This window comes from Pseudomonas bharatica (assembly GCF_048586865.1).
GTDB lineage: Bacteria > Pseudomonadota > Gammaproteobacteria > Pseudomonadales > Pseudomonadaceae > Aquipseudomonas > Aquipseudomonas bharatica.
This window is the reverse complement of sequence record NZ_JBMAWR010000009.1, coordinates 57,672-113,497: the sequence shown is the minus strand read 5'-3', so window position 1 is coordinate 113,497 and position 55,826 is coordinate 57,672. Positions and strand designations below refer to the sequence as shown.

Annotated in this window: 54 protein-coding genes (2 of these 54 cut by a window edge); 30 read left to right on the top strand and 24 right to left on the bottom strand. The window is 64.3% G+C overall.

Translation table 11 applies throughout. The features are described from left to right. The 3 genes from purD to ACKLLE_RS12835 all read left to right on the top strand — a co-directional run. Positions 1-326 carry the 3' end of a phosphoribosylamine--glycine ligase gene (gene purD / locus ACKLLE_RS12845; protein WP_009398704.1) on the top strand. 970 nt of this gene lie to the left of the window's left edge, so the window shows 326 of its 1,296 coding nt (coding positions 971-1,296); its start codon lies off the left edge, out of view; it ends in the stop codon at positions 324-326. 135 nt (positions 327-461) lie between these two features. Continuing rightward, on the top strand, positions 462-3,239 hold the full coding sequence (locus ACKLLE_RS12840) for a hybrid sensor histidine kinase/response regulator (protein ID WP_037060011.1): 2,778 nt from the start codon (positions 462-464) through the stop codon (positions 3,237-3,239). Between the two features lie 38 nt (positions 3,240-3,277). Next, the gene (locus ACKLLE_RS12835; RefSeq protein ID WP_420058196.1) at positions 3,278-3,874 is read left to right on the top strand and encodes a MarC family protein; all 597 of its coding nucleotides are present in this window, start codon (positions 3,278-3,280) and stop codon (positions 3,872-3,874) included. Here the strand turns inward: ACKLLE_RS12835 and ACKLLE_RS12830 are convergent, their stop codons facing one another. The 4 genes from ACKLLE_RS12830 to ACKLLE_RS12815 all read right to left on the bottom strand — a co-directional run bounded on the left by ACKLLE_RS12830 (position 3,875) and on the right by ACKLLE_RS12815 (position 6,310). Further along, positions 3,875-4,495, bottom strand: coding sequence for a hypothetical protein (locus tag ACKLLE_RS12830; protein ID WP_420058195.1), 621 nt, complete (start codon positions 4,493-4,495; stop codon positions 3,875-3,877). 11 nt (positions 4,496-4,506) lie between these two features. Beyond that, positions 4,507-5,148 (bottom strand): hypothetical protein, encoded by a 642-nt coding sequence (locus tag ACKLLE_RS12825; protein WP_420058194.1) that lies wholly within the window; start codon positions 5,146-5,148, stop codon positions 4,507-4,509. A 42-nt stretch (positions 5,149-5,190) separates the two neighbouring features. Then, complete coding sequence (locus ACKLLE_RS12820; RefSeq protein WP_064301570.1) at positions 5,191-5,886, bottom strand: hypothetical protein; 696 nt, start codon at positions 5,884-5,886, stop codon at positions 5,191-5,193. A gap of 109 nt (positions 5,887-5,995) precedes the next feature. Continuing rightward, entirely contained in the window at positions 5,996-6,310 is a 315-nt protein-coding gene (locus tag ACKLLE_RS12815; protein WP_009398693.1) for a helix-turn-helix domain-containing protein, read from the bottom strand. A gap of 374 nt (positions 6,311-6,684) precedes the next feature. Between ACKLLE_RS12815 and ycaC (ACKLLE_RS12810) the strand changes: the two genes are divergently transcribed. Continuing rightward, on the top strand, positions 6,685-7,311 hold the full coding sequence (ycaC, locus tag ACKLLE_RS12810; protein WP_009398691.1) for an isochorismate family cysteine hydrolase YcaC: 627 nt from the start codon (positions 6,685-6,687) through the stop codon (positions 7,309-7,311). Positions 7,312-7,373: 62 nt separating this feature from the next. Here ycaC (ACKLLE_RS12810) and ACKLLE_RS12805 read toward each other — a convergent pair whose 3' ends face one another. From ACKLLE_RS12805 to ACKLLE_RS12795, 3 genes are all read right to left on the bottom strand, one after another. Then, positions 7,374-7,883, bottom strand: coding sequence for a DUF6708 domain-containing protein (locus ACKLLE_RS12805; RefSeq protein ID WP_420058193.1), 510 nt, complete (start codon positions 7,881-7,883; stop codon positions 7,374-7,376). A 257-nt stretch (positions 7,884-8,140) separates the two neighbouring features. Then, positions 8,141-11,344 carry a T6SS effector BTH_I2691 family protein gene (locus ACKLLE_RS12800; RefSeq protein WP_420058192.1) on the bottom strand — a complete coding sequence of 1,068 codons (3,204 nt, stop codon included), beginning with the start codon at positions 11,342-11,344 and terminating at the stop codon, positions 8,141-8,143. Further along, a complete protein-coding gene (locus tag ACKLLE_RS12795) occupies positions 11,341-12,288 on the bottom strand; it encodes a hypothetical protein (RefSeq protein WP_420058191.1) in 948 nt (315 codons plus the stop codon). The genes ACKLLE_RS12800 and ACKLLE_RS12795 overlap by 4 nt, the downstream gene beginning before the upstream one ends. Positions 12,289-12,552: 264 nt before the next feature. Here ACKLLE_RS12795 and ycaC (ACKLLE_RS12790) point away from each other — a divergent pair, with 264 nt between their 5' ends. Next, a complete protein-coding gene (ycaC, locus tag ACKLLE_RS12790) occupies positions 12,553-13,179 on the top strand; it encodes an isochorismate family cysteine hydrolase YcaC (RefSeq protein ID WP_420058190.1) in 627 nt (208 codons plus the stop codon). Positions 13,180-13,291: 112 nt separating this feature from the next. On the opposite strand, the gene cobJ is transcribed toward ycaC (ACKLLE_RS12790), so the two are convergent. Genes cobJ through cobG form a run of 4 tightly spaced genes read right to left on the bottom strand, consistent with a single transcriptional unit; the run spans position 13,292 to position 17,673 of the window. Continuing rightward, positions 13,292-14,980 carry a precorrin-3B C(17)-methyltransferase gene (gene cobJ / locus ACKLLE_RS12785; RefSeq protein WP_420058189.1) on the bottom strand — a complete coding sequence of 563 codons (1,689 nt, stop codon included), beginning with the start codon at positions 14,978-14,980 and terminating at the stop codon, positions 13,292-13,294. After that, entirely contained in the window at positions 14,980-15,711 is a 732-nt protein-coding gene (locus tag ACKLLE_RS12780; protein WP_064301567.1) for a precorrin-2 C(20)-methyltransferase, read from the bottom strand. Before ACKLLE_RS12780 ends, cobJ begins: the two co-directional genes overlap by 1 nt. Next, positions 15,711-16,337, bottom strand: coding sequence for a precorrin-8X methylmutase (locus ACKLLE_RS12775; RefSeq protein WP_009394293.1), 627 nt, complete (start codon positions 16,335-16,337; stop codon positions 15,711-15,713). The genes ACKLLE_RS12780 and ACKLLE_RS12775 overlap by 1 nt, the downstream gene beginning before the upstream one ends. Then, positions 16,330-17,673 (bottom strand): precorrin-3B synthase, encoded by a 1,344-nt coding sequence (gene cobG / locus ACKLLE_RS12770; protein ID WP_420058188.1) that lies wholly within the window; start codon positions 17,671-17,673, stop codon positions 16,330-16,332. The genes ACKLLE_RS12775 and cobG overlap by 8 nt, the downstream gene beginning before the upstream one ends. Positions 17,674-17,776: 103 nt before the next feature. On the opposite strand from cobG, the gene cbiE reads away from it, so the two are divergent. The 17 genes from cbiE to ACKLLE_RS12685 all read left to right on the top strand — a co-directional run bounded on the left by cbiE (position 17,777) and on the right by ACKLLE_RS12685 (position 35,455). After that, positions 17,777-18,982 carry a precorrin-6y C5,15-methyltransferase (decarboxylating) subunit CbiE gene (gene cbiE, locus ACKLLE_RS12765; protein ID WP_420058187.1) on the top strand — a complete coding sequence of 402 codons (1,206 nt, stop codon included), beginning with the start codon at positions 17,777-17,779 and terminating at the stop codon, positions 18,980-18,982. Then, complete coding sequence (locus ACKLLE_RS12760; RefSeq protein ID WP_420058186.1) at positions 18,975-20,069, top strand: cobalt-precorrin-5B (C(1))-methyltransferase; 1,095 nt, start codon at positions 18,975-18,977, stop codon at positions 20,067-20,069. Before cbiE ends, ACKLLE_RS12760 begins: the two co-directional genes overlap by 8 nt. After that, complete coding sequence (locus ACKLLE_RS12755) at positions 20,066-20,797, top strand: cobalt-precorrin-6A reductase (protein ID WP_420058185.1); 732 nt, start codon at positions 20,066-20,068, stop codon at positions 20,795-20,797. Before ACKLLE_RS12760 ends, ACKLLE_RS12755 begins: the two co-directional genes overlap by 4 nt. A 73-nt stretch (positions 20,798-20,870) precedes the next feature. Beyond that, positions 20,871-21,308: an NfeD family protein gene (locus tag ACKLLE_RS12750; RefSeq protein WP_064301562.1), complete on the top strand. Its 438-nt coding sequence runs from the start codon at positions 20,871-20,873 to the stop codon at positions 21,306-21,308. 37 nt (positions 21,309-21,345) lie between these two features. Beyond that, complete coding sequence (locus tag ACKLLE_RS12745) at positions 21,346-22,200, top strand: SPFH domain-containing protein (protein ID WP_009394300.1); 855 nt, start codon at positions 21,346-21,348, stop codon at positions 22,198-22,200. 208 nt (positions 22,201-22,408) lie between these two features. Then, positions 22,409-22,795: a DUF2946 domain-containing protein gene (locus ACKLLE_RS12740; RefSeq protein WP_420058184.1), complete on the top strand. Its 387-nt coding sequence runs from the start codon at positions 22,409-22,411 to the stop codon at positions 22,793-22,795. 49 nt (positions 22,796-22,844) lie between these two features. After that, positions 22,845-23,318 (top strand): copper chaperone PCu(A)C, encoded by a 474-nt coding sequence (locus tag ACKLLE_RS12735; protein WP_420058183.1) that lies wholly within the window; start codon positions 22,845-22,847, stop codon positions 23,316-23,318. A 19-nt stretch (positions 23,319-23,337) separates the two neighbouring features. Beyond that, positions 23,338-23,763 (top strand): DUF2946 domain-containing protein, encoded by a 426-nt coding sequence (locus tag ACKLLE_RS12730; RefSeq protein ID WP_009394306.1) that lies wholly within the window; start codon positions 23,338-23,340, stop codon positions 23,761-23,763. A gap of 81 nt (positions 23,764-23,844) precedes the next feature. Beyond that, positions 23,845-25,923, top strand: a complete 2,079-nt coding sequence (locus ACKLLE_RS12725; protein WP_420058182.1) for a TonB-dependent copper receptor — start codon at positions 23,845-23,847, stop codon at positions 25,921-25,923. Between the two features lie 49 nt (positions 25,924-25,972). Further along, complete coding sequence (locus ACKLLE_RS12720; RefSeq protein ID WP_420058181.1) at positions 25,973-27,340, top strand: PepSY-associated TM helix domain-containing protein; 1,368 nt, start codon at positions 25,973-25,975, stop codon at positions 27,338-27,340. Positions 27,341-27,637: 297 nt separating this feature from the next. After that, positions 27,638-29,050: a D-serine/D-alanine/glycine transporter gene (cycA, locus tag ACKLLE_RS12715; RefSeq protein WP_420058180.1), complete on the top strand. Its 1,413-nt coding sequence runs from the start codon at positions 27,638-27,640 to the stop codon at positions 29,048-29,050. 213 nt (positions 29,051-29,263) lie between these two features. After that, a complete protein-coding gene (urtA, locus tag ACKLLE_RS12710; RefSeq protein WP_064301555.1) occupies positions 29,264-30,529 on the top strand; it encodes an urea ABC transporter substrate-binding protein in 1,266 nt (421 codons plus the stop codon). Positions 30,530-30,664: 135 nt separating this feature from the next. Beyond that, positions 30,665-32,164, top strand: a complete 1,500-nt coding sequence (urtB, locus tag ACKLLE_RS12705) for an urea ABC transporter permease subunit UrtB (RefSeq protein ID WP_279896477.1) — start codon at positions 30,665-30,667, stop codon at positions 32,162-32,164. After that, a complete protein-coding gene (gene urtC, locus ACKLLE_RS12700) occupies positions 32,164-33,243 on the top strand; it encodes an urea ABC transporter permease subunit UrtC (protein ID WP_279896479.1) in 1,080 nt (359 codons plus the stop codon). Before urtB ends, urtC begins: the two co-directional genes overlap by 1 nt. After that, positions 33,240-34,091: an urea ABC transporter ATP-binding protein UrtD gene (gene urtD, locus ACKLLE_RS12695; protein WP_009394315.1), complete on the top strand. Its 852-nt coding sequence runs from the start codon at positions 33,240-33,242 to the stop codon at positions 34,089-34,091. Before urtC ends, urtD begins: the two co-directional genes overlap by 4 nt. 109 nt (positions 34,092-34,200) lie before the next feature. Beyond that, the gene (urtE, locus tag ACKLLE_RS12690) at positions 34,201-34,899 is read left to right on the top strand and encodes an urea ABC transporter ATP-binding subunit UrtE (protein WP_009394316.1); all 699 of its coding nucleotides are present in this window, start codon (positions 34,201-34,203) and stop codon (positions 34,897-34,899) included. A gap of 34 nt (positions 34,900-34,933) precedes the next feature. After that, positions 34,934-35,455: a GNAT family N-acetyltransferase gene (locus tag ACKLLE_RS12685; RefSeq protein WP_064301552.1), complete on the top strand. Its 522-nt coding sequence runs from the start codon at positions 34,934-34,936 to the stop codon at positions 35,453-35,455. 113 nt (positions 35,456-35,568) lie between these two features. Here ACKLLE_RS12685 and ACKLLE_RS12680 read toward each other — a convergent pair whose 3' ends face one another. Together ACKLLE_RS12680 and cbpA are read right to left on the bottom strand one after the other, a co-directional pair. Continuing rightward, complete coding sequence (locus ACKLLE_RS12680) at positions 35,569-35,871, bottom strand: chaperone modulator CbpM (RefSeq protein ID WP_009394319.1); 303 nt, start codon at positions 35,869-35,871, stop codon at positions 35,569-35,571. A 2-nt stretch (positions 35,872-35,873) separates the two neighbouring features. After that, positions 35,874-36,839, bottom strand: a complete 966-nt coding sequence (cbpA, locus tag ACKLLE_RS12675; RefSeq protein WP_420058179.1) for a curved DNA-binding protein — start codon at positions 36,837-36,839, stop codon at positions 35,874-35,876. 160 nt (positions 36,840-36,999) lie between these two features. On the opposite strand from cbpA, the gene ACKLLE_RS12670 reads away from it, so the two are divergent. Continuing rightward, positions 37,000-38,265, top strand: a complete 1,266-nt coding sequence (locus tag ACKLLE_RS12670; protein ID WP_420058178.1) for an Hsp70 family protein — start codon at positions 37,000-37,002, stop codon at positions 38,263-38,265. 51 nt (positions 38,266-38,316) lie between these two features. On the opposite strand, the gene ACKLLE_RS12665 is transcribed toward ACKLLE_RS12670, so the two are convergent. From ACKLLE_RS12665 to ACKLLE_RS12655, 3 genes are all read right to left on the bottom strand, one after another. Next, on the bottom strand, positions 38,317-39,324 hold the full coding sequence (locus ACKLLE_RS12665; RefSeq protein ID WP_009394322.1) for an AI-2E family transporter: 1,008 nt from the start codon (positions 39,322-39,324) through the stop codon (positions 38,317-38,319). 126 nt (positions 39,325-39,450) lie between these two features. Beyond that, positions 39,451-39,735, bottom strand: a complete 285-nt coding sequence (locus tag ACKLLE_RS12660) for a PsiF family protein (protein WP_420058177.1) — start codon at positions 39,733-39,735, stop codon at positions 39,451-39,453. Between the two features lie 79 nt (positions 39,736-39,814). Continuing rightward, positions 39,815-40,705 (bottom strand): esterase/lipase family protein, encoded by an 891-nt coding sequence (locus ACKLLE_RS12655; RefSeq protein ID WP_420058176.1) that lies wholly within the window; start codon positions 40,703-40,705, stop codon positions 39,815-39,817. A gap of 134 nt (positions 40,706-40,839) precedes the next feature. On the opposite strand from ACKLLE_RS12655, the gene osmE reads away from it, so the two are divergent. Together osmE and ACKLLE_RS12645 are read left to right on the top strand one after the other, a co-directional pair. Beyond that, complete coding sequence (gene osmE, locus ACKLLE_RS12650) at positions 40,840-41,178, top strand: osmotically-inducible lipoprotein OsmE (protein WP_009394326.1); 339 nt, start codon at positions 40,840-40,842, stop codon at positions 41,176-41,178. A 91-nt stretch (positions 41,179-41,269) separates the two neighbouring features. Then, entirely contained in the window at positions 41,270-41,800 is a 531-nt protein-coding gene (locus tag ACKLLE_RS12645; protein WP_009394328.1) for a ferritin-like domain-containing protein, read from the top strand. Positions 41,801-41,914: 114 nt separating this feature from the next. Here the strand turns inward: ACKLLE_RS12645 and ACKLLE_RS12640 are convergent, their stop codons facing one another. After that, on the bottom strand, positions 41,915-43,984 hold the full coding sequence (locus ACKLLE_RS12640; RefSeq protein WP_420058175.1) for an AsmA family protein: 2,070 nt from the start codon (positions 43,982-43,984) through the stop codon (positions 41,915-41,917). 263 nt (positions 43,985-44,247) lie between these two features. On the opposite strand from ACKLLE_RS12640, the gene ACKLLE_RS12635 reads away from it, so the two are divergent. The 3 genes from ACKLLE_RS12635 to ACKLLE_RS12625 all read left to right on the top strand — a co-directional run bounded on the left by ACKLLE_RS12635 (position 44,248) and on the right by ACKLLE_RS12625 (position 46,547). Next, entirely contained in the window at positions 44,248-44,616 is a 369-nt protein-coding gene (locus tag ACKLLE_RS12635; RefSeq protein WP_009395319.1) for a hypothetical protein, read from the top strand. A gap of 132 nt (positions 44,617-44,748) precedes the next feature. Then, complete coding sequence (locus tag ACKLLE_RS12630; protein WP_009395320.1) at positions 44,749-45,381, top strand: TetR family transcriptional regulator; 633 nt, start codon at positions 44,749-44,751, stop codon at positions 45,379-45,381. Positions 45,382-45,449: 68 nt separating this feature from the next. Then, positions 45,450-46,547, top strand: coding sequence for an AGE family epimerase/isomerase (locus ACKLLE_RS12625; protein WP_420058174.1), 1,098 nt, complete (start codon positions 45,450-45,452; stop codon positions 46,545-46,547). A 106-nt stretch (positions 46,548-46,653) separates the two neighbouring features. Here the strand turns inward: ACKLLE_RS12625 and ACKLLE_RS12620 are convergent, their stop codons facing one another. The 7 genes from ACKLLE_RS12620 to ACKLLE_RS12590 form a co-directional block, all read right to left on the bottom strand. Beyond that, on the bottom strand, positions 46,654-47,415 hold the full coding sequence (locus ACKLLE_RS12620; RefSeq protein ID WP_064301547.1) for an SDR family oxidoreductase: 762 nt from the start codon (positions 47,413-47,415) through the stop codon (positions 46,654-46,656). Between the two features lie 572 nt (positions 47,416-47,987). Then, positions 47,988-48,317: a hypothetical protein gene (locus ACKLLE_RS12615; RefSeq protein WP_009395328.1), complete on the bottom strand. Its 330-nt coding sequence runs from the start codon at positions 48,315-48,317 to the stop codon at positions 47,988-47,990. 188 nt (positions 48,318-48,505) lie between these two features. Beyond that, a complete protein-coding gene (locus tag ACKLLE_RS12610; protein ID WP_009398629.1) occupies positions 48,506-49,222 on the bottom strand; it encodes an ABC transporter ATP-binding protein in 717 nt (238 codons plus the stop codon). Then, entirely contained in the window at positions 49,219-50,094 is an 876-nt protein-coding gene (locus ACKLLE_RS12605) for an ABC transporter ATP-binding protein (protein ID WP_009398628.1), read from the bottom strand. Before ACKLLE_RS12605 ends, ACKLLE_RS12610 begins: the two co-directional genes overlap by 4 nt. Beyond that, positions 50,091-51,380, bottom strand: a complete 1,290-nt coding sequence (livM, locus tag ACKLLE_RS12600; RefSeq protein ID WP_009398627.1) for a high-affinity branched-chain amino acid ABC transporter permease LivM — start codon at positions 51,378-51,380, stop codon at positions 50,091-50,093. The genes ACKLLE_RS12605 and livM overlap by 4 nt, the downstream gene beginning before the upstream one ends. A 2-nt stretch (positions 51,381-51,382) precedes the next feature. Then, entirely contained in the window at positions 51,383-52,297 is a 915-nt protein-coding gene (locus tag ACKLLE_RS12595) for an ABC transporter permease subunit (protein WP_042120264.1), read from the bottom strand. 163 nt (positions 52,298-52,460) lie between these two features. Beyond that, complete coding sequence (locus ACKLLE_RS12590) at positions 52,461-53,597, bottom strand: branched-chain amino acid ABC transporter substrate-binding protein (protein ID WP_009398624.1); 1,137 nt, start codon at positions 53,595-53,597, stop codon at positions 52,461-52,463. Positions 53,598-54,059: 462 nt separating this feature from the next. On the opposite strand from ACKLLE_RS12590, the gene pncB reads away from it, so the two are divergent. Both pncB and nadE read left to right on the top strand, forming a co-directional pair. Then, on the top strand, positions 54,060-55,265 hold the full coding sequence (gene pncB / locus ACKLLE_RS12585) for a nicotinate phosphoribosyltransferase (RefSeq protein ID WP_420058173.1): 1,206 nt from the start codon (positions 54,060-54,062) through the stop codon (positions 55,263-55,265). A 3-nt stretch (positions 55,266-55,268) separates the two neighbouring features. Further along, on the top strand, positions 55,269-55,826 hold the 5' portion of the coding sequence (gene nadE, locus ACKLLE_RS12580; RefSeq protein WP_279896508.1) for an ammonia-dependent NAD(+) synthetase. It continues 270 nt past the right edge of the window; the window shows 558 of its 828 coding nt (coding positions 1-558); its start codon is at positions 55,269-55,271; the stop codon falls past the right edge of the window.

The window sequence follows — 55,826 nt, the reverse complement described above, 5'->3', positions numbered from 1 at the left end:
TCTGGGATCCGCGTCCGAGCCTGGGCATCGTCCTGGCGGCCGGCGGCTATCCTGGCGATTACGCCAAGGGCGCGCCGATCAAGGGCCTGGGTGCCGCGGCCGCGCTGCAAGGCAAGGTGTTCCATGCCGGTACCGCCCTGAAGGACGGCCAGGTCGTCACCAGCGGCGGCCGCGTGCTCTGCGCTACCGCCCTGGGTGATACCGTCGAGGCCGCCCAGCAACAGGCTTATCGCCTGGCTGCGGAACTCGACTGGGAAGGCGCTTTCTACCGCAAGGACATTGGCTACCGTGCCATTGCCCGCGAGCGGGGCGAGCATCAGGAGTAATCCGTCGGCACGCAGGCGCAGCGCCTCTCTGGCGCGCCTTGCGGCCGGTCGGCAGGGCCCCGCCGGGGGCCTTGCCTTGGACTTGGCACGCCGCGCATAGTTGTGCACCGGCATCACGCTAGGAAGGGATATTTCGTGCGTTGGCTCAGGACTGCCATTGGAATCGTCGTCAGCTTGCTGACCCTGCTCTGCCTGCCACCGGCGTCCGCCGATTCCGGCAGCGGCTGGGCCGTTCTGCTCGATACCCAAGGCAACCTGCAACTTGGCGATATCCGCTCCGAGCGCTACCGCAACCAGTTCAGCCCCATCGAACCCGCCCAGCTCAACGCCGCCGCGCCCAACCAGGCCCTGTGGCTGCACCTGCGCCTGCCCCCCGGGCAGCAGGAACAGGTCATCCGTATCTTCGCCCCCGATCTTTCCCGTCTGGATCTCTATGTCCTGGACGGCAACAACCTGCTCCAGCAAAGCCATGACGGTCGGCGCAGCGACAGCGGCCTGCTGACCTTGGGCAGCAGCGACCACCTGCTGTCCCTGCCCGCCAGCCCGGTGGCCCTGGACGTCTACCTGCGGCTGGTTTCCGAACACCAGTTGCGCCCTGGCATCACCCTGCTGCCTGCCGTCGAAGCCGCCGCCGACCAGCGCCGGCCGCTACTGTTCGGCCTGCTGATCGGCTGCCTGGGCATGCTGGTCCTGCACAACCTGGCCCGCTTTGCCTATTCGCGCTCGGCCACCAGCCTGTGGCTGGCCGGCTACCATCTGCTGATGCTGCTCAGCGCCCTGATCCTGCTCAACCTGAGCGGCCCGTGGAGTCTCTGGCACAGCGCGCGGACCCCGGCGGCCTACCTTACGGTGATGCTCGCCACCCTCTGCGGCCTGGCCTTTACCCAGCGCTTCTTCGCCCCGCTGGGGCCATCACCGGTCAATCGCCTGCTGCACGGCCAGATGTTGCTGGTGGTGTTCTGCGGCCTGTTGCTGCTGTTCGTCGATACCCTGCCGCTGAACCTGATGACCTACGTCCTGGTCGCCCTTGGCTGCCTGAGCATGCTGGTCATCGCCGCGTGGCATTGGTACAAGGGCTTTGCCCCGGCACGGCTGTTCGCCCTGGCCATGCTGATCTTCAACCTTGGCTGCCTGGTGGTGCTGCCGGCCCTGCTCGGCCTGACCCGCACACCGACCCAATGGTTGATGTTCATCCTCCTGGGCCTGAACGTGGTCAGCGGCCTGCTGCTCAACCTGTCGGTCAGCGAGCGCCTGCGCAGCATCAACGAGCAACGGGTCAGCGCGAGCCGCGAACAGGCGGCGAGCAACGCCGAGATCAACGCCAAGGCCGAGTTCCTGGCCAAGATCAGCCATGAGATCCGTACCCCGATGAACGGCGTGCTGGGCATGACCGAACTGCTCCTGGGCACGCCGTTGTCGGTCAAGCAGCGCGACTACGTGCAAACCATCCACAGCGCCGGCAACGAGCTGCTGACCCTGATCAACGAGATCCTCGACATTTCCAAGCTGGAGTCCGGGCAGATCGAGCTGGACGACGTGCAGTTCGATCTCAATGCGCTGATCGAGGACTGCCTGGGCATCTTCCGGGCCAAGGCCGAGCAGCAGAACATCGAACTGATCAGCTTCACCCAGCCCCAGGTGCCGCGGGTCATCAGCGGCGACCCGACGCGCCTGCGCCAGGCCATGCTCAGCCTGCTGGACAACGCCCTGAAGAAGACCGACCACGGCGAGATCCTTCTGGTGGTGGCCCTCGACCAGCGCGGCGACAGCCCGCGCCTGCGCATTGCCGTACAGGATAACGGCGAAGCCATGCAGGCCGCCGAGCGCGATGCCCTGCTGCAGGCCGAGTTGCACAGCAAGCATTTCCTTTCCAGCAACAAGCTCGGCGGTCACCTCGGCCTGGTCATCGCCAAGCAACTGGTCAACCTGATGCACGGCGAATTCGGCATCAAGACCAGCCACAACCAGGGCAACACCCTGTGGCTGACCCTGCCCCTCGACGCCCAGCGCCTGGAACAGCCGGCCACCGACCTGGACGCCTCGCTGCGTGGCGCGCGGGTGCTGGTAGTGGACGACAACGACACCTGCCGCAAGGTCCTGGTCCAGCAATGCGGCGCCTGGGGCATGAACGTCAGCGCCGTGCCCTCGGGCAAGGAAGCCCTGGCCCTGCTGCGCACCAAGGCGCACCTGCGCGACTACTTCGACGCGGTCCTGCTCGACCAGAACATGCCGGGCATGACCGGCATGCAACTGGCGGCGAAGATCAAGGAAGACCCGAGCCTGAACCACGACATCCTGCTGGTGATGCTCACCGGCATCAGCAACGCGCCGAGCAAGATCATCGCGCGCAATGCCGGGGTCAAGCGGATCCTCGCCAAGCCGGTGGCCGGCTACACCCTCAAGACCACCCTGGCCGAAGAACTGGCCCAGCGCAGCCTGGCCCCGCCGCCAAGCCTGGCGCCGCCGCCCAAGCCAATGCCGATCGAATTGCCGGCGGATTTCCGCATCCTTGTCGCCGAGGACAACAGCATCTCCACCAAGGTCATCCGCGGCATGCTCGGCAAGCTCAGCATCGAACCGGACACCGCCAGCAACGGTGAGGAAGCGCTGAAAGCAATGAAGGCTCGCCAATACGACCTGGTGCTGATGGATTGCGAAATGCCGATACTCGACGGTTTCTCGGCGACCCAGCAACTGCGGGCCTGGGAAGCCGCGAGCGGCCGCCCGCACACGCCGGTGGTAGCCCTGACCGCCCACATCCTTGCCGAACACAAGGAGCGTGCACGCCAGGCGGGAATGGACGGGCACATGTCCAAGCCGGTGGAATTGTCGCAACTGCGCGAGCAGATCGAGTACTGGGTGGCCCGTCGCGAACAGACACACCCACCGGCGGATGCGCCGCTGTCACACTGATACACTTGCCCGCCTCTGCCCTTTCGCGAGCCCCGACCATGCTCCATGAGTTGTTCAGCGTTTATCTGAAGATGCTCGTGCTCTACAGCCCGTTCTTCGTGCTGTCCTGCTTCATCAGCCTGACCCGCGGCTACTCCAGCAAGGAGCGCAAGCACCTGGCCTGGAAAGTGGCGATGGGCGTGCTGATCGCCAGCGTGTTGCTGTACCTGTTCGGGCGGGTGATCTTCGGCGTGTTCGGCATCACCCCGGACGCCTTCCGCATCGGCGCCGGCAGCGTGCTGTTCATTTCGGCGCTGGGCATGGCCCAGGGCAAGTCGGCGGTGCAGACCGACAACGTGCAGCAGGATGTGACCATCGTGCCGCTGACCATTCCCCTCACCGTCGGCCCGGGCACCATCGGCGCCCTGTTGGTGATGGGGGTTAGCCAGCCGCACTGGGATGACAAGGCGCTGGCCATCGTCAGTATCGCCCTGGCCAGTGCCACCGTCGGCCTGGTGCTGTACCTCTCCAACCGCATCGAGAAGATCCTCGGCGACCAGGGCCTGCAGATCGTTAGCCGGCTGATGGGCCTGTTCGTCTGCGCCCTCGCGGCCCAGATCATCTTTACCGGGATCAAGGGTTACCTGTTGTCCTGATCACAACTCGTAGATGTCTTCCAGCAGGGCCTTGAGCAGGCGTTGCCGGACCTTGTCGCCGAACTGTTGCTCGAAGAGCCTGGCATTGAACCGTACCAGTTCGGCACGTACCCGGCGGCTGGTGCGCTCGCGATAGAGAAAGCCGTTGCCCAGTTCCTCGCGGTCGAGGTCCTCGTGATACAGGACCATGTCGACGTATCCCGGCCGGTTCACCCGGCACGGCAGCAACTGGAACGAGGTCGCCTCCAGTGAGCGTTGCTCGAAGCGAAACAGCGCCGGCTGGACCAGCCCCAGGGTATCGATGGACCAGCGGGTAATGTGCGAGTACTCGGGGCCAGCCGCCGCCCCGATGCGTTCGAGCATGGCCTCGCGTACCGAGCGCCGCTCCAGGTCGGGGTCGAACGGCTCGCGCGGCGAGGTCGCGTCCCAACCCAGGAATTTCAGTTGCTGGCGATAGTAGTCATAGCCATCGCTGACCTGCCCGCTGTCGACCACCTCCCGGGTTGCCCGCTGGGCGAACAGCATGGCGGTCTGCACACGTTCGCGCATGTCTTTGTCGATACCCGGGAAAAAGGACATCAGGGCATTGCCGACCACGGCCGCCCGAAGTTGCTCTGTCATGCTTGGTTTCCTCAATGAAGGGTAAGGCCGGCCGGCAATCGGGCGAAACCGTCGCGCTCGCTATCGCGCATCTCGGGTGCAGGCTCGGCCAGCAGGCTTTGGAAATACAGGTCGCCGCGCAGGGTCGCGCCGGCCAGCGGCGCCTTCAGCCACTGCTGGTCGAGGATGGCGCTGGTCTCCAGGGCGATGCTGCACAGGCTGAGCTGCGAGCCGGGACTCAGCACGCCCAGCTCCAGCACCAGCCGGGTGATGCCGCCACGGGCCTGCAAGGCGCTGCGAGAAAGCTGTGTCAGCCCCGGTGGGTTCAGCAGCAGCGAATCGATGCCCAGTTCCAGCAACTCGCCCAATTCGCTGTGCTGGCTGCCCAGCCACAGCAACAAGGGTTGGGTCGGCGACAGCAGGGTGCGGCCGCCGGCGGTTTCAACGCTCTGGCAACTGTGCGTAACCCGCCAGCCGCGTCGCCCGAAAGCATTGCGATAGGCGCGGTACCAGCGCCGGTACTGGTCGAAACGCGATGCCATGACTCCGTCGGCAAGGAGTTGCGCGTGATGCAATGAGCCAAGCGCATGATTGCGCTCCAGCTCACTGACCTGCGGGGCGACCAAAACCAGGCTGCCCCCGGTGATCCACATCGTATAGCCGTCGACATCCATGTCCGTTCACTCCATAAAATCGCCGGGGGCAAGCCGGCCAGGTCAGATGTCGTAGTCCATGATCCGCGACACCGCCCGCTCACCCAGGCGCTGCTCCACCAGGTCCCGTGCCTTGGCGTAGATCTGGGTGTTGAACGACAGGGCCGCCGTGCTGCGGTAGGTTGCCGAGGTGTTGCTGTCCCAGTCGAACAGCACGGTATCGAGGTCTTCCTTGCGCACGGTGCGCTGGATCGCACCCAGGGCCATGACTACCTCGCCATCCTTGGTCTCGATGCACGAGGCCACACCGACCATCACGTTGGATTGACGGTACAGGCTGCGCTTGAACAGGGTCAGCGCCTCTTCGTTCTTGTTCAGGCCGCCGATGGCCTTCTCCGCGAAGGCACCCAGCGCCTGGACCAGCGGACCGCCGCTCAGCAGGCTGGAAGCAGCCACCTGCACGGCCTGGACCGCCACGTTGGCGAGTTTCAAGGACTGGGCGGTATCGCTGGCCTTTTCATGGGTGCGCCGGGCTACGGCCCAGCCGCAGTCGGTCATGGCTTCGAGGAAATAATCGAACCAGGCTTCGCTCAGGGTGAGCTGGTTGTGTCGTTTATTGGCGACCAGGGAGGCGAACAGGTAACTGTTCTTCACGTCCTGGCGGTTCTGCGCAGTCATGCCGGCGCCGAAGGCCAGCAGCGAACTCTCCACCACGGCGGCGGAGCTGAGATCGAGGGGTTGGTTGGTGTCTTGGGTCATTGCAAAGTCCTTCTTGGCTGTGCCCTCCAGGTGGAGGGAAGGCCAAGGTACGTTGCAACGGGCGGGGGGTCAGGAACGAAGTTTTTCCCCTAAAGGCCTGGTCGCCGGGTCAATGAGCCAGTTCGTGCGACAGCTCGGGATGCCTGACGATAAGACGCATCAAGCAAAGCACTCCACCTGGCGGAACATGGCGCCCTTGCTCCCAGTCACGGAGTGTCGCTACCGGCGTGGCGATGCGCTTGGCGAACATAGCCTGCGTCAAGCCAGAACGCTCTCGCGCCTGACGCACCAGCATCTGTTCGGGAGTCGTGACTCGCCCTGCTCCGGCCTTGGCTTCCTGAAGGGCTTGGCGAAGGTCTGGAATGAGCTCGCCAGCATCGGCCTCGATGGCCTTGGCAACCGCCTCGATATCAATGTCACGCATATCACACCACCTTGCCGATTTCAGCGGGGATCTGCTCCGGGAACGACATCACCAGCTAATGGATTCAGTGCTATCCAGTCGATGAATGCCACCCGCTCATCGTCAGACCACAGCTTGGCGGCATTTTTCTGAAACGTGGGTGTTTCTATGACTGTTCGCATCGCTGGAGAGTACGGGAGTCCCGTACTTTGCGGGAGTATGGCTGGCCCGGTCGTTCGTTTCAAGATGCGTCTGACCGGCACTCTTAATTGTCCACCGTAAGCAGACAGTCATACCGTTTCCACGTGATTTATCCCTTTTCGAGAAACCCCTAATCTGGCCACACCTAGCGGCAACCACCCAAAACACACTTCTCGAACAAAAGGATTTCCACCATGACCAACGCCACCTACAACCGCCTGAACAAAGACGACGCCGTAGTCCTGCTGGTCGATCACCAGACCGGCCTGATTTCCCTGGTGCAGGACTTCTCGCCGAACGAGTTCAAGAACAACGTGCTGGCGCTGGCCGACCTGGCGAAATTCTTCGAGCTGCCGACCATCCTCACCACCAGTTTCGAGCAGGGCCCGAACGGTCCGCTAGTGCCAGAGCTGAAAGAAATGTTCCCGGACGCCCCGTACATCCCGCGCCCAGGCCAGATCAACGCCTGGGACAACGAAGACTTCGTCAAGGCGATCAAGGCCACCGGCCGCAAGCAGCTGATCATCGCCGGCGTGGTAACCGATGTGTGCGTGGCTTTCCCGACCCTGTCGGCGCTGGCCGAAGGCTTCGACGTGTTCGTGGTGACCGACGCTTCCGGCACCTTCAACACCACCGTGCAGCAGGCCGCGTGGAACCGCATGACCCAGGCCGGCGCGCAGATGATGAACTGGTTCTCGGTGGCCTGTGAGCTGCACCGCGACTGGCGCAACGATATCGAAGGGCTGGGCAACCTGCTGTCGCAGCGGATTCCCAACTATCGCAACCTGATGAACAGCTACGCGGCATTGACTGCCAAGTAATAGTTAAATGAAAGAAGCCCGCTCGGTAAGAGCGGGCTTCTTCGTTTTTAGAGCAATTACGGTCAAGGAGCTGTTCTCGATTCCAGATCCATATCGGCAGGCCACTCGACCTTCGGGGCCAGCCGCATGGCGATGTTGCACCACAGCACATCGTTGTGATCCCAAGGCGGGCCGGGGGGCGGCAGCGCCTCGGGACCTTGTTGCATGTAGGTGCAGACGTAGGCCCAGGCATGGGCGTCGGCGCCCATGGCGGTAAGGGGAAAACGGTCGATGACTTCGTTGGTGCCGGGCTTGACGATGGAAAGCTCGACGCCCCATTGGAAGATGATGCCGCCTTGGGCGGTGGCATGACGCCTGCTCCAGCGTTCGGCGCGGACTTGGGACCAGTCGTAGGCTACTGGGGTTACTTGCCAGCGTTCGAAGGGATTCCACCAGCGGTATTTGAAGTTGTAGGCGTAGAGGCGTTGGCGGGGGCGATTAAATCGGAGGGGTAAATCTCGGGGAGGCTCTACATCGAACTTCCAGAAAAACAATACACTCCAAGTTCCCAATGGCACTGAAAAAGCAAACATCATCCATTCTTCAGCGCTTAGCTCACGCCAATCTAATAGTAGAAACCACCAAAGCACTATTAGCTGAACACCAATAAATGGTGCGAACCAAATTACTACTCCCCTAACGAGAGCCGAAGCCCGACGTAGCTCTAGAAAGACCTCATCTTGATGGTTGGGAGTATCAAGACCAAGAGCCGGCGCTAATACAGGCATCTCGTAAGGGCCCGGTAGATCCTCCTGCCAGCCGGGACATGGGGGGGCGAGCTTGGGTCCTTTCATACTAGGCCCCATCCCCGCCAAGTACTGATCTTGTCTTCTTTTACAATCAGCCTAGCAACACCTGCTTCATCACTCTTGTCGGGCCAGTAAGACACTTCAAGTTCAAGAGCATAAACACCAGGAGATCCGAAGAAGCTTATGGAACCTTTGATTTCAAGGGTTTCCGCTTGCGCATCGTACCGAATGATCGGGGCCGACGTTTCCGGGTGGTAGTCCGGATTCTTCCACGAAGCCGGAGCCGGCAAGGGCTCATTCCCCCCTCCTTCTCTGCCGCGAGCGATGATCTCTCCCAAGGACGCCCCAATTCGAAAAACCTGTAATGCCCATTCGTAATTTGACGCGTCTGCTTTGTAGCCAGGCAGGACTATTTTGTAGTCCAGGAAAATTCCGGCAGGGACTGCATCTCCGACGGGAATTCCGCCGGTCTGCTGCGCATTGATGTTGATTGCGGCGTCTGCGGTCAATCCCAGTAGTGCCGCATTCAGTGCACCAGTCGCTGTGTCCATCTCCTCCGGCTTCGTCCAGCGGCGGTGTTCCTCTGGAAGCCCCCACAGGGAGTGTCGTGCCCAGAGCTCCATGGAGTCTGACTCTAGCTTTTTCGCCCACACCGCCAATCCATAAGCGGCAAGACCCAGTAATACCGCTACCGAGAGTGGGAGGAGTGCTATTGCTGCTGGAGCCAAGGAACCGACTCCACCTGCCGCTGCGGAAATTGCTGCTGTGACGGCGGCAAATCCATAAGCATTCCTCGCTTCCTTATCACCAGCTCCATGCGTACGCCCAGCCGCCAACGCATACTGCACCCCCTCCACCGCACTCGCCATCGCCACCAACGCCCCGCCGTACTGCACGATCCGCGCGCCCATCGCGAGCTGTTCCACAGCCCCTGTCACTCCAGTCACCCGGGTGGTCAGGTCAGGCCGCAGGATATGAACCGTTGCCCCGACAACCTCCACCCCGGCCCCCATCACTCCGACCGACGCCGACATCACCGCCGCCGCGGCCTCGGCATCCCCATCGCCCACCGACTTGAGCAGGCCTTCGTAACTTCTGAGCAGGGCATCCTGCTGGAACCACAGGCTGCCCAGGGCCAGGGCCAGATTCATCTTGCCGTTGCCGGTGGCTTTCGCAGCGTTGCGCAGGCTGAGCATCGAATCCCGCGCCAGCAGGCGGGCGACCTCGGCATTGACGGTCAGGTTGCGCGCCAGGTCATCCATCGTTCCCGTGAGCGCGGTGGTGCCAATGCTGACGTGGCGCAGGGCGTCGCCGATGCCATCACCCAGGCCGACCCGCAACGTATCCAGCCGCGATTGCAGCGACTCTGCGCTCTCCAGCGTCCAGACCTTGATATCGATCAGCCTGGAATGGCTGCTCGCCAGCGCTGGCGTGAACTGCCCTTTCAGCAGCATCGCCCGCACCTTGCGCTCGGCCGGCTTGCGGAATTGCCGGTCGAGCTGCGCGATGACACGCTCGGTCCCTTCGTACAACACCTCATTGAGCAAGGTGAGGTATTCGCCCACCTTGAGCGAAATGGTCAATTGCGTGACCTGCACACCGTTGAAACGCAGCAAGGCCTCCCGATGCAAGTGCCCCACCAGTGCCCTGGCCTCCTTCGACAGTTGCTTGCCGAGGGCATAGCTGGCCGTGGCACCGGCCGCGAGCAAGTCGCCGATGGCGTTCTGCACGGGCTCGACCATGAGCTGCCTGCCCTGCGGGGTGTCGATGTAGGTCTTGATGCTGTGGTAGATGCGGGTCCGCTCGTCCTTGAGCAAATCATCGGTCAGTTGCTCGAGCAGCACCGTGTCCTTGGCAAGCAGCGCCTGGTAGTAAAGGCTGTCGCGGTTCTCCAGCTGATTCTTCCACAGGCCCTGGGTGGGGCCGATCCTGCCATCTTCGACCAGATCGGTCGGGCCGCCGACCTGGCACGTGGCCAACATGCGGGTAAAGGCCTTGACCGATTCCTGGGTGGAAATGCTGTAGTCGTTGACCGCAGCCAGTTGGAAGGCGGCGCCATCGTGATGCTCGGCATAGGGCCGGCCGACGTCGTCGATGATTCGTTGCCAGTCCGCCAGGGTCTTCTGGTAGTGGTCCTGGAAAAGCTTGCGGGCCGGTTCGTCGTAGCGGTCTCCGAGCCGCTCGCCTGCATCGGTCTGCGCTTCGGCGATCCGGCGTTGCTTTTCCTGCTCGAGATCGAGGCTCGGCAAGGGTGACCTGTAGGACTGGGGCGAGGCGTTGTAGTGGTTACGTGCCTCGACGGCTGCTGTTGCCTCCTCGATGGCCCGCTCTTTAGCCCTTTCAAGCTGTACGTCACGGATCCCGAGCAACGCCTGGGAGGTGAAGAACTCCAGGTTGCGCTGCGGCTCGGCGCGCCACTCCTGCATGGCCTGGCAGCGGGCCAGGCGCTGGGCATTGAGCTCCTGCACCATGCCGACAGGATCGGGCAGGACCAGGGCCAGCACGCCGTTGGGCAGTTTCTCCCGCTGGATCAGCGTACGGATATAGCCCCTGAAGGCCCGCAGCCGTTGGTTGCGTCCGTAAAAGCCGTGCACGCTGCGAAAGTCCCCGGCTATCGACTGGGCGTATTCGAGGATCTTCTCGGTCTGCAGGTTGAGCTCGGTCATGGCGAAACCAACGCTGGCAGGGTCATCCCGTGCGGTCTTGAGGACGAGCTTGTAGAAGCGCTCGCCGAACTTCCTGCCGCCGGCCGCACCATCGCGCAAGTAGGCATCCAGCACCGTCTCGGGCCAGGGATCGTTGGCGATGGCGAGCCAGGCGGTGGAAAACTTGTCGGTGTCGATATTGATGAAGGCGGCGGGCATATCGTGGTCGGCCCGGATGCAGCGCAACGGAATCGGGGCTGGCTCCTCCCGGGGGATCTCGTACGGAGGGAATTGACGCAGCATGCCCTCCGGGGTGATCTGGTAGGCCTGCCACTCCCGTCGGTCGAGCAGCACATAGAGAAAACCGCGACGCAGGGTACGAGGCTGGCCGATATGCATGCGTACGGCCTTGACCTCGGAACCGCGGGTCAGCGGCAGTGCCTGGGTATGCCAAGGTTCCGGAGCATAGGCCGCACGCAGGGGCAGGATTGGCAGGCCCTGCCGCTCGCAGAGGCGGCAGCCCCCGCTGGACAAGGGATCGGCTTCCCGGGTCGATGCATCGAGATCGAGGCCGAAATTGAATTGAAGATCGAAACTCATGTGTAGTCCTCCGCACGGGGCAGGTCGTAGACGATGCGCCGCCAGGTGGCCTCGCTGTAGCTTGCAAAATGACTTTGCAGGCCCAGGGTCCCGGCTCGCGCCTGGGCGATGTCGCGCTGGATGTCCGGGTGCCCGGGCAGATTCGGGTGGAAGAACACCCGGTGCAGGCTGAGGGAGATGAGATCGCTGCTGGCTTCAAGGCCAAGCCGGCGGGCGTCGCGGATCAGGCGAAAGCCATGAATGGCAGCCTGGGGTGGCAGAAGGGTGGGGCCTTTCCAGAGCCAGGGGGCAAAGCGTGGAGGCTTGCGCAGGGCATGACGCCAGACGGCGAGGAACCTGTTGACCACCGGAGCCAGTTGCTGGCTTTGCCTGGCCGTTGGCGAGAGCTCCGGTTCGCCGTAACAGGCTCTCCCGGCGAGTGGGGTAAAACCACCCCAACTGAGCGGGAGCAGCCAGAATCCCACCGGGCTCAGCAGCTCACCGGCCCGGGTGTTCATGGCCGCAAACAGCAGTTCCAGTCTCAGCGGTTCGAACCAGGATGAGGGGTCTTGATCGTCGCCAGCGGTAGTGTCGCAGCGGGTCGCGATATGGTTCGCGATGACGTCAAGAGGCCGGGGGCTGAGCAGCCAGCCACAGATATAACGCTTGCGGTAAACGAGATCCCACTCGGCATAGTCGGCACTGAGTTCGAGATAGCGTCGTGCCGCCGCCTCACCGGGTTTCGCCAGTTGGACAAGCGCGGGACAGTACTCCGGGCTATGGGCCAGGTCGGGACGCAGGACCCGCGTGACAGCGTCGGCACCCAGCGACTCGATCAGGGACGGGACGCTGAGCGGATGATCCAGTGCGCATTCAGCCTGTCCGTCCACCAGCAGGTAAAGGTAGTCGTCCTGGGTACGGTACTGCTCGGCAAAATTGGCGACGAGTTCGATGCCGCTGGCCATGCGGACCTCCTGAGGAAGAAATTCCGTTGGGATCCTGAATGCTGGTCAGCAGTGACGGATATAGGAAAAGTCCCAGGGCAAGGTGTGAAACTGCTGAGCATTTGCTGGTGGGCTTTCCCGCAGAAGCTACGCCTCGAATTGTCTACCTGAGCGAGACAGTCATACCGTTTTCAACTGATTTATCCCTTTTCGAGAAACCCCTAATCTGGCCACACCTAGCGGCAACAACCCAAACCAAACTTCTCGAACAAAAGGATTTCCACCATGACCAACGCCACCTACAACCGCCTGAACAAAGACGACGCCGTAGTCCTGCTGGTTGACCACCAGACCGGCCTGATTTCCCTGGTGCAGGACTTCTCGCCGAACGAGTTCAAGAACAACGTGCTGGCGCTGGCCGACCTGGCGAAATTCTTCGACCTGCCGACCATCCTCACCACCAGCTTCGAACAAGGCCCGAACGGCCCGCTGGTGCCGGAGCTGAAAGAGATGTTCCCGGACGCCCCGTACATCCCGCGCCCAGGCCAGATCAACGCCTGGGACAACGAAGACTTCGTCAAGGCGATCAAGGCCACCGGCCGCAAGCAGCTGATCATCGCCGGCGTGGTAACCGATGTGTGCGTGGCTTTCCCGACCCTGTCGGCGCTGGCCGAAGGCTTCGACGTGTTCGTGGTGACCGACGCTTCCGGCACCTTCAACACCACCGTGCAGCAGGCCGCGTGGAACCGCATGACCCAGGCCGGCGCACAGATGATGAACTGGTTCTCGGTGGCCTGTGAGCTGCACCGCGACTGGCGCAACGACATCGAAGGGCTGGGCAACCTGCTGTCGCAGCGGATTCCCAACTATCGCAACCTGATGAACAGCTACGCGGCGTTTACTGCCAAGTAACCAGCAAAACAGATCCACTCGGATCTTGTGGGAGCGGGTTCACCCGCGATTGCAGTAGTGAATCCACCATCGCAATCGCGGGTAAACCCGCTCCCACAGGGTCCGTGTGATGCTATCGGTACCACCGCGGCGTATACACCCACTCGCCACCGTCAGCCCGGGCAAAAGTCCGGGTCGTCGAAGACCCCACCAGCACCATCGTGCGCATGTCCACCATCTCCGGCTCCAGCTCGCCCAGGGTCAGCACCTTCAGCGACTGCCCCGGCCGGGCGATATCGCGGCCGAGCACCACCGGCGTGGCGGGGTCGCGATGACGACGGACGATATCCAGCGCCTGCCCCAACTGCCACGGACGGGAACGGGAGATAGGGTTGTAGAAGGCCATCGCGAGGTCGGCCTGGGCGGCAAGGTCGAGGCGTTTCTCGATGATCGACCACGGCTTGAGGTTGTCCGACAGCGAGATCACGCAGAAGTCATGCCCCAGCGGCGCTCCGGCCTGGGCTGCGGTCGCCAGCGATGCCGAGATCCCCGGCAGCATTTCCAGCTCAACCCGGTGCCAGGCCGGATCGTCCGACGCTTCCAGCGCTTCCAGCACCGCCGCGGCCATGGCGAACACGCCCGGGTCGCCGGACGACACCACGATCACCGACCGCCCTTGCGCCGCCAGTTCGAAGGCGTGGCGGGCACGCAGCAGTTCTTCGCGGTTGTCGGTGCAGTGCAGCACCTGGTCCTCACGAAACGGCCCGGCCATGCGCACGTAGGTTTCATAGCCCAGCACATCGTTGGCCCGGGCCAGTTCGGCCTTGACCGCCGGCGCCATCAGTTCGGCAGCGCCAGGGCCGAGGCCGATCACCGCCACCCGGCCACGGGCGCGGCCGATATTTGCCGGGTCGATGGGCTCGGCCGCCACGGCAAGCGCCAGGCCGTCACCGATCACCTGCGGCGCGAGCAATTGCGGCAGGGCCCGGGCGGCCAGGTCGCTGGCCGACGCCCCGGCAGCGAAACGCAACGGCACGCCCAGTTCGGCAGCCGCAGCGTGCAACGCCGCGTCGGCCATCTCCTCCTCGTTGGCCAGCAGGCAAGCCAACGACGCTTCGGCGATCTTCGCCTGGTGCAAGGCAGCCCGCACCGCGGCCGCCAGTTCCGGCACCGCCGCCGACACCGCCACCAGCACGCAGCGCGGATGGATCAGCAGTTCATTGGCCGCTGCCTCACGCTCGCCACACCCCACATGGATGGTCAACTGCGCCGCGTCGCTCTGCGGCAGACGGGCCTCGTCCAGCCAAGGTGCGGCGCCTTCGATACGCACGCTTTCCCCGGCCAGCAGGTCGGAGACAAAGCGCTTGCCCAGCTCCAGGTCCGCCAGCGCATAACCGCTCGGTGGATTGAGCAGGCAAGTGCCGAAACGCAGCTCGCCGCTGGTGGTGATCGCCGCGGCGACGCCCAGCCCGGCCGCGATCTCCCGCGCCATCACGTTCACTCCGCCCAGCCCGCCGAGCAGCGGCACCACCGCGCTGCCATCCTCGGCCACGGCCAGCACCGGCGGCTCGGCGCCCTTCTCCAGCAATACGCTGGCGAGGCTGCGGATGACGATGCCAGCAGCGCACAAGGCAATGATCGGCGTGTCCTGTTGGTAGAGCTGGCGCAGGGTCGTGCCGAACTCCTGGTAGCTACGGTCGACTTCCTCGACCCGGCCGGCCAGGCCATGGATCAGGGCGTCGGGATAGAAGCGCTGGATCTTCCGGGCGGTGTCCAGGCTGCCCTTGCCGAGCACGACAATGGCGGGTGCGCGTCGGGTCATCAGCCTTGCCACCTTTCGCCGGGAACGATGATCAGCGAGAAGTAGGGCGAAGACTGCGGATCGACTTCATCCAGCGCGACGATCTTCTGGTTGGCCATGGTCGCCCGCTCGACGTACAGCGCGCGCCGGTCCAGCCCCAGCTCGGCAAGCACCGCACGGACCTTGGGGAAATTGCGTCCCAGCTTCATGATCACCGCCGCATCGGCATCGGCCAGGCGCCGCTTGAGTTCGTCGTGCGGCAGCACGCCGGAAAGCACCGACAGGCTCTGGTTGCGATACACCAGCGGCGCGCCGAGCACCGAGGCGCCACCGAGCATTGAGCACACGCCCGGGATCACCTCGGCCTGGTAGCGCTCGGCGAGCCGGTCGTGCAGGTACATGTAGGAGCCGTAGAAGAACGGATCGCCCTCGCAGATCACTGCCACATCGCGCCCGGCATCCAGGTGCGCGGCCACGGTCACGCTGGCTTCGTCGTAGAAATCGCTGATCACCTGCTCGTAGGACAGCGGCGCCGGCAGGGCTTCGGTCGTCACCGGGTAGACCAGCGGCAGCAGGGTCTGCTGGCTTTGCAGGTGCTGCTCGATGATGCCGAAGGCATTGCCGCGCTTGCCCTTGGCGACGAAGTACGCCACCACCGGCGACTCGCGCAGCAAGCGCAAGGCCTTGAGGGTGATGAGTTCGGGATCGCCGGGGCCGACGCCCAGGCCGAGCAAACGTCCGCGGGCCTGCATCATTCAACCTCCGTGGCGAGGGCGTTGACTGCGGCGGCGGCCATGGCGCTGCCCCCCAGGCGACCGTCGACGATCACGAACGGCACGCCACGGCTGTCCGCCGCAAGCATCGCCTTGGACTCGGCGGCGCCGACGAAGCCCACCGGGAAGCCAAGGATGAGCGCTGGTTTCGGCGCGCCGGCATCGATCATTTCCAGCAGGTAGAACAATGCTGTCGGGGCGTTGCCGATCACCACCACGCTGCCTTCCAGGTGTGGCCGCCACAGTTCGAGGGCCACGGCGGAACGGGTGTTGCCCAGCTCCCGGGCGAGGTCCGGCACGCTTTCGTCGCGCAGGGTGCAGATCACTTCGTTGTTGGCCGGCAGGCGCGCGCGGGTAATGCCTTCGGCGACCATCCGCGCGTCGCAAAGAATCGGTGCGCCCTTGGCCAGGGCTTCGCGTCCGGCCTTGCCGGCGCCTTCGGAGAAACGCAGCGCGTCCACCACCTCGACCATGCCGCAGGCATGGATCACCCGCACCGCGAGCTTTTCCAGGTCGGCCGGAATCCGCTCCAGGCGGGCCTCCTGGCGAATGATGGCGAAGGAGTTGCGATAGATCTCCTGGCCGTCGCGGATGTAATCAATCATCGAGGGTTGCTCCGTGGCGGGCGTCCAGGGTGGCGCCCGCTTCTTCCAATGTCAGGTTGCGCCCGGCAAGGGTGCCGGGGCCCGGCTGGGCCGGGTCGTGAAAATACAGGTCGTAGCGCCCGGGACCGACCGCCAGCAAGGTGCTCGGCGCAGTGTGGGCCATGGCGCAGGAACGTTTGCAGCCGCTCAGGTGGACGCCACCCACCGGGCCGAGCCGATGCAGCGCCAGGGCAAGCTGCACGGCATCCGCCTTGGTATCGGCCAGGCCCTTGGCGCAGCCGGCCGAGCCGGTGCAGGCGACCACCCCGGCCATCGGCGCGGCGGGATCGATGATCAGCCCGAGGCAAGCCAGGCCTGCCAGCACCCGCTCGGCCTGCGCCGCTGCCACATTGGGCAGCAGCACGCTTTGCCAGGGGGTCATGCGCAGGCTGCCGTCGCCCAGCTCGCGGGCCAGTGCGGCGATCCCACGCAGTTGTACGGCGTCCAGGCGTCCGAGTGGCGCCAGGGCACCGACGGCAACACGCCCGGGCTGTCGCTGCGGATAAATTCCCAGGTGCAGGGCACGGTCAAGCCCTTGGCGGCGCCAGCTGGTCACGGCGCTATCGCGGCGCAGGTCCAGCGCCAGGCCATCGAGGAATGGCTCCACGCCCAGGCTCGAAAGCAGCTGGCGCATTCGCGACTGCCCGGCGTCGGCCAGGTCGAGAAAACGCTCCAGCACCGCTCGCACCAGCGCAAGGCCAGCGTCCGGGGGCACCGCCGCCAGCGGTGCGTCATGCCCGGGACAGCCAGCGAGGCCGAAGGCCAGCCACAGCTGGTCGTCCAGGAGCAGCGGCGATAGCCAGAGGTCGTGGGGATGCCAGAGCATCGCCAGGTTCTCGCCGCCGTCGAGCTGCACGGCGAACTTGGCCGACAGCTCATGGAAACGCGGCGTGGTCTGCAGCAGATCGAGGATCCGCGCCCCCAGCGGCCGGGTGTCCAGCAGCATCGCCGGGTCCAGGCCGGCGGCGGGGCTGAGCATCAGGTTGCGCACATCGTCGCCGGCCGCGTCCCGCGGGCCGAGGCCGGCGTCCAGCAAGCGGGCGACCAGGCCCTGATGATCATCACCTACGCCGCGAATCTGCAGGTTGCTGCGGTTGGTCACCTCGATCACCCCACCAGCGAAGCGCTCGGCAGCCGCAGCGACGGCCTCGGCCTGGTCGGCCTCGAGGTGCCCGGCATCGAGCTTGATCCGCGAGATGCCGCCATCGAGCGCCTGGACGATGCGCCACAACCCCGGACAGGCCGAGGGGCGAAGGGCTGGGGTTGGGCTGGATGGGTTCAAGGGGTGGTCCGTCAATCGTGGAAAAGGCGCCGGGTGCCGGAAGGCGCGGTATTATGCCTGCTTTGCCCGGCGGCGGGCCAAGCCTGCCGGTCGGATTGCCCCGCAAACGAGGATCGGCATGGCGCCCTGGTTAACCGTAGTAGGAATTGGCGAAGACGGCTTCGGCGGCCTCGGCAAGCAGGCCCGGCGGGCGCTGCTGGGCGCTGCGAAGGTGTTCGGCAGTGCGCGCCAGCTGGAATTGCTGCCGCACTGCCTGAAAGCCGAGCGCCTGCCGTGGCCCAGTCCGTTTTCCCTGGCGCCGGTCCTGGCCCTGCGCGGCGAGCCGGTGTGCGTACTGGCCAGTGGCGACCCGATGTTCTACGGTGTCGGCGCCAGCCTGGCGCGGCAGGTGCCGGCCGAAGAGCTGGACGTGATCAGCGCGCCCTCCTCCTGTTCCATCGCCGCCGCCCGGCTTGGCTGGCCGTTGCAGGAGGTGGTGATCGTCTCGGTGGTGGCCCGTCCTCTCGCCCGGCTCGCCGCCCATCTCTACAGCGGCCAGCGCCTGCTGGTGCTGTGCAACGATGGCAGCAGCCCCGCCGCCATTGCCGCCTTGCTGCGCGAACGGGGTTTCGGCCCGAGCCGCCTGACGGTGCTGGAACACCTGGGCGGCCCCGCCGAACGCCAGTTGCATGGCAGTGCCAACGACTGGAACCACGGGCCGGCCGCCGACCTCAACCTCCTTGCCATCGAATGCCTGGCCGATGCCAACGCGCCTCGCCTGTCGCCACTGGCCGGGCTGCCCGACAGCGCCTTCCGCCATGATGGCCAGATTACCAAGCGCGATGTCCGTGCCATCACCCTGGCCCGCCTCGCCCCGCGTCCGGGCGAACTGCTCTGGGATGTCGGTGCCGGCAGCGGCTCCATCGGCATCGAGTGGATGCGCGCCCATCCAGCGTGCCGGGCATTGGCCGTCGAAGCCGACGAGGGCCGCCAGCAACTGATCGAACTCAACCGCGACGCCCTCGGCGTTCCTGGCCTGCAACTGGTCCGCGGCCGCGCGCCGCAGGCGCTGCAGGGGCTGGAACAGCCGGACGCGATCTTCATCGGCGGCGGCGTCACCCTTCCCGGCGTGCTGGAACATTGCTGGGAGCAACTGCGCCCGGGCGGTCGCCTGGTGGCCAACGCCGTGACCCTGCAAAGCGAGGTACGCCTGATGGACTGGCGCGAGCGCCACGGCGGCGAGCTGACCCGCATCCACGTAGCCCAGGCCCAGCCCCTCGGCGCCTTCGATACCTGGCGCCAGGCCCTGCCGATCACCCTGCTCGAAGCCATCAAGGATGCGTGAAGAAAGCGCCGAACAACCGGCACCGCTGCGCAGCGGCCTGACCACCGGCAGCTGCGCAACCGCCACCAGCCTTGCCGCCGCGCGCCTGCTGCTGACCGGACAGGCCCACGATGCCGTGCAGATCACCTTGCCCAAGGGCAAGCAGGTGCAGATGCGCCTGGAGTTCTGCCGCCTGCATGAAGATGGCGCCGAAGCGGGAACCTTGAAGGATGCCGGCGACGACCCGGACGTTACCCACGGCGCCCTGCTCTACAGCCGCGTGCGCCTGCTCGACCAGCCTGGCGTGCGCTTCGTCGCCGGCAAGGGCGTCGGCACCGTGACCCGCCCCGGCCTGGTGCTGGCGGTGGGTGAGCCGGCGATCAATCCGGTGCCGCGCAGCATGATGAGCGGGCACCTGCAGCAGCTTGCCGATGAATGTGGCTACGCCGGTGGATTCGAGGTGACGGTGAACGTGCAGGACGGCGAAAGCCTGGCCCTGAAGACCATGAACCCGCGCCTGGGCATTCTCGGCGGGCTATCGATCCTCGGCACCAGCGGCATCGTCCGGCCCTTCTCCTGCTCGGCCTATATCGCCTCGATCCACCAGGGCATCGATGTGGCCAAGACCAACGGCTACGAACACATCGCCGCCTGCACCGGCAACGCCAGCGAAGACACCATGCGCCGGGTCTACAACCTGCCGGAAATCGCCCTGATCGAGATGGGCGACTTCGTCGGTGCGGTGCTCAAGCACCTGCGCAAGGTACCGGTGGCGCGACTCAGCCTGTGCGGCGGCTTCGGCAAGATCAGCAAGCTGGCCGCCGGGCACATGGACCTGCACAGCCGGCATTCCAGCATCGACCTGCCGCAACTGGCCGGATGGGCCGCTGCGGTGGGCGCCGATGACCACCTGCAGGCTGCCATCATCCAGGCCAACACCAGCCAGCAGGCCCTGGCCCTGGCCCATGCCGCCGGAATAGCACTGGGCGATGCGGTCTGCGCCCATGCCCTGGCCTTCGCCCGCAGCGTGGTGCCGGCGCAGGTGCAGGTGGAAGTCTTCGCCATCGACCGCCAGGGCGGCATCGTCGGCAAGGCGGGCGTTCAATGAGCCGGCGCTTGCTGTTGCTTGGCGGCGTGGCCGAGGCGCTGCAGATCGCTCGTCGCCTGGGGCCACGGCATGTCTACAGCCTCGCCGGGGTCGGCCGGGTGCCGGACGATCTGGCCTGCCAGGTACGGGTGGGTGGTTTTGGTGGAGCCGAGGGGCTGGCGGATTACCTGCGCAACGAGGGCATCGATCTGCTGGTCGACGCAACCCATCCCTACGCCGCGCAGATCAGCACCAATGCCGCGCGGGCGGCAACCCTCGCCGGGATTCCCTGCTGGGCCCTGCGCCGCCCGGCCTGGGAGGCGCAGCCGGGCGACGACTGGCGCGAAGTGCATGATTGGGCCGGACTGATCGACGCCCTGCGCCCGTTCCAACGGCCGCTGTTCACCCTCGGTCGCGAGCCACTGCAACACCTGGACGAAATCCCGCCGGAGCAGTTCTGGACCCTGCGTGCCCTCGACGCCTGCCCTGGCAACGAACGCTGCGAGGTGATCGGCGCCCGCGGGCCGTTCCACCTGGAGGACGAGCGGGCGCTTTTCGAGCGCCGTCGGATCGACGTGCTGATCAGCAAGAACAGCGGCAGCGGCGCTACCGAACCGAAGTTGCAGGTAGCCCGGGAACGCGGGGTCCCGGTGCTGATCCTGGCCCGCCCGGCACTGCCCGTGGTCGACCGGCACTTTTCCGATCCCGCCAGCCTGCTGGCGGCGCTCGGCACAGAACACTTGCTGTAATCGCCCGGCTATTGCCAATACCCGGGCAAGCGTTTCCAATGCGGCATCCCCTCACAACGCAAGGCTGCGGACTATGGAACTGCAATGGTGGATCTGGCTGGTACTGGGCTTCGGCCTGATCCTGCTGGAACTGGTGCTGCCTACCTTCTTCATCATCTGGTTCGGCATCGGCGCGGTGGCCGTCGGGGTGATCGCCGGCCTGGTGCCGGGGCTGTCGCTGGCCAGCGAACTGGTGATCTGGGTGGTGCTCTCGTCGCTGACCGTGGCCCTCTGGTTCAAGGTGTTCAAGCCGCGCCGGGCCGACAGGCGCTGGACCGCCGACGAAGTGCTCGGCGAAGTCGGCCTGCTGACCACAGCGGTATCCGAGTTCCACAAGGGCCGCGTGCGCTTCCAGAAACCGATCCTGGGCAACGAGGAGTGGACATGCGTCGCCAGCAGCGACATCGCTGCCGGCGAGCGGGTGCGCATCGTCGCCATCGAGGGCAATACCGTGCGGGTCGCCAGGGCCTGACAGGGTTCAAGGACATCATCAAGGAGCAAGAATCGACATGACCAGCCTGATCATCACCGCAACCATCGCCCTGTTCGTGCTCGTCACGGTGTTCAAGGGCGTGCGCATCGTGCCACAGGGCGAGGAATGGATCGTGGAGCGCCTGGGGCGCTACCACACCACCCTCAAGCCCGGCCTGAACATCCTCGTTCCGTACATGGACGTGGTCGCCTACCGCCTGCCGACCAAGGACATCATCCTCGACGTGCAGCAGCAGGAAATCATCACCCGCGACAACGCGGTGATCGTCGCCAACGCCCTGTGCTTCGCCAAGGTGGTCGATCCCCAGAAAGCCTCCTACGGCGTGGTGAACTACGCCTATGCCGTCACCAGCCTGACCATGACCTCGCTGCGGGCCATCGTCGGGGCCATGGACCTGGACGAAGCGCTGTCCAGCCGCGAGCAGATCAAGGCGCGGCTGCGCGAAGCGATGTCGGAGCAGACAGAAGACTGGGGCATCACCGTGCGCTCGGTGGAAATCCAGGACATCAAGCCGTCGCCAAGCATGCAGGCAGCGATGGAACGCCAGGCGGCCGCCGAACGTGAACGAAAGGCCGACGTGACCCGTGCCGAAGGTGCCAAGCAGGCGGCGATCCTCGAAGCCCAGGCCCGCCAGGAGTCGGCCAAGCTCGATGCCGCGGCCCAGGTCAACCTGGCGGAGGCTTCGGCCCAGGCCATCACCCTGGTGAAGAATGCCGTCGGCTCGGATGTGACCCCGGCCATGTACCTGCTGGGCGAGCGCTACATCAATGCCATGGAGAACCTGGCGGCAAGCGACAACGCCAAGATGGTGGTGCTGCCGGCGGATCTGCAGGAGGCTGTGCGAGGGATGCTCGGCCGGACCAAATCCTAAGACCGATTGCGGACCCTGTGGGAGCGGGTTCACCCGCGATTGCGTCGGTGACTCCACTACCGCAATCGCGGGTGAACCCGCTCCCACAGGGTTATGTGTCAGCCATGCTTTTTGCACAAGACTGCGGCACTTCATCGCACCCTCGTTTTTTACTTCCCCCGGATCTTCTGGCTAAATAGCCATCATCCAAATCCAACCGGATCAACCCATGCCCGCACACCGGCTTGCCCATGCCTGGATCGCCTGCTTCGCAGTGCTGTTCAATCTGCTGGCCATGCCGCTGTCCGCCTCCGCCGCCAAGGCACCCGCCGAGCAATTGTTGTGGGGCGCCTTCTGTTCCACCGGTGGCACCAAGCTGGTCGCTGTGTCCATCGGCCAGCTCGACCCCAGCCAGAGCAACGATGACCACGCCGCCATGCAGCATTGCTGGTGCTGCTCCGGCGCCGCCCCAGCCCTGGCCCTGCCCGGTACCCCCGCCCAGCTGACGCTACCCGAACATGCCGTGGCCAGCGCCCTCGATTCACACCCTCCGGCCCAGCCAACGCCCCGCGAACGCTGGCCGTCGCTCAATCCCCGCGCCTCTCCTTCGGTCTGATTCACCTACGCTCTTTACGCGCACAATCTGAATCGACCGGAGATGTCCCATGTTCAAGAACGCCCTGCTGCTGGCCGCCCTGTTGCTGCCCGCAGGTTTTGCCAGCGCCCACGAATACAACGTCGGCAACCTGCATATCGCCCATCCGTGGTCCCTGGCGCTGCCGCCGAACGCGCCCAATGTCGCGGCCTATTTCGTCATCGACAACAAGGGTGCCGAGGCCGACCGCCTGCTCAGCGTCGATACTCCGGTGAGCGACCGTTCCGAACTGCATGAGCACGTGATGAACGGCGATGTGATGCGCATGCAGCAGGTACCGAACGTCGCCGTGCCGGCCCACGGCCAGGTGACCTTCAGCCCCAGCGCCTATCACGTCATGATCATGCAGCCCAAGGACCGCAGCCTGCTGACCGACGGCAAGCGCTTCCCGCTGACCCTGCACTTCGAGAAGGCCGGCGACATCACCGTGGAAGTCGCGGTGCAGAAACAGCCACCGGAAGGGACCTCCGCGCACCAGCACTGATCGCTGATTACCGCTCGCCATGAGCCTCGCCCGTAGCGAACAGCACCGGCCACTGCGCCCTGGAAACAGGCGCGCGGGCTGGCTGAGCCTGTTCGCCATGCTGATGATCTTCGTCGGTCCGCTGGTTTCCCAGTCGATGCCGATGCAGCACGGCACGTCCATGCCCATGGAAATGGATATGGGCACGGGCATGCACATGGATGGCGGGCACCACGGCGACAACCACCACGGCGGCGATGCCTCGTTGCACGTGATGTGGGAGAAATGCGGCTATTGCAGCCTGTTCTTCCACTGCCCGGCCCTGCCGCAACAGCTCAGCCTGCTCAACAGCGAACCCCTCGCGACCGGCAATCGCCTGGTCGTCCAGCCGCGCCAGGGCCACCCGCGCCCGGCTTTCTTCCCCGGCGCCCGCAGCCGCGCGCCACCCGCCACATCGATCGCCTGACCACCGACAACAACGTGCTTCGCGGACGGCAGCCTGCCGTGCCCGTGTGCACCTTCATGACCGATCGATGTTGGAAAACCTATGTCCAGCTCCACCCCTGTCTATCGTTTGTCCCTGCGCGGGACCATCGCGCTGCTCTGCGGCAGCCTGCTCGCCCCGGTCGTCCTGGCTGCGGAAACCGGCCATGAGGGCCATGACCACGAGCCGGCCGAACTCGGCCCCACCGTCATCACCGCCGTGGCGCCCAGCTCGCCGCTGACCATCGTCACCAACCCAAAGGACCCGCGCCAGCCGGTACCGGCCAGCGATGGCGCCGATTACCTCAAGACCATCCCCGGCTTCTCGGCGATCCGATCCGGCGGCACCAACGGCGACCCGGTGCTGCGCGGCATGTTCGGCTCGCGCCTGAACATCCTCACCAACGGCGGCGTGATGCTCGGTGCCTGCCCGAATCGCATGGACGCGCCGACCTCCTATATCTCCCCGGAAACCTACGACCGCCTGACCGTGATCAAGGGGCCGCAAACGGTGCAGTGGGGCCCGGGCGCATCGGCCGGGACCATCCTCTTCGAGCGTGAGCCGGAAAAGTTCGGCGAACTCGGCACCCGGGTCAACGCCAGCCTGCTGGCCGGCTCCAACGGGCGCTTCGACAAGGTGCTGGATGCCGCTGCAGGCGGCCAGCAAGGCTATGTACGCTTCGTTGGCAATCAGTCGCGCTCCGACGACTACGAGGACGGTCACGGCGACACCGTGCCGTCGAAGTGGGACAAGTGGAACGGCGATGTCGCCATCGGCTGGACTCCGGACAGCGACACCCTGCTCGAACTCACCGCTGGGCGCGGCGATGGTGAGGCCCGCTACGCCGGACGCGGCATGGATGGCTCGCAGTTCAAACGGGAGAGCCTCGGCCTGCGCTTCGAGAAGTCGAACATCGGCGAGGTCTTCGACAAGATCGAAGCCCAGGTCTACTACAACTACGCCGACCATGTGATGGACAACTACAGCCTGCGCACGCCGTCCGGCACCGGGATGATGGCCGGCCCGATGGCGGCCAACGTCGACCGCCGCACCCTGGGCGCACGGATCAAAGGCACCTGGCGCTGGGAGGACGTGACCCTGGTCAGCGGCATCGACGCGCAGACCAACGAGCACCGCCAGCGCAGCAGCATGGGGGTCAACACCTACGGCAACCTGCCCTGGACCAAGGACGCCGATTTCCACAACTACGGCGTGTTCGGCGAGCTGACCTGGGAGCTGGACAGCCAGGATCGCCTGGTCAGCGGTGCCCGCCTGGACCGCGCCTCGGCGAAGGACTTCCGCCAGCGCACCGGCTCGGGAATGATGAGCATGCCCAACCCGACCGCCGGCGATACCCGCGCCGATACCCTGCCCAGCGGATTCCTGCGCTACGAACATGACCTGGTCGATATTCCCGCCACCACCTATGTCGGCCTGGGGCATGCCCAGCGCTTCCCGGACTACTGGGAGCTGTTCTCGCCGACCTACGGCCCGACGGGTTCGGTCAATGCCTTCGATGCGATCAAGCCGGAGAAAACCACCCAGCTCGACTTCGGCATCCAGTACAAGACCGAGGTCCTCGAAGCCTGGGCCTCAGGCTACATCGGCCAGATTCGCGACTACATCCTCTACGACTACAGCGGCGGCGCCAATGTCTCGCGTGCCGACAATATCGACGCGCGGATCATGGGCGGCGAGATGGGCGTGGCTTACCAACTGACCTCCAACTGGAAGGCCGACGCCACCCTCGCCTACGCCTGGGGCAAGAACAGCAGCGACGGCTCGGCCCTGCCGCAGATGCCGCCCCTGGAAAGCCGCCTCGGCCTGACCTACAGCGAAAGCGCCTGGAGCGCCGGAGCCCTGTGGCGCCTGATGTCGGCGCAGAACCGGGTGTCGGAGAACCAGGGCAACATCGTCGGCAAGGACTTCGACAAGTCCGGCGGATTCGGCGTGTTCTCGCTCAACGGTGCCTACCGCGTGAGCAAGAACCTCAAGCTCAGTGCCGGTGTCGACAACCTGTTCGACAAGGCCTATGCCGAGCACCTGAACCTGGCGGGCAACGCCGGCTTCGGCTACTCCGGCACGGAAACGGTGAACGAGCCGGGACGCACCTTCTGGACCAAGGTCGACCTGAGTTTCTGATCCAGCCCGGGCGCGGCCGCGTGCCGCGCCCCTCATTCGGGAGCGTTCCATGAGCAAGCCATCGTTTTCCTTCTACAACCTGGCGTGGCGCTGGCACTTCTATGCCGGCCTGTTCGTTGCGCCGGTGATGATCCTGCTGGCGGTCACCGGGATCATCTACCTGTTCAAGCCACAACTTGATCCGCTGATGTACCGCTCGCTGATGGTGGTCGAGGCCGGCCATCACCGGCATCCGGCCGATCACCTGCTGCAGCAGGTGCAGGCGGCCTACCCGGGCGGCCAGGTCAGCCAGTACCTGCCGGCACCCGCGGCCGACCGCAGCGCGCAGTTCGTGGTCAAGCGCGAAGGGCAGGAACTCAACGTGTTCGTCGATCCGTACAACGGCCGGGTACTTGGCGAGCAGGACGCCAAAAGCAACCTGCAGGCCGTGGCCCGGGCCCTGCACGGCGAACTGATGGTCGGCACCGTCGGCGACCGGGTAGTGGAACTGGCGGCCGGCTGGGGCATCGTCCTGGTGGTGTCCGGCCTTTATCTATGGTGGCCACGCGGCGGACGCTTCGCCGGAGTCTTCTGGCCGCGGATGAATGCCCGCGGGCGGCTGCTGTGGCGCGACCTGCATGCGGTCAGCGGCTTCTGGGGTTCGCTGGTCCTGTTGCTGATGCTGCTCAGCGGCATGACCTGGACCGGGTTCTGGGGCAAGCAGTACGCCGACTTGTGGAACCGCTTTCCGGCAGCGATGTGGAATGACGTGCCGAAGTCCGACCAGGAAGCCCGCACGCTCAATACCGCTGCGCGGCAGACCGTGCCCTGGGCGGTGGAAAACACGCCGATGCCGCAGTCTGGCGGCGCCCATGCCGAACACCAGGGTCATATGCACCTGGACAGCGGGCCGGCGGCGCCCGAGGTCAGCCTGCAGAAGGTCGAGGACATCGCCACTGAACGCGGCGTCGAGCCGGGCTACAGCATCACCCTGCCGACCAGCGCCAGCGGCGTGTTCACCATCGCCGTGTTCGCCGACGACCCACGCAACGATGCCACCCTGCATATCGACCAGTACACCGGCAAGGTCCTGGTGGATGTACGCTGGCAGGACTACAGCACCGTCGCCCGGGCCACGGAGCTGGGGGTGATGCTGCATGAAGGGAAGATGTTCGGTTGGCTCAACCAGATGCTGATCCTGCTGATCTGCCTGATGGTCCTGCTCGGCTCGGTGAGCGGGCTGGTCATGTGGTGGAAGCGTCGGCCCGAAGGTGGCCTCGGTGTTCCGCCGCTGCGTCATGACCTGCCGCGCTGGAAGGTGGCGACGGTGGTGATGATCGTGCTGGGCGTAGCGTTCCCGCTGGTGGGGCTGTCGATGCTGGTGGTGTGGGCGCTGGACCGGGTGTTCGGCAAGCGCCTGCTGGTGGCCAGGGCCTGACTCTCAAGAGCGACGCGGAAACTTGTGGGAGCGGGTTCACCCGCGATTGCGGTAGTGCAGCCACTAACGTAATCGCGGGTGAACCCGCTCCCACAAGGTGCGCGGCGCTTTTCAGAGGATCGCCCTGTCCAGACCTATCCGAGCGAAAACTGAAGCCTCACATGTAGTCCCTTTCGCCTTTCCTTGCAGGCGTCCGCCTAAAGTCGAGTCATCTTGTCGCGGCTGCCCCGCAGGCTAGCGTGTTAGCCTAGCCGCCGCTTCACATACAAGAAGACTGCGATTTATGGAATGCACGCAATGAATCAAGACATTACAAAGGACGCGCAGGAACATCACCTGCAACGCAACCTGACCAATCGACACATCCAGTTGATTGCCATCGGCGGTGCCATCGGGACCGGTCTGTTCATGGGCTCGGGCAAGACCATCAGTCTGGCCGGACCTTCGATCATCTTCGTCTACATGATCATCGGCTTCATGCTGTTCTTCGTCATGCGGGCAATGGGCGAGCTGCTGCTGTCAAACCTCAGCTACAAGTCCTTCATCGACTTCTCCGCTGACCTGCTGGGCCCCTGGGCCGGGTATTTCACCGGCTGGACCTACTGGTTCTGCTGGGTCATCACCGGCATCGCCGATGTGATCGCCATCGCCTCCTACTCGCAGTTCTGGTTTCCCGACCTGCCGCAGTGGATACCGGCGATCCTGTGCGTCGGCGTGCTGCTGTCGCTGAACCTGATCACCGTGAAGCTGTTCGGCGAGATCGAGTTCTGGTTCGCGATGATCAAGATCATTGCCATTCTCGGCCTGATCGGCACCGGCCTGTACATGGTGGTCAGCGGCTTCCAGTCGCCCAATGGCGATACCGCCAGCCTGGGCAACCTGTGGAACGACCAGGGCATGTTCCCCCACGGCCTGATGGGCTTCTTCGCCGGCTTCCAGATCGCCGTGTTCGCCTTCGTCGGCATCGAGCTGGTCGGCACCACCGCCGCCGAAGCCAAGGACCCGGAGCGCACCCTGCCCCGGGCGATCAACTCGATCCCGCTGCGCATCATCATGTTCTACGTGTTCGCCCTGATCGCCATCATGGCCGTCACCCCGTGGCGCGACGTGGTGCCGAACAAGAGCCCGTTCGTCGAGCTGTTCGTCCTGGCCGGGCTTCCGGCCGCGGCGGCGGTGATCAACTTCGTGGTGCTGACCTCGGCCGCATCGTCGGCCAACAGCGGCGTGTTCTCCACCAGCCGCATGCTCTTCGGCCTGGCCCAGGAAGGCGATGCGCCGAAGGCCTTCGAGAAGCTGTCGAACCGTGACGTGCCGGCCAACGGCCTGTACTTCTCCTGCACCTGCCTGCTGCTGGGCGCGGCGTTGATGTACCTGATCCCCGACCTGGTCGAAGCCTTTACCCTGGTCACGACCGTGTCGGCGGTGCTGTTCATGTTCGTCTGGTCGCTGATCCTGCTGTCCTGGCTGACCTACCGCAAACAGCGCGCAGCACTGCACGCGGCGTCGAAGTACAAGATGCCCGGCGGCCGCTTCATGTGCTGGGCATGCCTGGTGTTCTTCGCCTTCATCCTGGTGCTGCTGAGCTTCGAGACCGACACCCGCCAGGCGCTGATGGTCACCCCGATCTGGTTCCTGATCCTCACCGTGACCTACCAGTTCGTCCGCAGCCGCCGCCACCCGCGCGGCCAGATCGACGCTCCCCGGGGTTGATCCTTCCCTTGCTAGCTATTGCGCACCATCTGGGCGCAAGAGCCTGCACCGTGCCACCGCCTTGGGCTCCAGGGCGGTGCACCGCCAGCGCACAATCCGCCGAAACCCTTGTTCCAGAGCCTGTACACAATCCGGCATAGCCTTTGCTATCGCTCTATCCGCGCAGTCGCCATTTGCCTTACCGCCAATACGAACTCAACGGAGAGAGCACCCATGAAGCGTCGCAGTCTGATCAAGGCCTTTACCCTCAGCGCATCCATCGCCGCGATGGGCCTGAGCTGGAGCATCCAGGCCGCCGAGACCATCAAGGTCGGCATCCTGCATTCCCTGTCCGGGACCATGGCGATTTCCGAGACCTCGCTCAAGGACATGGCGCTGATGACCATCGAGCAGATCAACGCCAAGGGCGGGGTCAACGGCAAGCTGCTGGAACCGGTGGTGGTGGACCCGGCGTCGAACTGGCCGCTGTTCGCCGAGAAAAGCCGCCAGTTGCTGACCCAGGACAAGGTCGCGGTGGTGTTCGGCTGCTGGACCTCGGTGTCGCGCAAGTCGGTGCTGCCGGTGTTCGAGGAGCTCAACGGCCTGCTGTTCTATCCGGTGCAGTATGAAGGCGAGGAAATGTCGCCGAACGTGTTCTACACCGGTGCGGCGCCGAACCAGCAGGCGATCCCGGCCGTTGAATACCTGATGAGCGAGGAAGGCGGCGCGGCCAAGCGCTACTTCCTGCTCGGTACCGACTACGTCTATCCGCGCACCACCAACAAGATCCTGCGCGCCTTCCTGCATTCCAAGGGCGTGGCCGACAAGGACATCGAAGAGGTCTACACCCCGTTCGGCCACAGCGACTACCAGACCATCGTCGCCAACATCAAGAAATTCTCCGCCGGCGGCAAGACTGCGGTCATCTCCACGGTCAACGGCGACTCCAACGTGCCGTTCTACAAGGAACTGGCCAACCAGGGCCTGAAGGCCACCGACGTACCGGTCGTGGCCTTCTCGGTGGGTGAAGAGGAGCTGCGCGGCATCGATACCAAGCCGCTGGTGGGTCACCTTGCCGCCTGGAACTACTTCGAGTCGGTGGACAACCCGGTCAACACCCAATTCGTTTCCGACTGGAAGGCCTACGCCAAGGCGAAGAACCTGCCGGGCGCCGACAAGGCGGTGACCAACGACCCGATGGAAGCTACCTACGTCGGCATTCACATGTGGGCGCAGGCCGTCGAGAAGGCTGGCAGTACCGATGTCGACAAGGTCCGCGAAGCCCTCGCCGGGCAGACCTTCAAGGCGCCGTCCGGCTTCACCCTGACCATGGACAAGACCAACCACCACCTGCACAAGCCGGTGATGATCGGCGAAATCCAGGATGACGGGCAGTTCAACGTGGTCTGGGAGACCGAGCAGCCACTGCGGGCGCAGCCGTGGAGTCCGTTCATCCAGGGCAATGACAAGCGGCCGGATTATGCCGTGAAGGGCAACTGATCCCCTGAGGTCCAATCGCTGGCAAGCCAGTTCCCACAGGGTCCTGCATGCACCGGACCTGTGGGAGCTGGCTTGCCAGCGATGAGGCCCGGAAGAACACCGCACCTCCCCCTACCAGAAAAGGGACCCCGCTCCATGCCCAAGGCCCTCTACCGACTCCTGCTTTCCCTGTGCCTGCTGCTGCCCTTGGCCGCGCACGCCAGCGAAGCCGAATACTTCGCCGCCGCCAAGCCCAACGACCAGGCCCGCCTGCTCCAGGACTGGGCGGCGCAACCCGATCCTGCCCGGCTGACCCTGCTTACCTCCCTGCAGCAAGGCCGCATCAGCCCCGACGACAACCGCAAGCTGCGCCTGAACAATCGCCTGCGCGGCCTGGTGGACAACGCCCTGGCCAGCCATCAGTTGCTCAGCGGCGACCCGGCTACCCGCCTGCAAGCCGCGCAGCAGCTGCAAAAAACCGCGCAACCGGCCCAGGTCGCCTTCCTCGACCGCCAGTACGCCACGGAAAAGGACGACAGCGTCCACGCCGCCCTCGGCCTGGCCCTGGCCAACCTGCAACTGGCCGCCGCCGAGCCTTCGGTGCGCCTCGCCGCCGTGCGCCTGCTCGGCGAGACCGGCGACCCCATGGCCCGCACCCGCCTCGAAGCCCTGCTCGACCCGGCCGTGGAAAGTGACGCCGGAGTGCGCACCGCCGCGGAAACCAGCCTGGCCCAGGTCAAGCGCAAGCTGCTGGTCGGCGAGATCCTCGGCCAGGCCTTCAGCGGCCTGTCCCTTGGTTCGATCCTGCTCCTCGCGGCCCTTGGCCTGGCGATCACCTTCGGCCTGCTCGGCGTGATCAACATGGCCCACGGCGAGATGCTGATGCTCGGTGCCTACACCACCTATGTGGTGCAGATCATGGTCCAGCGCTATGCCCCCGGCGCGCTGGAGTTCTATCCGCTGCTGGCGCTGCCGGTGGCCTTCGCCGTCAGCGCCGGGGTCGGCATGGCCCTGGAACGCACGGTAATCCGCCATCTGTATGGCCGACCGCTGGAAACCCTGCTCGCTACCTGGGGCATCAGCCTGATCCTGATCCAGGCCATCCGCCTGGTCTTCGGCGCGCAGAACGTGGAAGTCGCCAACCCGGCCTGGCTGTCCGGCGGCATCCAGGTGCTGCCGAACCTGGTCCTGCCGTGGAGCCGCATCGTCATCATCGGCTTCGCCCTGTTCGTGGTGCTGCTGACCTGGCTGCTGCTCAACCGCACGCGCCTGGGCCTCAACGTGCGTGCCGTGACCCAGAACCGCAACATGGCCGCCTGCTGCGGCGTACCGACCGGGCGCGTCGATATGCTCGCCTTCGGCCTCGGCTCGGGCATCGCCGGCCTGGGTGGCGTGGCCCTGAGCCAGATCGGCAACGTCGGCCCTGACCTGGGCCAGAGCTACATCATCGACTCCTTCCTGGTGGTGGTGCTCGGCGGCGTCGGGCAACTGGCCGGCAGCCTTTGGGCCGCGTTCGGCCTGGGCATCGCCAACAAGCTGCTGGAACCGCAGATCGGTGCGGTGCTCGGCAAGATCCTCATCCTTGCGCTGATCATTCTGTTCATCCAGAAGCGTCCGCAAGGCCTGTTCGCCCTCAAGGGACGGGTAATCGACTGATGAACCAGCCTCTGCTTGTCACCGCCACGCAAAAAGCCGGACCGAAGCTGTCCCTGGCCATCGGCGCCGTCGTCCTGCTGGTACTGGTCGCGTTGCCGCTGCTTTCGCTGCTGCCGGACGGCCACACCCTGCAGGTCTCGGCCTACACCTTGACCCTGGTAGGCAAGATCCTCTGCTACGCCATCGTCGCCCTGGCCCTCGACCTGGTCTGGGGCTACGCCGGCCTGCTGTCCCTCGGCCACGGCCTGTTCTTCGCCCTCGGCGGCTACGCCATGGGCATGTACCTGATGCGCGAAGCCGCCGGCGACGGGCTGCCGGCGTTCATGAGTTTCCTGTCGTGGAGCGAGCTGCCCTGGTACTGGGCCGGTACCCAGCACTTCGCCTGGGCCATGTGCCTGGTAGTGCTGGCACCCGGGCTGCTGGCCCTGGTGTTCGGCTATTTCGCCTTCCGCTCGCGGATCAAGGGCGTGTACTTCTCGATCATGACCCAGGCCCTGACCTTCGCCGGGATGCTCCTGTTCTTCCGCAACGAGACCGGCTTCGGCGGCAACAACGGTTTCACCAACTTCCGTACCCTGCTCGGCTTCGATATCACCGCGCAGGGCACCCGGGCGGTGCTGTTCCTGCTTACCGTGGCGCTGCTGGTCGCCAGCCTCTACCTGGGCTGGCGCCTGGCCCGGAGCAAGTTCGGCCGGGTGCTGACCGCCCTGCGCGACGCCGAGAACCGCCTGATGTTCTGCGGCTACGATCCGCGCGGCTTCAAGCTGTTCATCTGGGTGCTGAGCGCCGTGCTTTGCGGCCTGGCCGGTGCGTTGTACGTGCCGCAGGTGGGCATCATCAACCCGAGCGAGATGTCGCCGACCAACTCCATCGAAGCGGCCGTGTGGGTCGCACTCGGTGGACGCGGCACCCTGATCGGCCCGCTGCTCGGCGCCGGCCTGGTCAATGGCATGAAGAGCTGGTTCACCGTGGCGTTTCCGGAATTCTGGCTGTTCTTCCTGGGTGCGCTGTTCATCCTGGTCACCCTGTACCTGCCCAAGGGCGTGGTCGGCCTGCTGAAGAAAAGGGGCGAACAATGAGATTCCCGTCGATCCATCCCGAATTCATGCTGGAGCCGATCATCGACGAGGGCAGCGGCCGCGACGCCATCGGCCTTGGCCAGGTGGTTTCGCCGGGCCTCGATGCCCGCCATGGCACGGTACTGACCCTGGAAGATATCAACGTCAGCTTCGACGGTTTCAAGGCCATCAACGGCCTCAACCTGTACATCGGCGTCGGCGAGCTGCGCTGCATCATCGGCCCCAATGGCGCCGGCAAGACCACCATGATGGACGTGATCACCGGCAAGACCCGCCCTACCAGCGGCAAGGCCTGGTTCGGCGACACCCTCGACCTGACCCGCATGAGCGAAGTGCAGATCGCCCAGGCCGGGATCGGCCGCAAATTCCAGAAGCCCACGGTATTCGAGGCGCTGACGGTGTTCGAGAACCTGGAGCTGGCGCAGAAGACCGACAAGTCGGTATGGGCCTGCCTCGGCGCGCGGCTCAGCGGCGAGCAGCGCACGCGGATCGACGAGGTGCTGGCCACCATTCGCCTGGAGCCTTCGCGCAATCGCCCGGCGGGGCTGCTGTCCCACGGGCAGAAGCAGTTCCTCGAGATCGGCATGCTGCTGATGCAGGACCCGCAGTTGCTGCTGCTCGATGAGCCGGTGGCCGGCATGACCGACGCCGAGACCGAGTTCACCGCCGAACTGTTCAAGAGCCTCGCCGGCAAGCACTCGCTGATGGTGGTGGAGCACGACATGGGCTTCGTCGGCAGCATCGCCGACCACGTCACCGTGCTGCACCAGGGCAGTGTGCTGGCGGAAGGGTCGCTGGCACAGGTGCAGGCGGATGATCGGGTGATCGAGGTTTATCTAGGGCGGTGACCCCATCGCTGGCAACGCCAGCTCCCACAAGGTCCGCAGCGACGCCGAACCCTGTGGGAGCTGGCGTTGCCAGCGATTGGGGACAACACGGACTCACAGGACAACACACATGCTGAAAATCGATTCCCTGCACCAGTACTACGGCGGCAGCCATATCCTGCGCGGCCTGTCGTTCGAGGCCAAGGTCGGCGAAGTCACCTGCCTGCTCGGGCGCAACGGCGTGGGCAAGACCACCCTGCTGCGCTGCCTGATGGGCCTGGTGCCGGCGCGCGACGGCAGCGTCAGCTGGGAAGGCCAGGCCATCACCCAGCTCAAGCCGCACCAGCGGGTCCAGGCCGGGATCGCCTACGTGCCCCAGGGCCGCGAGATCTTCCCGCGCCTCACCGTCGAGGAAAACCTGCTGATGGGCCTGTCGCGCTTCGGCGCCAGCGAGGCGAAGAAAGTGCCCGAGTTCATCTACGAGCTGTTCCCGGTGCTGCTGCAAATGAAACACCGGCGCGGCGGCGACCTCTCCGGCGGCCAGCAGCAACAGTTGGCCATCGGCCGGGCGCTGGCCAGTCGTCCGCGGCTGTTGATCCTCGACGAACCCACCGAAGGCATCCAGCCTTCGGTGATCAAGGAAATCGGCGCAGTGATCAGCAAACTGGCGGCCCGCGGCGACATGGCGATCCTGCTGGTGGAGCAGTTCTACGACTTCGCCGCCGAGCTGGCCGACCAGTACCTGGTGATGTCGCGGGGCGAGATCGTCCAGCAGGGCCGTGGCGAAAACATGGAAGCCGAAGGTGTGCGCGGGCTGGTAACCATTTAATCTGGCGCCCTGCCCTACCCTGTGGACAACTGCCATGCCTCACACCTTCCGCGACGCCAGCCCCGCCGATTTGCCGGGTATCCGCGCCATCTACAACGACGCCGTGCTCAACACCACGGCGATCTGGAACGAACAGCCGGTGGACCTGGCGAACCGGCAGGCCTGGTTCGACGGGCGACAGGCGCAGGGATACCCGGTCATCGTCGCCGTGGACGACGCGGGGGACGTCGCTGGCTACGCCTCGTTCGGTGATTGGCGGCCTTTCGAAGGGTTCCGGCATACCGTGGAACATTCGGTGTATATCCGCGCCGACCAGCGTGGGCACGGATTGGGGCCGACGTTGATGGAAGCCCTGATCGAGCGGGCGCGCCAGTGTGGCAAGCATGTGATGGTGGCAGCGATCGAGAGCGGCAATGCCGCATCGATCCGGCTGCATGAGCGGTTGGGATTCCGGGTGACCGGCGAGATGCCGCAGGTGGGGGTGAAGTTCGGGCGGTGGCTGGATTTGACCTTTATGCAACTGGTGTTGAATCCGGGGGCTCAACCGTCCGACTGATCCTACGGCTTGCGCGAACCCTGTGGGAGCGGGTTCACCCGCGATTACGTCAGTGGATTCACCATGGCAATCGCGGGTAAACCCGCTCCCACAGGGTTCGCGGCGTTCTCAAGTTATTGCACGAACCGCCCCAGACGCTGGCGCAACATGACGTTCTCGCTACGCAGTTGCTGCACTTCCTCCAGCAGCTCCAGCGCCAGCGCAACGCCTTCCCATTCCAGTTCCAGCTCCGCGTGCAACCGCGCGGCGCGCTTGGCCAGAACCGGCGAGCGGTCGTCGAACAGCCATTCCTCAGGCGTTCGCCCCGATGGTTCAACGATGCCGTGTTCGACGATTTGCATCACGCAATCGGCCGTAAGGTCGGCCTCCTGGCAAAAGGTACGCATGTCCAGCTGAACGATCAGGGTGCTACTCATGGTCACTTACTCCATTGAGTTCGCGGGTTGAACCCGGCCTTCTCCGACAGTTTGCTCCACAGTTCACGGGTGGCGGCATCCGATTGCGCCGGCATCACCACCTTGAGTTGCGCGTAAAGGTCGCCGCGCTGGCCCTGCTTGTTGGCCAGGCCCATGCCTTTGATCCGCAGGCGCTGGCCGCTTTGGCTGTCCGGGCGGATGGTGAGGTTGACCTTACCGGTGAGGGTCGGCATTTCCACCTTGGTGCCCAGCGCCGCTTCCCACGGCGCCAGGGGCACGGTGATGATCAGGTCATGACCTTCGACATCGAACAGCGGGTGAGGTGCGAAGCGGATGACCAGGTACAGGTCGCCATTCGCCCCGCCTCCCACACCTGGCGCGCCCTGGCCCTTGAGGCGGATGCGCTCGCCGTCGGTCACCCCGGCGGGGATCTTGACGTTGAGGGTCTTGGTGGTGTCGCCGGTGCGCTGGCCCATGGCGTTGTACTGGGGCACCTGGAAGCTGATCTTCTTCGATTCGTTGGCCAGGGTTTCCTCAAGGAACACTGCAAGTTCCATTTCCACGTCCTGACCTCGCCGACCGCTGCTGCGCTGCTGTTGACCACGGCCGAACGGATTGCCGTTGCCACGACCGGCCGATCCGAAGATCGAGCTGAAGAAATCCGAGAAATCGCCACCACCGAAGCCACCGCCACCGGCGCCGCCACGGCTTTCCCAGCCGGGCGGGGCCTGGAACGGCCGGCCGTGCTGGCCGCCGTACTTGCGGATCTCGTCGTATTCGGCGCGCTTTTCCGGGCTGCCGAGCACTTCGTAGGCCTCGTTGGCCTCCTTGAACTTCTCTTCGGCGTCACGCTCTTTGCTGACGTCCGGGTGATACTTGCGGGCCAGCTTGCGGTAGGCGGTCTTGATCGCCTTGTCGTCCGCCGTCGGCTCGACGCCCAGTATCTTGTAATAGTCTTTGAAATCCATCGAAGGAATCACCGTCGGTTAAATGCACTGCCTCTGAAGATTGGGGTCAAGCATAGCCTTTCAAGGTGCCCGGGGTGTTGTCGTGCGGCAGATAATCGGTCTTGATTCTGTGCGCAACTGGCATACACTGCGCGGCCGTTTTTCCCCCGGAACCGTTTCCATGAATCACGCATCCCCGGCCCGTGCCTGTGGTATCGACTTCGGCACGTCAAACTCCACCGTCGGCTGGCATCGTCCCGGCGAAGAGACGCTGATCGTTCTCGAGGACGGCAAGATCACCCTGCCTTCGGTGGTGTTCTTCAATATCGAGGAACGCCGCCCGGTCTATGGTCGCCTGGCCCTGCACGAATACCTGGAAGGCTACGAGGGTCGTCTTATGCGATCGCTGAAGAGCCTGCTCGGTTCAAAGCTGATCAAGCATGACACCAGCGTGCTGGGCACCGCCCTGCCGTTCAAGGACCTGCTGGGGATGTTCATCGGCGAGCTGAAAAAGCGCGCCGAAGCCAATGCCGGCCGCGCGTTCGAGCAGGTGGTGCTGGGCCGTCCGGTGCATTTCGTCGACGACGACCAGGCCGCCGACCAGGAGGCCGAGGACACCCTGGCCGAAGTGGCACGCAAGATCGGCTTCAAGGACGTGTCCTTCCAGTACGAGCCCATCGCCGCGGCCTACGACTACGAGTCGGGGATCGAGCGCGAGGAACTGGTGCTGATCGTCGACATCGGCGGTGGTACCTCGGACTTTTCCTTGATTCGCCTGGCCCCTGAGCGTCACATGCTCGACGATCGCCACGACGACATCCTCGCCACCGGCGGCGTGCACATCGGCGGTACCGACTTCGACAAGCAGCTCAGCCTGCAGGGCGTGATGCCGCTGTTCGGCTATGGCAGCCGGATGAAAAGCCAGGCGCTGATGCCCACCAGCTACCACCTCAACCTGGCCACCTGGCACACCATCAACTCGGTGTACTCGCAGAAATCGCAACTGGCCCTGGGCAGCATGCGCTATGACATCGAGGACACCCTGGGCATCGATCGCCTGTTCAAGCTGATCGACCAGCGCGCCGGGCACTGGCTGGCGATGGAAGTGGAAGCGACCAAGATCGAACTGACCCATGCCGACAATCGCCTGGTGGACCTGGGCCGGATCGAGCAGGGCCTGCACGTGGACCTGACCCGGGCACTGTTCGAAGCATCGATCGACAACCTGCTGGAGCGCGTACGCGGCAGCGTCGACGAGCTGCTGCTCAAGGCCGGCGTGAGCGTGGGCCAGGTGGACACGGTGTTCTTCACCGGCGGTTCCAGCGGCATCCCGGCACTGCGCCAGAGCGTGGCGGCGATGCTGCCGAACGCACGGCATGTGGAAGGCAACATCTTCGGCAGCATCGGCAGCGGGCTGGCGATCGAGGCGCGCAAGCGCTACGGCTGACCAACATTGATCACGACCCGCTCCCACAGGGGCCGCGTTACGCCCTCATTCTCAGACCAGCTCCACCCGCTTCAACTCACTCTTCAGGTAGGCATAGTAGATCGGCCCCGCCACCACCCCGGGCAGCCCGAACGCCGCCTCGAACACCAGCATCGCCAGCAGCAGCTCCCACGACTTGGCACTGATCTGCCCGCCGACGATCCGCGCGTTGAGGAAGTACTCGACCTTGTGGATGACGATCAGGTAGCCCAGCGCCGCCACCGCCACCCAGACCGACAGCGACAGGCCGACGATGGTGATCAGGGTGTTGGACATCAGGTTGCCGATCACCGGCAGCAGGCCAAGCAGGAAGGTCAGCACGATCAGGGTCTTGGTCAGCGGCAGATGCACGCCGAACAGCGGTAGCACCACGGCAAGGAACACCCCGGTGAATGCCGTGTTGAGCAGGGAAATCTTGATCTGCGCGAAGACGATGTTGCGAAACGCCTGCACCAGCAGCGCCAGGCGCTCGAACAGCGCCGCCGCCAGCGGTTTGCGCCGGGAGATATCGGGAATCCGCTGCAAGGCGACGATGGCGCCGAGGATCATGCCGATCAGCAGGGTGACGAACATATGCGCCGCCCCCTTGCCCACCAGTTGCAGTTCGCCCAGGTGAGTCTTGAGCCAGTCGCCGATGGCGACCTTGAACTCCGCGGCGCTCGCCGGCAGGTAGGCGTCGATGAACGGCGGCAACTGGCCGCGAGCCTGGTCTACCAGGAGCATGAAGCGGTCCAGGGAGGCCCCGGGGTTTTCCGCCTCGTGCAGAAGGAAGCTGATGGCCCCGGCGAAGATCAGCGTGAGGGTGCTGACTACCAAGGTGCCAAGCAGGGCCACCGCCAGCCAGCGCGCACGCGGCCCGGCGATCACGTGCTGGAGCTTGGGCGTGAGCATGTTGACCAGCTCGAACACCAGCAATCCGGCCAGCAGGCTCGGCAATAACTTGAGTGGCAATACCAGCAGCAAGCCGGTGAATATGATGATCCAACTGGCCAGCACGACCTGACGCTGGGTAAAAGTCATACAACCTCAGACAGCCGAAGACGACAAAGGCGGCAGTCTGCCAGCCTTCTGTGGACAGGCATAGGGGGTGGGCGACGGCGAGCAGCGCGCCATTGCTCCAGAGCAATGGCGCGCGGGCGGGTCAGGTCATTTCTTTTTCAGGCAGTCGCTCATGTAGGTCTTGCGCTCATCGCCCTTGAGTGACTTGGCGGTGGCGTCAGCGTTGCAGGTCTTCATCTTTTCCTGCTGGGTCGCAGGAGCCTTGGCCTTGAGGCAGTCGCTCATGAACGCCTTGCGTTCATCGCCCTTGAGCGCCTTGGCGGTCGCGTCGGCGTTGCAGGTCTTCATCTTTTCCTGCTGGGCGGTAGCGGCGAAACCCTGCGACGCCATGAGCAGGCCCAGCAACAGCAACGGCACACGCAACATCTTCATGGTGACTCTCCTGATCGCCGCGATGGAGGCGCGGCCGTCAGTGGAGTTTAGACAAGATTTTTTACATCTCTCGCCAGGCCTAGCAGCCCGCCGCCTTGAGCCGTGCGGCGTGCTCAAGGAACAGCTTCACCGGCTGTGCGCCCTTGCCCACCGCACCGAGGGACTGGTTGACGATGTCCAGGTGGTCGAGGGGATAGTCGTCGCCGATCACCTGCCCCAGATGTGAACTGAAGCGCCCCACCATGCCGTCGCACTGCCCTCGCTCACGTACGAACGTGCGCGAGAACAGGCGGCAGAAACGGTTGCTGCCATCCAGGCGGTTCAGCCCGCGATCGGTGATGCCTGGCTTGAGTACCCCGGACCAGGAGTAATAACGCACGCCATTGACCTCGGCCGCGCCTTCGCCGCCCCAGGTCTGCGGCAAGCCCTGTGGATAAAGCTGGTTGAAACGGGCCACGCCGCTGGTCGTCAGGGACAGGTGCGAGGCATGCACGTCGATGGGCAACCTGGGGCCCTTCCAGCCGGTTTCCAATACGCCCATCAAGCAGGCCAGGCCATGCAGCACGGCCTTGAGTATGCGTCCTCGCGGCGAATCGCCCGGGTACTCGCGCTCGATATGGTCGGCCAGTTCCGAGCCATGGTTGGGCCCGGCGATGGAGGTCACCGAGGCCACCCACTCCGGGCGTTTCGCCGCGACATAGCGAGCAGTCAGGGCGCCCTGGCTGTGGCCGAGCAGATTGACCTTGTCGACCCCGGTACGCTGGCGCAGGTCCTCGATGATCCGCAGCAACTGCTCGCCGCGCACCTCGGTGCTGTGCAGCGGCGACACCTGGACCGGGTAAACCTGCGCCCCGCCGCGGCGCAAGGCCCTGACGATGCCGAACCAGTACGGATACAGCAGCAGGCGAACGAAGCCGAGCATGCCCGGCACCAGCACCAGGGGATAACGCGTGGCGAGCGCTTGCGACATGACGGCTCCCGGTTCGTGAAGTGATCGGCCAACCCTACAGGCGAAACGATGGCAATCGCAATCGAACTCCCGTCGCCGCTTGCGGTTCCAAACCGATATCGGCCCACGACGGCCCACCAAGAGGATGCACGACCATGTACAAACACGCCCTGGCAGCACTTCTGGCAAGCGCCACCCTGATCGGTTGCAGCAGCAATCCGGAAAATCCGGTGGATCACGTCACCTACCGTGACCAGCCGCTGGTCAAGCAAGTGGAAAACGGCATGACCATGCAGAAGGTCATCGCTATCGGCGGCAGCCCGTCCACGGTCATCGACCTGCCCAACGGCGGTACCTGCAATAACTACATCCTCAACAAGGAAGGTCATCAGCAGCCCTACTACGTGCGCTTCGACGCCACCGGGCATGTCGACGACAAGGGTTTCAAAACCTGCGAACAACGCGAACAAGACCGACGCGAAGGCCGCGGCTGATAAAACTTTTGCCGCTTCGCCGTACTCGTACCTGATGTAGCGACCGCGCCCCCAGAGCGCGGCGCGCCCGTTTTCCAGCCTGGAGAAAATCATGAGCACCGTAGAACTGACCGATGTCCAAACCCTTCGCGAACGCGCCCGCCAGCATGTGGAACAAGGCGCCGTGACCGAGGGCTACACCGCCGACCGCCAGACCATCCTGCGCCTGCTGAACGAAGCGCTGGCCACCGAGTGGGTTTGCACCTTGCGCTACAAGCGCCACTACTACATGGCCAGCGGGATCAAGGCGAGCGTCGCGGCGGCGGAGTTCCTGGAGCATGCCAACCAAGAGCAGGAGCACGCCGACAAGCTGGCCGAGCGCATCGTGCAACTGGGCGGCGAGCCGGACCTGAACCCGGACAACCTGAGCAAGAATTCCCATGCCCAGTACGTGGCGGGAACCACCCTGAAGGAAATGGTGCTGGAGGACCTGGTGGCCGAGCGGATCGCCATCGACAGCTACCGCGAGATCGTGCGCTTCATTGGCGACAGCGATCCGACTACCCGGCGCATCTTCGAGGACATCCTGGCTCAGGAAGAAGAGCATGCGGATGACATGGCGGACCTGCTGCAAGGCCTCTGATTTTTCGTTGTTCTTGAGGGCCCTATCGCGGGTAAACCCGCTCCCACAGGATCGCACCAGCCTCAGGCCTGATGCGATCCCTGTGGGAGCGGGTTTACCCGCGATGAGGCCCTACTATTTCACCGTCTTGGGCGCTTTCCCGGCCCGCATCTGCTCCAGCAACGGCGTGCAACGGTTCGGCTCATCGCCACTGCTCGGGGCGATCAGCGCCAGCAACCCGGCCGCCGGCCCCGCCGCCACGCCCAGCGCCACCATTCCTGCCCCGCGCAAGGCCAGCGGCACGGCCTGCACGCCGGCCGACGGATTGGCGAACGAACCGCGTACGTATAGCGGCGAACGCAGCGAAAACAGGCGCAGGCCCTTGGATTCCGGATTGATCTTCAGGTCCAGTTGCTCGGTGGCGAAGTTGGCCGTGCCGGTGACGTAGATCACCGCGTTCTCGGTGTCGAATACGAACAGCCGGGTAGTCGCCAGGCCGTTCTTGATCCCTACATCGGTCGCGGCGCAGTTGATCTTGACTTCGTTATCACCGAACAGCTTGCCAACCACGTAGTTGCCGACGTTAAGCCCGGCAATCTCCATCAGGCTGCGGCTCACCGCACCGTCGTTGATCAGCAGTTTCAGATCGCCGTTTGCGGTACCCAGCAGGGCCGCCACCGAATTGCCGCGACCACTGATATCGGCATCGCCATTCAGTGCACCGAAGCTGGTCTTCATGGGTTCGAAGGTCGGGAACAGTTGCTTGAGCTTGAGATCCCGCGCGGTCAATTTCGCCCGGCCCTGCATGGGCGTCGTGCGTCCGTCGAGGCGCACCTGCATCGCCAGCTTGCCACCGGCAACACCGAACGACAGCGGTTCCAGGCGCAACAGGCCGTCGTCGAGGATTACATGGGTGTCGAGGTCGGTGAACGGCAGTTCCTCGGTCTGCACGATGCGCTTGCCGGTGAAGGCCACGTCGGCATCCATCGTCCGCCAGCGCTCGGTGCGGAATTCCTCGACCGGCAGCACCTTGTCACCCGGCTGCTTCGCCGCGCCGCCGCGGGCTTTCTGCTGGGCGTTGGAATCGGCACCGATCAACGGCGCGAGATCCTTGAACAGCAGTTGATTCGACACCAGCTTGCCACTGAGCTTGGGCCGCGGCTGGCTGGAAACGAAGGCCAGATCACCATGGATGTCGCTGTCGCCGATCTTGCCGTTGAAGCCTTCATAGCGGAACAGCGCCCCGCCCGGCTCGTGCAGCTTGGCGATCAGGTGCCCGTCGGTCTGGTACGGCGGTGTGTCCGGCAGGGTCACGCCGGTCAGCGGATAGAGATTGGCGAGGCTGGCGCCGGAGAGCTTCAGGCGCAGGTCGAGCGCCCCGAGATTGCGCGGATCGGTAAGGGTACCGGCAACGATGGCGCGGGTTTTGGCGATGCTGACGTCCACCTGCACCGGAAACGGCTGGGTCGCATCCTGCAGGGCCAGCAGGCCGCCGATCTTGCCTTCGCCGGTCAGCGCCTCGCCCTTGTAGGTGCCCTTGGCCTTGAAACCGAAGGCGTAGTCCTGGGTATTGCCGTGCTCCTTGGCAGTCTTCTCGGCGGCACTTTTGCCGACGATGTCGCCGAACGGGATCGGCTTGCCCAAGGGATCGACCTGCACCTGGACATTGGTCTTCAAGGTGGCGTCATCGAAGGCCACCTGGCCCTTGTCGAAACCGATGGCGCCGATATCCAGCACCCAACTGGATGGCTCGGCGTTTTCATCCTTGGGCCCGAAATCGAAGGTCCAGTTGGCCCGGCCATCGGCCAGGCGCTTGAGGCTGGCGGTGGGCAGCTTGAGGTCGATGCGCGGAATGACGATGCGCTGCGCCAGCAGCGGCAGCGGCGAGAGACGGAAATCCACCTGCTGCAGGCCGACCATCTGCGGCTCCTTGAGCCACTCCGGGTTACCCAGGGTCAGGTCCTGGGCAGTGAATTGCGGCCACGGTACCCAGGCCCGCCAGCCGCCCTCCTCGGGCTGGCGGCGCCAGTGCACGGAGAGATCGCCATTGATAGCGAAGGGCCTGTGCAAGGCCTCCGAGACCTTTTCGTTGAGAAACGGCTTGACCCGGTTCCAGTCGAAAGTGGCGATGAAGATCACCAACAGCACCAGGATCAGCGCAAGGCTGGCCAGGGTCCAGGTGGCGATTTTGGCGGGGCGCGTCATTGCACGGTTCTCCTGTGACTGCAAGGCAGGGTGCGTGAACCACGCACTTGTACTTGGGACTGACGAAACGGCGAGGGGTTTCGCCTGAATGGCTTGGTCAATTCCTACTAACACACTCGGGAAAGGCGCGAGCTAGAGCGGCCGGGGGAATATATCAATGCCGTTGATTGTTACCATTATCTTTATGAACTTTTCTATCCAATTTCCAAGAGTAGCATTGGCCCCGTACCCACTTAGTTGCCCTCCCCAAGGAGATCCGAACCATGAAACGCCAATTGCTGCTCAGCCTTGCTCTCTCTGTCCTGGCCACCAGTGCCTTCGCCGTACCGGCCGCCGATCAACACCTGTCCGCCGAAGCCCGTTCCAGTTCGGCCACTGTTTCCCAGCCGTTGAACACCTTGGCTGAAGGCGGTTCGGACCGTGTGATCGAACGTGCCAACCGGGTTGCCGAAGGCGGGTCCGACCGTGCCATCGAACGTGCCAACCGTGTTGCCGAAGGTGGTGGTGACCGTGTGATCGACCGCGCCAACCGTGTTGCCGAAGGTGGCTCCGACCGTGCCATCGAACGTGCCAACCGCGTTGCCGAAGGCGGTTCCGACCGAGTGATCGAACGCAACAACCGGGTGAGCTGATGCCTATGCGCGAAAACAACAGCTACCCGCGCGCAGTCCTCTCCCCTCCGAGGCCCGGTCAACTGACCGGGCTTTGTTTTTCTGGCCCCGGCCTTTAGAGTGCAGGGCCCGTTTCACACAAACGAACCCGCCATGCTGCCGCGCGCCGAACAGAAGCAACAGACCCGCCATGCACTGCTGGACGCAGCCCGCCAGTTGATGGAGAGCGGCCGTGGTTTCGGCAGCCTCAGCCTGCGCGAAGTGGCCCGCACCGCCGGCATCGTGCCCACCGGCTTCTACCGGCACTTCGAGGATATGGACCAACTGGGCCTGGCACTGGTCCGCGAGGTCAACGAAACCTTCCGCCAGACCATCCGCCGGGTTCGCTACAACGAAATCGAACTGGGCGGCATCACCGATGCCTCGGTGCGCATCTTTCTCGACGTGGTCGCGGCCAACCGGGCGCAATTCCTGTTTCTCGCCCGTGAGCAGTACGGCGGTTCGCAGCCCGTACGCCAGGCCATTGCCCGCCTGCGCGAAGGCATCGCCTCCGACCTCGCCGCCGACCTCGGCAGCATGCAGCGCTGGCAGCACCTGGATGCACCGGCCCTGGCCGTCATGGCTGACCTGGTGGTGAAAACCGTGTTCGCCACCCTGCCGGAGCTGATCGATCCACCTGCGGTCCTGGATGAGGGCCAGCTCAGCGCCGAGGCCAAGATCGTCCAGCAATTGCGCTTCATCTTCGTTGGCGCACGGCACTGGCAAGGCCTGGGCAACCCGGCCTGACCCCGGCGCCACGGGGAAATTTCCTGCTACCATGCGCGCCAACGCAATGACGGCGACGAGCCTTTTCCATGTCCGAACTTTCCCCCGCCCTGTCTTCCCTGCTCGCTGAAGCCCAGCAACACTTCGACCGGCACATCGTGCCGCTTTGGGAAGGCCCGGGCTGGAACCCGGACATGGCCCTGCCCTTCGAGGCGCTCGACCCCGCACACCGGCCGATGCCGGTGCAGCGCTATCGGGCCATGGCCTGCGCCCGCCAGCTGTACCTGTTCAGCAGCCGTATCGACCAGCCCGGCGCCAGTGAACGCGCTGCGGCGCTGTTCCGTTCGCTGAACCGGCATTTCCACGACGCCGAGCATGGCGGCTGGTTCTATAGCGTCGATGCCCAGGGCAAGCCGCTGGACCGGCGCAAGGACCTGTACACCCACGCGTTCATCGTCTTCGCCTGTGCCCACTACTGGGACAAAAGCCGTGACAGCCTGGCGGAATCGACCCTGAACGCCGCCCTCAGTGTCGTGACCGAGCGCTTCGCCAATAACGACGGGTTGTATGAGGCAAGCCTCGGCGAAGACTGGTCTGGCCTGGGCAGCGGCCCGTTGCAGAACCCGTTGATGCATCTGGCCGAGGCGTTCCTTGCCACCCTGGCCGTGCGTGAGGATGCGCAAGTGCAGGCCGCGCTGCTGGCCCTGGCCGATGGCATGCAGGCGCAGTTCATCGACCCGTCGCACGGGGTGATGCTGGAAAAGCCGCGCGGGGCTGTGGATAACTGGTTCGAACCGGGGCATCAGTTCGAGTGGTACTGGTTGCTGGAAACTTCACCTTTGCTCAAGGGCACGGCGCTGCATGCTTCGCTGGAGCGGGCGTTTGCCTTTGCCGAGGAGCGTGGGGTGAAGGACGATGCGGTGCTGGCGATGCTCGATGCGCAGGGCGAGGTGCGCGATGCCACCCAGCGCATCTGGGCCCAGGCTGAATATCTGCGGGCGCTGACCCTACGGGGCGACGCAGAGAAGCTGGTGGCCCAACTGGAGGTACTGCGCCAGCGGTTCCTGCATGAGGGGGGGTGGTATGAGTGTCGGGATGCTCAGGGCGTAGTGAGTAGAAGCGATATGCCTTCGACTACGCCCTATCACCTGGTGACCTGTCTGCAAGGCTTGCAGCGCCTGACTTGAAGCTGACGCGGCCCCCTGTAGGAGCGGGTTCACCCGCGATTGCGGCAGTGAACCCACCACCGCAATCGCGGGTGAACCCGCTCCCACAGGGTCCGTGTCGTGCTGTTTACTCCGAACGGGTAATCGAGAACCCGGCCCAGTCCTGGCTCACTGGCATCAGCTCGAGGTTGTTGATGTTGATATGCGCCGGCTGGTTGAGAATCCAGAAGATGGTTTCGGCAATGTCCTGCGGCTGGATCGCTTCGGCACCGGCGTAGGTGGCGTCGTAACGGCTCTGGTCGCCACCGAAGCGCACCAGCGAGAATTCGCTCTCGCACAGTCCCGGCTCGATATTGGTCACTCGCACCCCGGTGCCGCGCAGGTCGCAGCGCAGGCTCAACGAGAACTGCCCGACGAAGGCCTTGGTCCCGCCATACACATGGCTGCCCGGATACGGGTAATTGCCCGCCACCGAACCGACGTTGAGGATGGTCGCGCCACGGCCATGGGCGATCAGCCGCGGCAGCAGCAGGCGGGTGCTGTACATCAGGCCCTTGATGTTGGTGTCGACCATGGTCTCCCAGTCGTCCAGGTTGCACTGCGGCGCAGGGTCGGCGCCGAGGGCCAGGCCGGCGTTGTTGATAAGTCCGCGCAGCTTGGCGAAGGCCGGAGGCAGGCCGGCAATCGCCTCTTCCATGGCCTTGCGGTCACGCACATCCACGACCAGGCCATGCACCTGGGTCTTTTTCGAGAGCTCTGCGCACAGCGCGTCGAGACGCTCCTGGCGGCGACCGGTCAGCACCAGCGACCAGCCGGCCTCGGCAAAACGGCGGGCGCAGGCTTCGCCGAAGCCGGAAGTGGCACCGGTGATGAATACGGTGGAAGTCATGGGTATCTCCTTGGATCACGGCAAGAGGACGGCAGGCCATGCAGCATGCCCGGCCAATGGCCATGGAGCAAGTGATCCTGCCACTGCTCAAAAACTGAACAACGCCCGCAAAACCTTATGCCAGAAGGGTCCGGCGCGGCTATGCGCACCTTATCCACAGGGCCTTCCACACAGATTGGGGGCAACTGTGCAGCACTGCATCATCAGCGCGCATGGGAAACGCTGCTGCTGTGGGCAAAACCCTTCAGCGCTGGGACCCGGATGGGTCTTTCCAAGGCTTGTTCACAGAGTTATCCACAGGCTTTGGATAATAGCGAAATGCTCCTTCAATCTTCTGAAAACGCCTTGACAAAAGCCTGTTCAAGGTCTTGTCGCGCAACTGTACAAAAAACGAGCAATGCCGCACAGGCCTCGTTTTACAAGGCCTCCAGCCGATCATCACCAAGTTACCCACAAGCACTTCCACACGAATCGTGGACAACTTCAATTGCAGTGAAAACAAGGGTTTGCCGCGCAGTTATGGCGTATCGCCACCCTCTGTCAGAGGGACTTTTCCACATTCCGTGGAAACCCTATTGCACCTTGCGGTTGGTGTCTTCCAGGCGCCGTTGCAGCTCGCCGATCTGCCGGGTCTGCTCGTCCACGGTGCGGCGCAGGTCCTGCAGGTCACTGGCGTTCTGGTTGAGGGTGTCGCGCATCTTCTTCAGGTCGGCCACGCTGACCCCGGAGTCGTGCAGTGAATGGGTCATGCCGGATTCGCGGTGGATCGCGGCGAGGTTGTCGGAAGACGAAGCGGAAGAATCGATCTGGACCTTGGCCGCTTCCTCGGCCTGCGCCGCCAGGCTGCCGAACAGCAGGCCGCAGGCGAGGATCGCGGGGAAAATCGGGGAACGGTGGGACATCGCATGGGTTCCTTGTGCAGCGTCGAAACGGTACACGGGGTACGACTGTCCGGGTTTGCCTTGAGTTCCTTGCATAACCTGAAGGCCTCATCGCCGGCAACGCCGGCTCCCACGAGGTTTGCGGAGCAATCCAACCTGAGGGAGCCGGCGTTGCCGGCGATGAGGCCATCAAGAACGACACAGCACTATCAGTGCCCGCCGAGATAAGCGTTCCTCACCTCCTCGTTGACCAGCAATTCCTGCCCCGTACCACTCAGGCGAATCTGCCCGTTGACCATTACATAGGCCCGGTCCGACAGCTTCAGCGCATGGTTGGCGTTCTGCTCGACGAGGAAGATGGTCATGCCGCTCTTCGCCAGCTCGCGAAGGGTCGAGAAGATCTGCTTGACCACGATCGGCGCCAGCCCCAGCGACGGTTCGTCCAGCAACAAGAGCTTCGGCCGGCTCATCAGCGCCCGGGCGATGGCGAGCATTTGCTGCTCGCCGCCGGACATGGTCATGGCCCTCTGGTTGCGCCGCTCCTTGAGCCGCGGGAACAGTTCGTACATGCGCTGCATGTCTTCATCGGCATGCTTGTCGCCGATGGGGATGGTGCCCATCATCAGGTTTTCCTCGACGGTCATGTCGGGGAACACCCGCCGTCCTTCCGGCGACTGGGCGATGCCATTGGACGCGATGTAGTGCGAAGACTTGTGGGTGATGTCGGTACCGCGATAGAGGATCTTGCCGGCCGCCGCCCGCGGCTGGCCGAAGATCGACATCAGCAGGGTCGATTTGCCGGCGCCGTTGGAACCGATCAGGCTGACCGTCTCGCCTTCGTCGATGTGCAGCGAGACCTTTTTCAGCGCCTGGATCGGCCCGTAGAACACGTCCAGGTCCTGCAGTTCGAGAATGGGTGCACTCATACCAGCTCCTCTTCGTCAGCACCCAGGTAGGCGGCGATCACGGTCGGGTTGTTGCGGATGTCCTGCGGCTTGCCTTCGGCGATGACGTTGCCGTGGTCGAGCACGACGATATGGTCGGAAATGCTCATGACCATGCCCATGTCGTGTTCGATCAGCACCACGGTGATGTCATGTTCGTCGCGCAACACCCGGATCATCCGGCTCAGGGCCTCGGTTTCCTGCGGGTTGAGGCCGGCAGCCGGTTCGTCCAGGCAGATGATCTTCGGCCGCGTGCACATGGCCCGGGCGATTTCCAGGCGGCGCTGCTGGCCGTAGGACAGTTCGCCGGCGAGCCGGTTGGCGCAATCCACCAGGTCCACCACTTCCAGCCAGTAGAAGGCATGGTCGAGGGCGTCGCTTTCCGCCTTGCGATAGGCCTTGGTGTTGAGCACGCCGGCCAGCAGGTTGCGGTTGACCCACATGTGCTGCGCCACCAGCAGGTTTTCCACCACCGACATTTCCCGGAACAGGCGAATGTTCTGGAAGGTCCGTGCCAGACCGGCCCGGTTGACCAAATGGGTGCCGCCGAACATCTTGTAGCGCAGCCGGGTGAGGAAGCGGCTCGGCGAGACGAAGTCGCCCAGCTGGAAACGCTCGCCAAGCAGCTGGATCACATTGGTGTGCGAGCCACGCACGTTCAGTTCGATCCTGCCGCCACTGGCCTTGTAGAACCCGGTCAGGCAGTTGAACACGGTGGTCTTGCCCGCGCCGTTGGGGCCGATCAGGGCGAAGATGTCGTTGCGCTTGACCTTCAGGCTGACATCGCTCAGCGCCTTGATCCCGCCAAACTGCATCATCAGGTTATCGACCGAAAGAATCACGTCGTCGCTCATGGCGCCACTCCTTTACGCGGGACCACACCGGTGCGGCTGATGCGGATCAGTCCGCGCGGTCGCCAGATCATCATCAGCACCATCAGTACGCCGAACAGCAGCACCCGGTACTCAGAGAAACTGCGCAGCAGTTCCGGGGCCACGGTCAGGACGAAGGCGGCGATCACCACGCCGACCGTCGAACCCATGCCGCCGAGCACCACGATCGCGAGGATCAGCGCCGACTCGAAGAAGGTGAACGAGGACGGGTTGACGAAGCCCTGGTAACTGGCGAAGAACACCCCGGCCAGCCCGGCGGTGGAGGCGCCGAGGGTGAAGGCCGAGAGCTTGACCAGCACATGGTTCAGGCCCATGGAACGGCAGGCGATTTCGTCTTCGCGCAGGGCTTCCCAGGCGCGGCCGACCGGCATGCGGGTCAGGCGGTGCTTGATGTACAGGACCGCCAGCACGACCATGAACAGCACGGCGTAGATGAAGATGAACTTGAGGTTGGCGTTGTATTCGATACCGAGGAACTCGTGGATCGGTACTCCGCCATCCTTGGCCCGGCGCCCGAACTCCAGGCCGAGGAAGGTCGGCGAAGGCACCGGCATGCCGTTCGGGCCGCCGGTGAACGACAGCCAGTTGTTCAGTACCAGCCGGATGATCTCGCCGAAGCCCAGGGTCACGATCGCCAGGTAGTCACCGTGCATCCGTAGCACCGGGAAGCCCAATATGCAGCCCGCCAGCGCCGCGGCAATGGCCGCCAGCGGCAGCACGCTCCAGAAGCCCAGGCCGAGGTATTGATAGCCGAGGGCCAGGCCGTAGGCGCCGATGGCATAGAACGCCACGTAACCCAGGTCGAGCAGGCCGGCGAGGCCTACCACGATGTTCAACCCGAGCCCCAGCAGCACGTAGATCAGGCCGAGGATGACCACGGTCAGCAGGTACTTGTTGGCGAAGATCGGGAAGACAATGGCGATGACGATCAGCGCCGGGATGATGTAGCGCAGGCGCGACTTGTAGTCCGGCGCCAGCACATGCACCCCCGAGCCACCGCTTTCGAAGCCATGGGCCATGCGCTTGCCGGCGTCGGTCTGGAGGAACAGGCTGATCAGCAGGCGACCAGCCATCACTCCACCTACCAGCCAGGCCACGCGGCTCGGCTCGGCGTTGAAGCTGTAGCCATCGAGGACCACGCCCACCACCGGACCGAAGACGATCAGGGCAAGCAGGCCGGCAACGATGGTGTCGATCAAGGTGCGTTTGATATCGAAACCGGAAGAAGCAGTCTTGGCAGTGGACATGTTCACACCTTAGCCACGAGCGGGCGACCCAGCAGGCCCTGGGGACGGAAGATCAGGATCAGCACCAGCAGGGAGAAGCTGAACACGTCCTTGTAGTCGGAGTTGACCAGGCCGGCGAACAGCGATTCCGAGATGCCCAGCACGATGCCGCCGAGCATGGCGCCTGGCAGTGAGCCGATACCGCCGAGTACCGCGGCGGTGAACGCCTTGATGCCGATGATGAAGCCGGCATAGAAGTCGAAGGTGCCGTAGTTCATGGTGATCAGCACCCCGGCCAGGGCAGCCATCACCGCACCGATGACAAATACGTAGGAAATCACCCGGTCGGTGTTGATCCCCAGGATCGAGGCCATCTTGCGATCCTGCTGGGTGGCACGGCACATGCGGCCGAGCTTGGTGTACTTGATCACATAGGTGAGCAGGGCCATGCCGGCGAACGCGGCGATGAGAATGAAGATCTTGGTGTAGGTCAGTTGCACGAAGCCGGTACCGACCTCGAAACGCCAGGCACCTTCGAGCAGGGTCGGCACGCCTTGCTGGCGGGCGCCCTGGCTGATCTGCGCGTAGTTCTGCAGGATCAGCGAGATACCGATGGCGCTGATCAGCGGCGCCAGCCGGGTGGAGTTGCGCAGGGGTTTGTAGGCGATGCGTTCGATGGTGAAGCCGTAGACCCCGGTGACGACGATGGTGAACAACAGCGTTCCCAGCATCAGCAGCGGGAAGGACTCGATACCGAAATAGGCCAGCAATGCCAGGCTGATCGCCGCCAGGTAGGCGGAAATCATATACACCTCGCCGTGCGCGAAGTTGATCATGCCGATGATGCCATAGACCATTGTGTAGCCGATGGCGATCAGACCATAGACGGACCCGAGGGTCAGTCCATTGATCAGTTGCTGCAGGAAAATTCCATCCATAACGCAATCTCACGTATTTGAGATTGCACAAGCGCCGACTACGGCGGGCCCCGGGCGAAGCGGCCCTCGCAGCGCAGGTTTGTGCAGATCTACGAGAAAAGACAGGTACGGCGCTGAACCGGGCAGCGGCCCGGGCAGGAGGCGCCCGGGCCGGTTGCCATTGTTATTTTTGTTTTTCCAGCTGGTGGTATTTGCCGTTGGCGTCCCACTGGTAGACCACGTAGTCGGAGACGGTCAGGTCGCCCTTGCTGTCCCACTTCTTCTCGCCCATCACGGTTTTCACCGGGTTGGCCTTGAGCCATTTGGCGGCGTCTTCGCCCTTGTTCGACTTGGCGCCCTCGAAGCCGGCGGCCAGGGCCTGGATCGAGGCATAGGCGTACAGCGTGTAGCCTTCCGGCTCGGTGCCACCCTTGCGGAACTGCTCCACCACTTCCTTGCTGTCGGGCAGCAGGCGCGGGTCGGCGCCGAAGGTCATGTACACGCCGTTGGTGTATTGCGCGCCGCCGGCGGTGGCGACCAGTTCGTCGGTGACGATGCCGTCGTCGGACATGAACGCCACGTCTTTCAGACCCTGCTCACGCAGTTGGCGGACCAGCGGACCGGCTTCAGGGTGCAGGCCGCCGAAGTAGACGACATCGGCACCGGCGGCGCGGATCTTGGTGACCACGGCGCTGAAGTCTTTCTCGCCACGGGTCAGGCCTTCGTACAGCACGGGCTTGACGCCGCGTTTCTCCAGCTGTGCCTTGGTGGCATCGGCGAGGCCCTGGCCGTAGGTGTCCTTGTCGTGCAGGACCACGACTTTCTTACCCTTGAGCACATCGATGATGTAGTCGCCGGCAACGATACCCTGCTGGTCGTCACGGCCGCACATGCGGAACATGGCGCCCAGGCCGCGCTCGGTGACCTGCGGGTTGGTGGAGCCCGGGGTGATGGCGATCACGCCCGCTTCGTCGTAGACCTCCGAGGCCGGGATGGTCGAGGACGAGCAGAAGTGACCCACTACGCCGGCTACCTTGTCCTGGTCTACCAGACGGTTGGCCACGGCCACGGCCTGCTTGGGTTCGCAAGCATCATCGCCCTTGACCAGGACGATCTTCTCGCCGTTGACGCCGCCCTTGGCATTGATTGCATCGGCCGCAGCCTGGGCACCTTTCATGTACTGCTCGCCGAAGGCTGCGTTGGCACCGGTCATGGGACCTGCGACACCAATCTTCAGATCGGCCTGGACATACGAAGAAACGCCCAGCGCCGCGGCCACGGCGAGGGCAAGAAAGCCTTTCTTGTAAAACGTCTGCGACATGTGGTGGTGCTCCTGATGTTTTTTGGATTGGCACTACTACTTCAGCAACTAGTTTCAGCAATTTGCGTAGAGCAAGGGCCGTGCCATCGGTTTTTTATTCGAATAAAACGCGCAGTGCGGTTTTCCGGCTCGCGATCGCGTGCCTTCTTTCCGGGTCGTGCAACCGCTTGCCAGACACAAAGAGCTACCTTCCGGACAGGTAAGGCGCAACCACCTGATGCCATCATTGCAACCCCTGTGCGTGTTTACGTGCAACCGCCCTGTAACAGCCTGCGTAACGGAACTGCACATTCGTGGTGCGCAACTGCTACAGCAAGCACCATAAGAGGCTAGACCGCCCCGGGAAAAACGCTGCTATAGGTAGTGTGCTACCGAACGACCCGCGAATCCGCAGCCACGCCCGACGCGATTCACTGGCACAATGGACAGCCTTGATGGCACCTGCCGGAACTGGAGCAAACCATGAGCGATAGCGCTTTCGCCGACCGTATCGTGCAAAGCCTGCTGGACACCGACTTCTACAAGCTGACCATGATGCAGGCAGTGCTGCACAACTACCCCAACGTCGACGTGGAATGGGAGTTCCGCTGCCGCAACGGCGAGGACCTGCGCCCTTATCTGGGGCAGATACGCGAACAGGTCGAGCGCCTCAGCGACCTGAGCATCAGCGACGCGCAGCTCGGCTTTCTCGAACAGATCAGCTTCATGAAGCCGGATTTCCTGCGTTTCCTCGGGCTGTTCCGCTTCAACCTGCGCTACCTGAAGATGGGCGTCGAAAACGACCAGTTCTTCCTGCGCCTCAAGGGCCCATGGCTGCATGTGATCCTCTTCGAGGTGCCGCTGCTGGCGATTATCAGCGAGGTGCGCAACCGCAACCGTTATCCACAGGTCCGGCTGGGCGAGGCCCGCGAGCAGTTGCTGCGCAAGTTCGACTGGCTGCGGGCCAATGCCGACGAGGACGAACTGGCCGAACTGCAGGTCGCCGACTTCGGCACCCGGCGGCGCTTCTCCTTCGGCGTGCAGGAGGAAGTGGTCAAGGTGCTCAAGGAAGCGTTTCCGGCACGCTTCGTCGGTACCAGCAACGTTCACCTGGCATGGAAACTGGATATCAAGCCGCTGGGCACCATGGCCCATGAATGGATCATGGCCCACCAGCAACTCGGCCCGCGCCTGATCGACAGCCAGATCGCCGCCCTCGACTGCTGGGTCCGCGAGTACCGTGGCCTGCTCGGCATCGCGCTGACCGACTGCATCACCATGGATGCCTTCCTGCGCGATTTCGACCTGTACTTCGCCAAGCTGTTCGACGGCCTGCGCCACGACTCCGGCGACCCGGTGCTCTGGGCGGAAAAGGCCATCGCCCACTATCGCAAGCTCGGGATCGATCCGATGACCAAGACCCTGGTGTTTTCCGATGGTCTGAACCTGCCGCGCTCCCTGGAAATCTTCCGGGCGTTGCGTGGACGAATAAATGTCAGCTTCGGCATCGGCACCAACCTGACCTGCGATATCCCCGGCGTCGCACCGATGAGCATCGTGCTGAAGATGACCGACTGCAACGGCCAGCCCGTCGCGAAGATTTCCGACGAAGCCGCCAAGACCCAGTGCCGCGACGCCAATTTCGTTTCCTACCTGCGTCACGTTTTCCAAGTTCCCAGCGAGGAGTAACCCATGCAAGCCGTCCAGCGAGAGATCGCGCAGCAGCTCAAGGTCCAGCCACCATTCGCCGACCGCGCCGCACTCGACGCCGAAGTCGCCCGGCGCGTCGCCTTCATCCAGCAATGCCTGAAGAACGCCGGGCTGAAAGTCCTGGTGCTGGGCATCAGCGGTGGCGTCGATTCGCTCACTGCCGCCCTGCTCGCCCAGCGTGCGGTCAATGAACTGCGCGAACAGACCGGCGACACGGCCTACCGCTTCATCGCCGTGCGCCTGCCATACCATGTGCAGCACGACGAGCACGACGCCCAGGCCTGCCTCGACTTCATCAAGCCCGACGAACTGCACACGGTGGATATCGCCCCGGCGGTGCGTGCCCTGGCGGCGGAGGTGAAGGCGCTGGAAGGTGGCAAGCCGGCCATGGTGGACTTCGTGGTGGGCAATACCAAGGCGCGGATGCGCATGGTCGCCCAGTACACCATCGCCGGTGCCCGTGGCGGCCTGGTGATCGGTACCGACCATGCCGCCGAGGCGGTGATGGGCTTCTTTACCAAGTTCGGCGATGGCTCCTGC

Excerpts from the sequence above, each read along its gene's own strand:
- cbiE (WP_420058187.1), top strand. The coding sequence starts at position 17,777 with ATGGCGCCCTGGTTAACCGTAGTAGGAATTGGCGAAGACGGCTTCGGC.
- ACKLLE_RS12805 (WP_420058193.1), bottom strand. The coding sequence starts at position 7,883 with ATGTTTGCTTTTTCAGTGCCATTGGGAACTTGGAGTGTATTGTTTTTC.
- ACKLLE_RS12835 (WP_420058196.1), top strand. The coding sequence starts at position 3,278 with ATGCTCCATGAGTTGTTCAGCGTTTATCTGAAGATGCTCGTGCTCTAC.
- ACKLLE_RS12685 (WP_064301552.1), top strand. The coding sequence starts at position 34,934 with ATGCCTCACACCTTCCGCGACGCCAGCCCCGCCGATTTGCCGGGTATC.
- ACKLLE_RS12775 (WP_009394293.1), bottom strand. The coding sequence starts at position 16,337 with ATGATTGATTACATCCGCGACGGCCAGGAGATCTATCGCAACTCCTTC.
- ACKLLE_RS12815 (WP_009398693.1), bottom strand. The coding sequence starts at position 6,310 with ATGCGTGACATTGATATCGAGGCGGTTGCCAAGGCCATCGAGGCCGAT.
- ACKLLE_RS12605 (WP_009398628.1), bottom strand. The coding sequence starts at position 50,094 with ATGAGCGACGACGTGATTCTTTCGGTCGATAACCTGATGATGCAGTTT.
- cobJ (WP_420058189.1), bottom strand. The coding sequence starts at position 14,980 with ATGACCCGACGCGCACCCGCCATTGTCGTGCTCGGCAAGGGCAGCCTG.
- ACKLLE_RS12610 (WP_009398629.1), bottom strand. The coding sequence starts at position 49,222 with ATGAGTGCACCCATTCTCGAACTGCAGGACCTGGACGTGTTCTACGGG.
- urtB (WP_279896477.1), top strand. The coding sequence starts at position 30,665 with ATGCCCAAGGCCCTCTACCGACTCCTGCTTTCCCTGTGCCTGCTGCTG.
- ACKLLE_RS12820 (WP_064301570.1), bottom strand. The coding sequence starts at position 5,886 with ATGACCCAAGACACCAACCAACCCCTCGATCTCAGCTCCGCCGCCGTG.
- cycA (WP_420058180.1), top strand. The coding sequence starts at position 27,638 with ATGAATCAAGACATTACAAAGGACGCGCAGGAACATCACCTGCAACGC.
- ACKLLE_RS12625 (WP_420058174.1), top strand. The coding sequence starts at position 45,450 with ATGTCCGAACTTTCCCCCGCCCTGTCTTCCCTGCTCGCTGAAGCCCAG.
- ACKLLE_RS12645 (WP_009394328.1), top strand. The coding sequence starts at position 41,270 with ATGAGCACCGTAGAACTGACCGATGTCCAAACCCTTCGCGAACGCGCC.
- ACKLLE_RS12750 (WP_064301562.1), top strand. The coding sequence starts at position 20,871 with ATGGAACTGCAATGGTGGATCTGGCTGGTACTGGGCTTCGGCCTGATC.
- ACKLLE_RS12725 (WP_420058182.1), top strand. The coding sequence starts at position 23,845 with ATGTCCAGCTCCACCCCTGTCTATCGTTTGTCCCTGCGCGGGACCATC.
- urtA (WP_064301555.1), top strand. The coding sequence starts at position 29,264 with ATGAAGCGTCGCAGTCTGATCAAGGCCTTTACCCTCAGCGCATCCATC.
- urtE (WP_009394316.1), top strand. The coding sequence starts at position 34,201 with ATGCTGAAAATCGATTCCCTGCACCAGTACTACGGCGGCAGCCATATC.
- ACKLLE_RS12655 (WP_420058176.1), bottom strand. The coding sequence starts at position 40,705 with ATGTCGCAAGCGCTCGCCACGCGTTATCCCCTGGTGCTGGTGCCGGGC.
- ycaC (WP_420058190.1), top strand. The coding sequence starts at position 12,553 with ATGACCAACGCCACCTACAACCGCCTGAACAAAGACGACGCCGTAGTC.
- ACKLLE_RS12730 (WP_009394306.1), top strand. The coding sequence starts at position 23,338 with ATGAGCCTCGCCCGTAGCGAACAGCACCGGCCACTGCGCCCTGGAAAC.
- ACKLLE_RS12680 (WP_009394319.1), bottom strand. The coding sequence starts at position 35,871 with ATGAGTAGCACCCTGATCGTTCAGCTGGACATGCGTACCTTTTGCCAG.
- ACKLLE_RS12795 (WP_420058191.1), bottom strand. The coding sequence starts at position 12,288 with ATGGCCAGCGGCATCGAACTCGTCGCCAATTTTGCCGAGCAGTACCGT.
- ACKLLE_RS12615 (WP_009395328.1), bottom strand. The coding sequence starts at position 48,317 with ATGTCCCACCGTTCCCCGATTTTCCCCGCGATCCTCGCCTGCGGCCTG.
- livM (WP_009398627.1), bottom strand. The coding sequence starts at position 51,380 with ATGTCCACTGCCAAGACTGCTTCTTCCGGTTTCGATATCAAACGCACC.
- ACKLLE_RS12635 (WP_009395319.1), top strand. The coding sequence starts at position 44,248 with ATGAAACGCCAATTGCTGCTCAGCCTTGCTCTCTCTGTCCTGGCCACC.
- ACKLLE_RS12755 (WP_420058185.1), top strand. The coding sequence starts at position 20,066 with ATGAGCCGGCGCTTGCTGTTGCTTGGCGGCGTGGCCGAGGCGCTGCAG.
- pncB (WP_420058173.1), top strand. The coding sequence starts at position 54,060 with ATGAGCGATAGCGCTTTCGCCGACCGTATCGTGCAAAGCCTGCTGGAC.
- ACKLLE_RS12620 (WP_064301547.1), bottom strand. The coding sequence starts at position 47,415 with ATGACTTCCACCGTATTCATCACCGGTGCCACTTCCGGCTTCGGCGAA.
- osmE (WP_009394326.1), top strand. The coding sequence starts at position 40,840 with ATGTACAAACACGCCCTGGCAGCACTTCTGGCAAGCGCCACCCTGATC.
- ACKLLE_RS12830 (WP_420058195.1), bottom strand. The coding sequence starts at position 4,495 with ATGACAGAGCAACTTCGGGCGGCCGTGGTCGGCAATGCCCTGATGTCC.
- cbpA (WP_420058179.1), bottom strand. The coding sequence starts at position 36,839 with ATGGATTTCAAAGACTATTACAAGATACTGGGCGTCGAGCCGACGGCG.
- ACKLLE_RS12670 (WP_420058178.1), top strand. The coding sequence starts at position 37,000 with ATGAATCACGCATCCCCGGCCCGTGCCTGTGGTATCGACTTCGGCACG.
- ACKLLE_RS12720 (WP_420058181.1), top strand. The coding sequence starts at position 25,973 with ATGAGCAAGCCATCGTTTTCCTTCTACAACCTGGCGTGGCGCTGGCAC.
- ACKLLE_RS12660 (WP_420058177.1), bottom strand. The coding sequence starts at position 39,735 with ATGAAGATGTTGCGTGTGCCGTTGCTGTTGCTGGGCCTGCTCATGGCG.
- ACKLLE_RS12745 (WP_009394300.1), top strand. The coding sequence starts at position 21,346 with ATGACCAGCCTGATCATCACCGCAACCATCGCCCTGTTCGTGCTCGTC.
- urtC (WP_279896479.1), top strand. The coding sequence starts at position 32,164 with ATGAACCAGCCTCTGCTTGTCACCGCCACGCAAAAAGCCGGACCGAAG.
- ACKLLE_RS12595 (WP_042120264.1), bottom strand. The coding sequence starts at position 52,297 with ATGGATGGAATTTTCCTGCAGCAACTGATCAATGGACTGACCCTCGGG.
- ycaC (WP_009398691.1), top strand. The coding sequence starts at position 6,685 with ATGACCAACGCCACCTACAACCGCCTGAACAAAGACGACGCCGTAGTC.
- ACKLLE_RS12760 (WP_420058186.1), top strand. The coding sequence starts at position 18,975 with ATGCGTGAAGAAAGCGCCGAACAACCGGCACCGCTGCGCAGCGGCCTG.
- ACKLLE_RS12630 (WP_009395320.1), top strand. The coding sequence starts at position 44,749 with ATGCTGCCGCGCGCCGAACAGAAGCAACAGACCCGCCATGCACTGCTG.
- ACKLLE_RS12735 (WP_420058183.1), top strand. The coding sequence starts at position 22,845 with ATGTTCAAGAACGCCCTGCTGCTGGCCGCCCTGTTGCTGCCCGCAGGT.
- ACKLLE_RS12825 (WP_420058194.1), bottom strand. The coding sequence starts at position 5,148 with ATGGATGTCGACGGCTATACGATGTGGATCACCGGGGGCAGCCTGGTT.
- ACKLLE_RS12800 (WP_420058192.1), bottom strand. The coding sequence starts at position 11,344 with ATGAGTTTCGATCTTCAATTCAATTTCGGCCTCGATCTCGATGCATCG.
- ACKLLE_RS12740 (WP_420058184.1), top strand. The coding sequence starts at position 22,409 with ATGCCCGCACACCGGCTTGCCCATGCCTGGATCGCCTGCTTCGCAGTG.
- ACKLLE_RS12640 (WP_420058175.1), bottom strand. The coding sequence starts at position 43,984 with ATGACGCGCCCCGCCAAAATCGCCACCTGGACCCTGGCCAGCCTTGCG.
- ACKLLE_RS12665 (WP_009394322.1), bottom strand. The coding sequence starts at position 39,324 with ATGACTTTTACCCAGCGTCAGGTCGTGCTGGCCAGTTGGATCATCATA.
- ACKLLE_RS12780 (WP_064301567.1), bottom strand. The coding sequence starts at position 15,711 with ATGCAGGCCCGCGGACGTTTGCTCGGCCTGGGCGTCGGCCCCGGCGAT.
- urtD (WP_009394315.1), top strand. The coding sequence starts at position 33,240 with ATGAGATTCCCGTCGATCCATCCCGAATTCATGCTGGAGCCGATCATC.
- ACKLLE_RS12590 (WP_009398624.1), bottom strand. The coding sequence starts at position 53,597 with ATGTCGCAGACGTTTTACAAGAAAGGCTTTCTTGCCCTCGCCGTGGCC.